Here is a 57,671-nt window from a genome sequence, read left to right as displayed (position 1 = left end):
TCGGGCATACTGACGGCGGGGTTGGTAGCCATAATCCAAATGGCTTTAATTTTTCCGCTTTCTACCGCGCGGAACATATCCACAGCCTTCATTCCCGGCTTGGTAGCAATTTGATCGGAATTCCAGAATCGTGATACCCGGTCAATATCCTGCTCGTTAAACTCCATATGCGCGGCGAGGGTATTGGCAAGTCCGCCCACCTCGCGTCCACCCATCGCGTTGGGTTGGCCGGTAATAGAAAATGGTCCTGCACCAATTTTGCCCACGCGTCCGGTGGCTAAATGGCAGTTTATGATTGCGTTGTTTTTATCAGTGCCGCTGCTGGACTGATTGATTCCCATGGAATAAAAACTAATGGTCTTTTCTGTTGCTGCAAATGCCTGAAAAAATTCCAATAGTTTTTCGATAGATATGCCACAGGTGGCCGCAGTTAATTCTGGTGACCAGTCTTGAGCCGCAGCTAAGGTATCGGCAAATCCCTGTGTATGATTTTTTATATAGCCGGTATCTAGATAATAGTGCCGGCTGAGAAAACGCAGTAGTCCATTGAATAGTGCCGCATCAGTGCCGGGTTTAATTGCCAGGTGCAGATCTGCCATTTCACTGGTAGCGCTGCCACGGGGGTCGATAACGACAAGCTTTGCAGCACCTGCCTGCATTCGCTGGAATAAGATCGGATGTGTCCAGGCTGCATTGGAACCGATAAGCACGATAAGTTCAGCCTGTTCCAGATCCTCATAGGAACAGGGTACCGCATCGGCACCAAATGCGCGTTTATATCCCACCACTGCAGAGGCCATACAAAGTCGGGAATTGGTATCAATATTGGCAGAGCCAATAAATCCCTTCATTAACTTGTTGGCCACATAATAGTCTTCGGTGAGAAGCTGACCGGACAGATAAAAAGCTACCGAGTCAGGGCCATGGTCGCGAATTGTCTGCTTAAAGGCATCGGCCATATAAGACAGCGCAGTATCCCAGTCACAATCTTTTCCGTGCAGGCGAGGGTGCAGGAGACGGCCGTGTTCGCCCAGCGTTTCGCCGAGCGCAGAACCTTTAACACACAATTTGCCGAAATTTGAAGGGTGCTGGGAATCGCCACTAACAGTAATCGCTGTAGTATTTGCGCGCTCTTCCTTGTTAACCGAAACCCCACAACCGACACCACAATAGGGGCAGGTAGTGCAGGAGCGGTGCGCGCTCAGAAATTCCTGTACTGCCATTACTGTAGCTTATTGTTGCCGATGTAAACCGTGTTCCCACTAAATGCCAGCGGGTAGGTGGCAAGCTTGATATCGCTGTCTTCCATGCAGACTCCATCGCTAAGGCGGAAATGGTTTTTATACATTGGGGAAGCAATGGTTAATTCCCCTTCCAATTCCGCAATAATTCCTCTTGCAATCACACCAGCTTGTGCGATTGGGTCCCAGTTGTCAACGGCATAAAGCTGTTGTTCCTGGTCGGGTAAAAAAAACAGGGCGATGCTTCTTTGATAGACAGTTTTAGTCACTGTATTCAAAGCCTTCGTTGGGTATACGGAGGTATCGCCCCAAAGCGCACATACCCCAGAGTTGGTGACCAAATCTGATCGCTGACAGATTGGAGACCATTGGGGGTGGGTTATGGCAACTGAATTTGAGGGAGTTTCTTGCAGGGCAGCCAGGCTCATAATAATTTCCTCACAATGGATGGAAAGGATTCAAAAGCAATTTATTAATAAAGGTATAACTGGCGGCTTGCGCCGCCGGGAGAAGCTTTAGGCGGATTCGGCTGTTTCCACTAGCTCGTCAGTGGTCGCCGGACGCGGTTGCCCGCGCTCTTTAACGAAAACAATCTTTTCGTCGGTTTCGTTGCTATTAACGAATTGACGGAAGCGCTTGAGTTTTTCCGGATCGTTAATGGCTGTTTTCCATTCGCATTGGTAGGTGTCTACTACTCGGGCCATCTGGGCTTCCAGCTCGGCACAAATCCCCAGCTTGTCATCGATAATGACTTCGCGCAGGTAATCCAGGCCGCCGTCAAGATTTTCCAGCCACACAGATGTGCGCTGTAATTTATCGGCGGTGCGCACATAGAACATCAGGAAACGGTCGATATAGCGGATAAGAGTTTCGTCATCCAGGTCAGTGGCGAACAAATCTGCATGGCGGGGGCGCATGCCGCCGTTGCCACAAACAAATAGATTCCAACCTTTTTCAGTGGCGATAACCCCGACATCTTTGCTTTGAGCCTCAGCGCATTCACGGGTACAGCCGGAGACAGCCATTTTTATTTTGTGTGGAGAGCGCAATCCCTTGTAGCGGTTCTCTACTTGAAGGGCCATTGAAACGCTGTCCTGAACCCCAAAGCGACACCAGGTGCTACCAACACAGGACTTAACCGTGCGCAGGGATTTGCCGTAGGCATGGCCGGTTTCAAATCCGGCATCAATCAGCTCTCGCCAAATTTCCGGTAGCTGCTCCAGGCGCGCGCCAAACAAGTCGATACGCTGGCCGCCAGTAATTTTGGTATAAAGGTCGTAGCGTTTGGCCACTTCGCCGATCACTATTAATTTTTCCGGTGTGATCTCGCCGCCGGGAATACGCGGAACTACAGAATAGCTGCCGTTTTTCTGCATATTCGCCATAAAAGTATCGTTGGTGTCCTGTAAGCCGACATGAGTCTGCTCCAGAATATGTTCATTCCACAGGGAGGCAAATATGGATGCGGCTGCAGGTTTACAAATTTCACAGCCGCGCCCTGAACCGTGTTTGCTTAATAATTCACTAAAGGTTTTTATTTCTTCCACCTGGATAATGTGGAATAACTCCTGGCGGGAGAAGGGGAAGTGCACGCATAAGTGATTGTTCACTTCCATGCCGAGCGCCGCTAGCTCTTCATCGACAATATTTTTCAGTAGCCCAGCACAACCACCGCAACCTGTAGATGCTTTTGTTGCATCCTTGACATCAGCCAGTGAGTGGCAGCCACCGGCAACGGCGTCGATAATCTGGCCTTTACTTACATTGTGGCAGGAACATACGGTAGCCGAAGCGGGGAGTGCAGCAGCACCCAGCCCGGGAGTGGCGCCATCGGTTGCCGGTAAAATTAATTGTTCCGGGTGTTCGGGCAGATCAATATCGTTGAGGTGATATTGCAGCAGGGTATCGTAGTCATCCGTATCCCCCACCATCACCGCACCCAGCAGCTTTTTGCCCTCGCTATCGGTGATCATGCGTTTGTAAACACCGCTCTGCTCGTCTACAAAAGTAATAGCGGCAGCGCCGCTGGTGCGACCATGGGCATCGCCAATAGAACCGACCTGTACGCCCAGGAGTTTCAGTTTGGTGCTCATGTCAGCACCGTTAAAGCTTTCCTCTCCACCGGTCAGTTGAGCGACAGCAGTACGCGCCATGCTGTAACCGGGAGCGACCAGGCCAAAAATTTTCTGATCGTAAAGCGCGCATTCGCCGATAGCGAAAATATTCGGGTCTGAAGTACGGCAGTTGCTGTCAATTACGATCCCGCCGCGTTCGCCAACTTCCAGCCCGCTGGATTTTGCCAGTTCATCCTGGGGGCGAATGCCTGCGGAGAAAATAATCATATCGGTAAGCAGTTCTTTATCTCCCTTGAACTGCATACGCAGGCGGCCGTCTACTTCTTCAATCAATTCCGTGGCGGTACTGGTGTGTACCTGAACCCCGAGTGCTTCAATTTTTGTTCTTAATAGGGCTGAACCACCTTCATCCAACTGAGTGGCCATAAGACCTGGGGCGAACTCGACAACGTGGGCTTCAAGTCCTAGGGCTTTCAGGGCATTGGCAGCTTCCAGGCCCAGTAGGCCACCGCCGACAACTACACCACTTTTTGCACTGGTGGCAATCGAGCGAATGGAATCGAGATCTTCCAGGGTTCGATATACAAAGCAGCGCTGGTGTTGATGACCGGGTATTGGCGGAACAAAAGGGTAGGAGCCGGTGGCAAGTATTAATTGGTCGTAAGAGTGGCTGGCTCCACTTGCCGCAGTAATTGTTTTATTGCCCCGATCAATTTGCACCACCTTGTCATTGAGCAGGATATTAAAACCCCACTGCTGATACTGCTCCAAGTTTCCCATGGACAGGTCTTCAGCTGTGCGTCCGGCAAAGTATTCGGAAAGGTGGACCCGGTCATAAGCGGGACGGGGCTCTGCACAGAATATGGTGATATCAAACTGGTTGGCGTATTGATGGTTGGCGAGCTGTTCCAGGAAATGGTGCCCGACCATACCGTTGCCAATCACAATCAGCTTTTGAGGTTTAACAATTGCCTTCATTTACAATCCTGCCGTCTCAATTCGTTTTATTCGGCAGGAAGAGGGCCCGTCTGAAATGGCAAGGGCGTCTCCTCTTCTGCCGAAGAGTACAGGCGCCGTTGCCTCGTAATGGGGGAATAATTTGTTGGTAATTAAATACATTCAATCTCTATGCCAATTTTATTTTTAGTAATAAAGGGGGTTTGGCCTGATTGTCCACAATTTTTGCGACAAAGTGGTGCATTTAATTAATTTTCTGCGCTGTAAATGTGCTTATTCAAATCTTATATATTAGCGCCAAAAGAAGTAGAGCAGATGAGAGAGCAGTAGAATTAAAGTTAGTAGCTGCCAGACAAGAACCGGATTTCTTTCAAGCAGGGGACGGCTTTGGGGGGCTTTAAAATCTGGGCTGGGAGATTGCAGATCCTGGATAAATTCTGACAATGCGTTGTAGCGCTTTTTAGGATCAGGAGCACAAGCCTTTTGTAGAGCGCTATCAATCCAGTAGGGAATATCTTTGCGGTGTGCGGATGCGCGAGTAAAGCGCATTTGGTTATAGCTCTTTAAACGGTAGTGGTAGCTACCAAAGCGCTCGGGATAGGGATATTTGCCCGTGAGCAATTCATAAGCAATGATTCCCAGGGAAAAGATGTCTGATCGATGGCTGGCGCTATCCCCAAAGAAGAATTCCGGAGCTGCATAATTCTTACTGCCGGGTGCTGTTTCACCAGATAGATGTAATTGCTCTCTGAGCCCTGGGCCATCGGCACCACCGAGATCAATGATTACCAGGCGCCCGTCGTTGCGCATCATAATATTCTCTGGCTTGAGATCGCCGTGAACGATCTCCAACCGCTGTAAACTTCGCAACGCACTAACCAGTTGTGCCATTAGCTCCCGCACTTGGGGAATTTGAGGTTGTGGATGTAATTGCATCCACTGACGCAAAGTCTGTCCTTCGATATATTCGAGAATATGATAGAGACAGTGCCTTTCAGAAGTCGGAGCAAAAACTTTAATAATTCCTGGGTGGGAGATTCGTCGCCCGGTCCATTCCTCAGCAATAAATCGTTCGATGTAGTGGGGGTCATCGCAGAAATTAACCGAGGGAGTTTTTATCACCCGCAATACTTCGGTATTGAGGTCTCGGGCCAGATAGAGATGGCTGCGGCTGCTGGCATGTAATTCCTGTAAAACAAGAAAGTTGTCGAGCTTTTGGCCCGGGCGCAGGTCAGGTGCGAACGGGAGTTCGCGATTGCGCATAGCCAATTCATCGCACTGGGGCAGCCCTACATAATTTATCCGGCAAGTGACAGCAGTCAGGTTATCGGTGGAGCCCGCTTTCAGAGCAGCATCAATAAGCCCTTGTGGTGTTGAGCTGGAAAAGTTAAGCAATCGCTCAATCATCTCCGTCTCAGGCAGAAAATCGTGAATACCATCGCTACTCACCAGGAATATATCCCCGGGCTGTAATTCCTCACAGCGGTAGTCCACCTCAATATGGGCATCCATTCCCAGGGCGCGACTCAAAAACGTGCGTCCAGGTCCAAGGCTGTGGCTGTGATCGCTACTCAGGCACTCTAATTTCCTGTCGCGGAGCCGGTAGATCCGGGAATCGCCGATGTGGACCAGATGTGCGCTGGTGCCTTTGAAAATAACGGCAGAAAAAGTGGTCAACCAACCCCGTTTAATTTCGGCACTGCCACCACTTTGTCGAAACAGCCAGCTATTGAGCGAGTGCAAAACCCGCGCAACAGCGTGCTTTGTCGACCAGGTTTGCGGGGTGCTGTAATAATCGGAAAAGAATCCATTGATGGCAGCGCGGGCTGCTTCACCGCCGGCTTCTGCATTGGCAACACCGTCGGCTACTGCGGCAAGGCTGCCGTGGCGCTGTAATTCAGCGCCTTCGGGAAGCCTCACTGCGCAGGCGTCGTCATTGTGTTGGCGAAGTCCGGCGCAGGAGGCAGTGAACAGTTGCAGGGCATCTTCTTTATCGCCCTGCGAACTGTCACTGGCAGCGAGCCCGGATTCTTCTGTGCTCGCTGCAGTGGGTAGATCGTTATTAGGCAACATCGATCATGGATACGCTGCCATCGGGGTGTACTTCTGCCATTTGTCCCTCCGGTTCTTCCAGTAGAAGCAGGGCGGCAAAGCCGAGCAATGCGGTAGCGCAGATTACCAGGAAAAAGGCCTGGTAAGACACCATGCTGAGAACGGTGAGATAGAAAACGGCTCCGACATTGCCGTAGGCGCCAGTCATGCCGGCAATCTGCCCGGTTAGGCGGCGTTTGATCAAGGGCACCACTGCGAATACAGCGCCCTCGCCAGCTTGCACAAAGAAGGAACAGGCCATGGCAGCGGCGACCGCCAGGTACAGGGGCCACTCGGCATCGATCATGCTCATAGTGAAGTAACCCAGAGCCAGGCCAGCGGTGAGGATCAGCAGGGTAGGTTTGCGCCCCCAGCGGTCACTAATCAATCCGCCGGCAGGGCGTGACATGAGGTTCATAAAGGCATAGGCGGAGGCCAGCAAGCCAGCTTTTACCGGGTCCAGTGTAAAGGTCTCGGAGAAGAACAGGGGCAGCATGGAAACCACAGCCAACTCGGAACCGAAAGTCGCGAAGTAGAGCAGGTTCAAAACAGCTACTTGCTTAAACTTATAGCGGTGTACCGGTGCTGGTGGGTTGCTGAGTACTTCGCGGTTAATACTGTAGGTTTTATACGCGTCGAGAAGATACAGTAATACCAGGCCTGCATAGATCAGGTTGGCGGTAAGGTTGGATATTAATGCAACGCCGCTGGATAATTTCCAGGTTAGCAGAGCCAGTGCCGCATACATGGGCACTTTCATCACCAGAAGCAGGATAAAATCCCCGGGACTGGTGACTTCCATAGCACCAATTTTTTTGGGCTTGAAATAGGTTGACCCCTTGGGCGTATCAGTCACAGAGAAGTAATAAACTACGCTGTAAACCAGTGCGATTGCGCCAGTGAGGCCAATGGCATAGCGCCAACCGTTATCACCACCAAAAAACAGGGCGATGGTGGGTAGGGACATGGCTGCTGCGGCTGAGCCAAAATTTCCCCATCCCCCGTAAATACCCTCTGCGGTACCCAGCTGTCGAGCCGGGAACCACTCGGACACCATTCGGATACCTACAACAAAACCTGCACCAATAAAGCCCAAAAGGAATCGGCCAATGGCTGCCTGCACAAAATTGTCTGCCAGGGCAAAAATAAAGCAAGGCACACTGCCGATTGCCAGTAATAGCGAATAGGTGAGTCTGGGGCCATATTTATCAGTGAGCATCCCGATCACAATACGCGCGGGAATTGTCAGGGCCACGTTTAAAATAAGTAGGGTTTTGACCTGGTCCGGAGTTAATGAAAGGCTTTTCGCAATTGCCATTAGCAATGGTGCGTGGTTAAACCAGGCAAAGAAAGTGATAAAGAAGGCCACCCAGGTTAGGTGGAGCACTTTTATCTTCCCGCGGAACGAGAATAGATTGAGTGAGTCACTGGACATGCGCATTTCCTTTGTTTGCTAATTCCGCAGGCACAAAAAAAGCCCACAGCTGCAGCCGCTTGACTGCAGACGATGGACTTCGTTGCCCGTTATATTCGGCGAACAACCGCTTCACCGCGCTGATGCGCCTGAGGGAAGGCAATTGCATCATCGAATTATTTCCATTCAATTAATGTGCCACTATTTTTTTGCGAGCAGGAAATCCACTGTCTGCCGATAGAGGTCTGGACGATAGGCTTCTGCTGCACGGAGTGTCGAACTCCCCAGGTCTGAATACATCTCCAGCAGCTGCCGTGCTTTTTCCTGAGTTGGACGCCCGCAGTCGTTATCAATATGGGCAAAGAGGTGCCAGCCGGGATTGGCGAGAATCTCCCGGTCCCGGTGGTAGAGAATCTGGTCATTGAGGGAGCGCTGAATCAGCTCCTCAGGCAAGTTGAGGTATTGCCCCAGGGACAAGAGCTTGGCAGCTTCGGCTCTGTTTGCGCGTGCGGCAAGCCAGGTACAGGCTTTGAGAAGAGCGGCCCTTAGGGCCAGGTGGGTCGCAGGGTTGGCTTGGTGCCAGCTTTCAGTGACGGTCAGCACTTTTTCCGGCATAGCTGGCAGCAGTGTATTACAAGCCGCAATAACCACGCCGGACCCTTTGTGGGCGGCCAGGGAGTTCCAGGGTTCGCCTACACAATAGCCATCGATAACGCCACTGTGGAGGTTTTCCAGCATTTGTTCAGGCGGTAATACCACCAGTTTTATATCCCGGTCCGGGTCGATATCGGCAGAGCGCAACCAGTATCTTAATTGCAAGCTATGACTGGAGAATGGATAAACCGTAGCGAGTCTGACTGTAGGTGAGTATTTATTGTCGTGCAGGTAGCGCTTTAGCGCCAAGGCGATATCGCTTTGTGAGTCACCTTCACAGTAATTTTGCAGACGTTCGAATAATTCTGCGGAAAGCGTAATAGCGTTACCGTTGCAGCTAAGAATTAATCCACTTAACAAGCGTTCGTGGCAATTGGGTAGTGCTTGTTCAAGTGTCAGGGGCATAGGAGCGAGCATTGCTGCAGCATCTGCTTTGCGCGCAATTAACTTGTCTCGCAGGGTGGCCCAGCTTGTTTCTTTTTGCAGCTGTACCTTTAATCCATATTCTTGGAAGTAGCCTAGCTCCTTGGCGACAATCAGCGGTGCGCTGTCGGTCAGGCGCAGGTAAAGCAGTTTGATGGTCTTTTTTTCCGGGCACAGAAGGGCTGACATCGGTACTCTAATGCTCTTTCTGAAAATATTGGATTACTTGCTCGGCAACTGTATGGATGGTCGAGTTGCTGTTCATCGCGAGATTGCGCAAGGTCTTATGGGCATCCTCTTCACTGAGGTTCTTCTTGGCCATTAATAGGCCTTTGGCACGCTCGATCGCTTTTCGCTCTGTGAGTTGCTGCTGGGTGCGCTCGAGAGACTGACGCAATTGCTGGAAATGTTTAAATTGTGCCATAGCGATTTCTATCGCCGGTGCCACGCGCTCAGGAGTCATTCCCTCGGCCATATAAGCGCTTACCCCGGAGTCGACCGCGCGACTAATAAAGTCTGCGTTTCCGCTACCTGAAAACATAGCCACTGGGGTTGGCGCCTCACGATTGACTATGGCCAGGCTTTCCAGGATATCCCTGTCCGGGGATTCGATGTCTATCAGCACAATATCTGGACGGTATTTTTCCACTTGGAAGAGGAGCCCCTCGGCACTATTGATCTGGGCAAGAATACTGTAGCCAGCAGCACGTAATCGCTCACAAACCAAGTGGGCGCGCTCGGGATTGTCATCGACCAGCATGATTCCAGGGCTTGGATTAGTCACAATTTACTGCGGCACTCATCTAATAATTTTTATTGGGCTTTACCAACTTTTAATCAATAGTTGTGCCAAATACGCAGAGGTGGGGGAGTGGATGTATGTCTCTAATTCCATGAGATAAATCTGATGTTACTGCTTTTTCCTGGTGCGACATTCTGCGGATATTGTTTTTTTTGCACAAGTAGGGGGCTAGTACATATTTTTCAGGCAGAAAAGTGTGACTTGGTACTATGGAAGCAAAATCATCTGCACATTTGTGGTTTGCGTGAATAGACTGTCACATGGCGCGTTATTTTTTGTTATAAACGTAATGTGGCATCCGTATTCGTCGATAATATTTAACTAACATGATGTATTTGGTGATCTATTTTTGGTTATTAAAAATAGTCAGTTACCCCTAAATTTTTGTAGTTTCTGTTTATTTGCAGGTGCTTGCTCTACCGTGGGGATTCTTTTGGATTAAAAATTCATAGTGAATTGATCGGTGAGGCCATTCAAAAAGGAAAATCCCTTATATTTTGGATAAACAAATAGCAATTTAACTTCAGGGAAAAGGTTTCGAGCGAGACTAATTTTTGCTTATTTCTCTCAGGTCTATATAGCCAATTCAGGATATATAGTCTTATTAATTTCACCAATTACGGCTATCAGGTTATCCCCCTTTTCATCCCCTTTGACGACGTTTACACTCGATCTGTTTATAAATTGGGCAATCCAATACTTTTTGAGGTAGATGTAGCTGTAAGTTCATAAAATCAACTAAGAGGGGCACGGCGGTGATTATAGCCATACCTAGAGAGACCGCAGAGGGAGAAGCACGTGTTGCAGCGACTCCCGATAGCGTAAGACGATTACGCGATTTGGGTTTTTCCGTAGCGGTGGAGAAGGGGGCTGGTAACAGGGCCAGTTTTACTGATGAAGCTTATGCTGAAGCCGGTGCAGAAATCCGTGAGGATATGCAACAGTGCCTGGCTGATGCGGGCATAGTATTAAAAGTACAAGCACCAACTGATCAAGAGTTGGCCCTGATTCCCAAAGGGGCTACGCTGATCGCCTTTCTGAAGCCGGCACAAAATGCCGAGTTCCTACAGAAGCTTGCCGAGCGCGATATCAATGCGCTAGCGGTCGAGTCGATTCCAAGAATTTCCCGCGCGCAAAAAATGGATGCGCTCAGCTCCATGGCAAATATTGCCGGCTATCGTGCGGTTGTGGAGGCTGCCCATAATTTCGGTCGCTTCTTTACCGGGCAGATCACAGCTGCAGGAAAAATTCCCCCGGCAAAAGTACTCGTTATTGGCGCTGGTGTAGCGGGGCTCTCAGCGATAGGGACGGCAAAAAGCATGGGAGCTATAGTGCGGGCCTTCGATACCCGCGCTGAAGTACGTGAGCAAGTGGAGTCCATGGGGGCTGAATTCCTCACCGTAGAAATTGAGGAGGAAGGCTCGGGCTCCGGTGGTTACGCCAAGGTGATGTCGAAGGAATTTATTGATGCTGAAATGGCACTGTTCCGCGAGCAGGCCAAAGAAGTGGATATTGTGATTACCACTGCCTTAATTCCGGGGAAACCCGCTCCGAAATTATGGCTTGCAGATATGGTCGACAGTATGCCTAAAGGTTCTGTCGTCGTGGATTTAGCAGCAGAAATGGGCGGTAACTGTGACTATACGGTGGCTCATGAAAAAGTGGAGCAGAACGGCGTCACTATTCTTGGTTATACCAATCTGCCCAGTCGAGCAGCGGCACAATCCTCGCGCCTGTATTCAACCAATCTCGCTCACCTGCTTGGGGAGCTAACTCCAGAGAAAGATGGTGAGATTAATCTCAATTTTGAAGATGAAGTGATTCGTGGTGCCACAGTGGTTAAATCCGGTGAGATTACCTGGCCTCCACCCGCACCAAAAATTTCGGCTCAGCCCAAGCCATCGGTGAAAGCTACTGAGGAAGTGAAAATTGTTGAGGAGAAAGCTGAGAAACGAAAATCTCCCGTATCTATTTTTGCATTTTGGGCGATCGCGGCAATCTTATTGTTGTGGTTGGGTCGTGTGGCACCTCCTGATTTCGTCTCGCACTTTACCGTATTTGTCCTGGCAATATTTGTTGGCTGGCAAGTGATTTGGAATGTTACCCATGCGCTACACACTCCGTTAATGAGTGTTACTAATGCAATTTCCGGCATTGTGGTTGTTGGTGCATTAGTACAGCTTGGAATTGCCAATTCGGGTTTGGTGAGCCTGCTTGCTTTCATCGGCGTGTTGGTGGCCAGTATTAATATATTCGGTGGTTTCTTTGTGACCTACCGTATGTTGAAAATGTTTCGCCGGTAAGGGGAGGAGAGAGTGATGAACGGTATGATTGCAATGGCTTATCTCTTCTCGGCAGTGATGTTTATCTTGAGCCTGGGAGGTTTATCCAGTCACGAAACTGCGCGCAGGGGAAATATTTACGGCATGGTGGGAATGGCAGTTGCCATTATCGCCACTATTGCTGGAGTGGCCGCCGGGGCTTACTGGATGGTCGCCATCGCCATGATCGTCGGTGCGGTGATTGGTTTGGCACTAGCCAAGCGTGTGGCTATGACTCAAATGCCACAAATGGTGGCTTTGCTACACAGCTTCGTCGGCCTGGCTGCGGTATTAATTGGTTGGGGCGGTTTCCTCGACCCGGTTGTGGAGTTACACGGGGCTGCTCATGTTGTCCACAGCACTGAGATATACCTGGGTGTATTTATTGGGGCAATTACCCTGACCGGTTCTTTGGTTGCTTTTTGTAAGTTGCAGGGATTGGTTTCCGGGAAACCATTAATGCTACCGGCCCGGCACTGGCTTAACTTGATTGCCATTTTGGCCTGTATTGTTCTAGGTGTGTTGTTTGTACCGGCAGATGTGCATGCGGGTACGGTTATTAACTTGCTGTTAATGACCTCAATTGCATTGCTGTTAGGTATTCACCTTGTGGCGGCTATTGGCGGCGCTGATATGCCGGTGGTTATATCCATGCTAAACAGCTACTCCGGTTGGGCCGCTGCCGCTACCGGATTTATGCTGGGCAATGACCTGTTAATTGTAGTGGGCGCCTTGGTGGGTTCTTCCGGTGCCATCCTGAGTTACATCATGTGCCGGGGAATGAATCGCTCTTTTATCAGCGTTATTCTCGGTGGATTTGGCTCTGATGGTGGTGAAGTTTCCGATGAGGAAGTCGATGGTGAAGTAATTGCCATTGATCAACAGGAGCTTGCGGATGAACTGGATGCGGCGGACAGTATCATTATTGTTCCCGGATTCGGAATGGCGGTAGCCCATGCACAGCAGGCGGTTAGTGACTTGACCGATCGTCTGAGAAAAGCGGGCAAAACAGTGCGCTTTGGTATTCACCCGGTAGCTGGACGTCTTCCCGGACATATGAATGTGCTTTTGGCTGAGGCTAATGTGCCCTACGATATCGTTCTGGAAATGGATGAGATTAATCCAGATTTTCCCGCTACAGATTTGGTTTTGGTGATCGGTGCTAACGACACGGTAAACCCGGATGCAGTGGAAAAACCGGGCTCGCCTATCGCAGGCATGCCGGTATTGGAAGTTTGGAAGGCTGGTAAGGTTGTTATCCTTAAGCGCTCTATGGCTTCCGGGTATGCGGGAGTTGCTAACCCGCTGTTTTACAAAGAAAACTCACGCATGCTGTTCGGTGATGCAAAAGATAGTTTGCAGGGGGTTTTGGGTAAAGTCGGCAATTAGTTGCTGACTCGGGTTATTAATAGTAATTAACCTATTTTGTACTGAAAGGCCTGGTGGGGTACAAATTGTAATGTGCCTCTTCAGGCCTTTCTGTATTTTGGTTTAGCAATTTCTTTTGATGAAAAACTTGGTTATCGAACCCTTTTTCAAATAGTGGTAGGCTCCACCGCTTTACATATCTTTACTAATAAAAAGGTTAATAGGAGTTTGGGGATGGAAATCCGTCTACGTAAGCTAGCTTTAGCAGGGGTTGTTACTCTGGGAGCTTTAGGCTTGGCAGCCTGTGGGGGAGGCGGAGGTAGCTCTGACTCTGATAGTGGAGATGGTTCTGAGACGCCAACTGCCGTTGGCGGCACTTGGGAAAAGGATAACTTCCTGCCTGTCTCAACTTATGCGAGCCGGTGTGTTGCTCCCCGCAGTGGCACAGACCCAGCAACGGGTTCAGCTTATGCTGATGTAGCGGGCACCCGCGAGGACGAGAATAACTGGCTGCGCTCAATGAGTAATGAGCTCTACCTATGGTACGACGAGATTGAAGACCAGGATCCAGCGAGCTTCGATGATTCTTTAGCTTATTTCGAAGAGCTAAGAACTTTCGCTCTAACTCCCTCCGGTCGAGAGAAGGACCGCTTCCATTATACGGTTCCGTCAGATGAGTGGTATTCACAAACTGAATCTGGTGTGTACGTAGGTTATGGTGTCCAGTGGGCTCTACTTTCCGATAAGCCGCCACGTAAAGCGGTAGTCGCTTATCTGGATGAGGAAAACGGTGGTAATCTGCCGGATATTATCACCCGCGGTGCAGAAGTTATCAGTGTGGACGGCGTTGACCTGGCTTATGGTGATGATGTCGACACCTTAAATTACGGTATGTGGCCGGAAAACGATGGTGAGTCCCATGTATTTGAAATAAGACCTTTGGGTTCTTCAGCGATTGAGACTGTCACTTTGGTTGCATCACCAGTGCAATCAGATCCTGTTCAATATGTTAAAACGGTGGACACAAATTCGGGCCGCAAAGTCGGATATATGTTGTTCAATGATCATATTGCGACAGCCGAAGCGGAATTGATTGATGCTGTCAGCGAGCTTGAGTCTGTGTCTGTTGACGATTTAGTACTAGACCTTCGTTATAACGGTGGTGGTTATCTCGATATCGCTGCAGAGTTAGCTTATATGATCGCAGGTGATAATACTGCGGGGCAGGTATTTGAAATTGCCCAGTTTAACGACCAGCATCCGGAAACTAATCCAATTACCGGAGCGCCATTGGATGGGACTCCATTCTACTCGACCGGTTTGGGCTTTGTTGATGAGTCTTTATACGGGGAAGAATTGCCGACTTTAAATCTGTCGCGGCTGTTTGTCTTAACCAGTGAAAATACCTGCTCAGCCAGTGAGGCCATTATCAATGGCTTGCGCGGAATTGATGTAGAAGTTATTCAGATCGGTGAGACTACTTGCGGTAAGCCTTACGGTTTTTATCCCCTGGATAACTGTGGCACCACTTATTTCACTATTCAGTTCTCCGGTGTGAATGCAAAAGGCTTTGGCGATTACTCCGATGGCTTTGTACCCAATGGTAATTATGGAACTGATGCTGATTTGCCCGGGTGTGTGATTGGTGATGACTTTGACAATCTCCTGGGTGATGCTGATGAAGCGCGATTTGCCACTGCGTTGAATTACATTGAGACTGGCGAATGTGGAGATATTGCGGTTAGCGCATTCTCCATTTCCGGTGAAAGCGAGGGTGCCCCCGCTTTCAATGCACGAGTGACCAAGGAAGTCTCTCGCAGTAACCGCATAATGGTGAAATAAAATGAAAAAGGCAGCTTTGGCTAAACTTTGTGGTTTTGCATTGATGTGTCTTGGCTGCTCCTCCCAGCAAAATATTGAAACTGCACAACCGGCACTGTTACTGGAAACGAGCCCGGAGATTCAGGACAAGCTGCAGGTGGCAGTTTCGCAAGCGCTGGGTGGGGTTAATGTGACCCTGGGCCCGAGGGTGTTTGTGGACGATACTATTTTGGTGATTGAGAATGATCCCAAAAAGATGGCTCTGATTGGCCGGGATATGGGGCGGCCGATCAAGTTTCAATTAGTCGGCAATGGTGAGAAATGTTGGTTGACACGGCTGTCCACTGGGGAATCCTGGGAGTTGCCTGTGTTGTGTAAGCCAGTTGCTACTGGCTGAGAAAGAAAAGGGGAGTGTTAGCTCCCCTCTATTTAACGCAGCAGGTTGGATTTGCGAATATCCGGTTTTTGCGCTGCACGGAAAATCAGGGCAATCTTGCCGATTTCCTGTACCAGCTCGGATGAGGATTTTTCGCAAAGCTCACCAACGATTTGGTGGCGTACTTCCCGGTCGGCGATCATCAGTTTGACCTTGATCAGCTCGTGGTCTTCGAGTGCCCGGTTCAGTTCTTCCATCACCCCCTCGCTCAGCCCATTGCCGGCTACGGTCACGACAGGTTTCAGATTGTGACCCAGAGAGCGAAGAGCTTTTTTGCGGTCGGCGGTTAAAGGCATACAATACTCCATTACCACTTTGTGGAATTCGATGTGGGAGCGGCCACAGACCGCGATCGTCGCCAGCGTTTGTTCGGCGGACCCGATCGCGGCCAGTGGCCGCTCTTACAATTAAGCTGTAGTGATTGTAGGCATTGTACCCGATGGGCCGATCTAAGAGCAGCCACCGTTGGCTGCGTGAACATTTTAATGACCATTACGTCAAACAGTCCCAAAAAGAGGGCTACCGCTCCCGTGCCAGCTACAAGCTGCAGGAGCTGCAAAATAAGGACCGCTTATTCAAGCCGGGAATGACTGTTGTTGACCTGGGTGCGGCTCCAGGGGGCTGGTCCCAGGTAGCGATGGAGTTGGTAGGGCACAAAGGCAAGGTTTTGGCGTCAGATATATTGCCGATGGACCCGCTGGCCGGTGTGGACTTTGTCCAGGGGGACTTTACCGAGGAGTCGGTGCTCAGTGAACTGTTACAGCGCATGGGCGATGAACTGGCAGACCTTGTGATTTCCGATATGGCCCCCAATATGAGTGGGATACGCGATGTTGATCAGCCCGCCTCCATGTATTTGGTGGAACTGGCGGTCGATATGGCCCGGCAGGTACTTAAGCCCGGTGGTGCATTTGTTGCAAAGGTATTCCAGGGAGAGGGTTTCGACGAGTTGATCCGCGACTTGCGTGGGAGCTACAACAGTGTCGTAACTCGCAAACCTGGTGCTTCCCGCCCCCGTTCACGTGAAGTATACGTGGTGGCGCGAGGATTTAAGGGCTGAGAGCGACTGAGAACATCGGCGTATTTCTAGTCTGACTCCCCATATGGTATAAGCGATACCTGTATCGGGGGCGAAGGCTGTTGACCCCCCGCACCTATACTGGTTTTATCCGGTATTGATGTGGCCGGCATTGCCGGAATGAACGGATTTTGATTGCGAAAGCGAGAGGGCTATCCCTTTGAATGATATGGCAAAGAACCTGGTACTGTGGTTGATCATCGCAGCGGTACTGCTGATGGTTTTTCAAAACTTTAAACCGCAGTCACGGGATGAGGCTCTCAGTTACTCCGACTTTGTTCAGGATGTGCAGTCGGGCCAAGTTAAGAACGTGATCGTAGACGGTCTGGTGATCACCGGCGAAAAAGCCGATGGCAGCCGCTTCAAGACTATCCAGCCACAGATTATCGACGATGAACTCACCAATGAGCTGGTTCGCAGCAATGTGCAATTCGTTGGTCGCGAGCCTGAGTCACCGAGTATCTGGCAGCAGCTTCTGGTAGCCAGCTTCCCGATCCTGATTATTATCGCTGTGTTTATGTTCTTTATGCGCCAAATGCAGGGCGGAGCCGGCGGTCGCTCAGGTCCTATGGCATTTGGTAAGAGTAAGGCGCGCCTGCTGGGCGAAGACCAGATCAAGACAACTTTTTCCGACGTTGCCGGAGTAGATGAAGCTAAGGAAGAGGTACAGGAGCTGGTCGAGTTCCTGCGCGATCCCACCAAGTTCCAGCGACTGGGTGGCAATATCCCCCGTGGCGTACTGATGTGTGGCCCTCCCGGTACCGGTAAGACCCTGCTTGCCAAAGCAATTGCCGGCGAAGCAAAAGTACCTTTTTTCTCCATCTCCGGTTCTGACTTTGTTGAGATGTTCGTTGGTGTGGGCGCTTCCCGGGTGCGGGATATGTTTGACCAAGCCAAGAAGCAGGCTCCCTGCATCATCTTTATCGACGAGATTGACGCTGTTGGCCGTCACCGTGGAGCCGGCGTTGGCGGCGGTCACGATGAGCGCGAGCAGACCCTGAACCAGTTGCTGGTTGAGATGGATGGTTTCGAAGGTAATGAGGGTGTGATCGTAATTGCAGCGACCAACCGCCCGGATGTACTGGACCACGCCCTGTTGCGCCCGGGTCGCTTTGACCGCCAGGTATTTGTTGGGCTGCCGGATATTCGTGGCCGCGAACAAATCCTCAAGGTTCATATGCGTAAAGTGCCTATGGACGACAAGGTGAATCCGCAAACTATTGCCCGTGGAACCCCTGGTTTCTCCGGTGCCGATCTGGCTAACCTGGTCAACGAAGCCGCCCTATTTGCTGCGCGGGCCAATAGACGCACGGTAACCATGGAAGAGTTTGAGCGCGCCCGTGACAAGATCATGATGGGTGCCGAGCGCAAGTCCATGGTGATGAATGAAAAGGAGAAGGTGAATACCGCCTATCACGAGGCCGGTCACGCCATTATTGGTCGACTGGTACCCGAGCATGACCCGGTACACAAAGTAACTATTATTCCCCGTGGCCGCGCTCTGGGTGTCACCCAGTTCCTGCCAGAGGAAGACAAGTACAGCCTGTCCAAGCGCGCGATTGAATCGCAACTGTGCTCCCTGTTTGGCGGCCGTATTGCCGAGGAAATGACCCTGGGTATCGACGGTGTTACTACCGGCGCTTCCAACGACATCGAACGGGCCACTGACTTGGCGCGCAGTATGGTGACCAAGTGGGGCTTGTCCGAAAAGCTCGGCCCATTGCATTACGGCGAAGATGAAAGTGGCCAGCCCGGTCAGGGCAATCCGGTTTCCGGCAAGACTTCCAATGAAATTGATGTGGAGGTGCGCCGTATTATCGATGTCTGCTACGAGCGAGCACAAAAGCTGTTGGAGGATAACCGAGATATTCTTGAAGCGATGAAAGATGCGCTGATGGAATACGAAACCCTGGATGCGGAGCAGGTGGACGACCTGATGGCTCGCCGCAAAGTTCGCGCACCGAGGGATTGGGAAGACAATAACTTCGGCTCTGGTGGAAACAGCCCGACCCAGGATACTGAAACCACAGAAGCCTCAACTGAGGCGGATAAGAGCAATACCGTCGGCGGCCCATTAAACGGCCACTGATTCTCCGGAGCGACTAACTGGACAAAACCAAATGCCGGGTTGGGGATAGGGCGATAGCCTGTTCCAATCCGGCATTTTTTATTTCAGCCAATGAAAATTATTTGTGGTAACCACACCCTAGACCTCTCCCAACCGGTGGTTATGGGGGTTCTGAATACAACGCCGGACTCCTTTTCCGACGGTGGCAATTACTATGCCTCCGGTAGCCTGGACTTGACCCTGGCTCTGCAGAGAGCAGAACAGATGCTCTCTGAGGGAGCGAAAATCCTGGATATTGGCGGAGAATCGACACGCCCTGGCGCATCGTCGGTCACCGAACAGCAGGAGCTGGATCGGGTAGTGCCGGTGGTGGAGGCGATCAAAGCGAACTTTGACGCGATCATCTCTGTCGATACCAGTACCCCGGCAGTGATGCGTGAGTCAGCTGCGGTAGGGGCGGGACTGATCAATGATGTTCGTGCCCTGGAGCGCCCAGGAGCACTGGAAGCAGCCGCAGAGAGTGGTTTGGCAATCTGCCTGATGCATATGCAGGGTCAGCCCGGCACTATGCAGGATGATCCGTCTTACACTGATGTTGTAGAGGATGTCGCCAGGTATCTGCAGAAACGGGTCGATCTCTGTATCGATCTGGGGGTGACACGGGACCGGCTCATTCTCGACCCGGGTTTTGGCTTTGGCAAAACCGATGAGCACAATTTGGCGTTGTTGCGTAATTTGTCGCAGCTGGCGCCGGCGGATATGCCCATACTGGCAGGCTTGTCGCGTAAGTCGATGATCGGCCGCCTGCTCGATCGAGATGTAGATGGCCGACTCCCCGGTAGCCTGGCCCTGGCCATGTTGGCTGCGCAAAAAGGCGCAAGAATTTTACGTGTCCACGATGTTGCGGAAACCGTGGATGTGTTGCGCATGCAGCAATTGGTTTGCAGCGAAATTTGATGAGTGATGTCTTACAGAGACCTTAAGCCGCAGGGTCCTGTTGTGGTTTTCCGACAGAACAGAAAAGCGGCGAAGTACACAATTGAGAAGCGTTATGGAAAGAAAGTATTTTGGCACTGATGGTATTCGTGGTCGCGTTGGCGAGGGAGCAATTACTCCCGATTTTATGCTGCGCCTGGGATATGCAGCGGGCAAGGTACTGGGAAGAATTTCCAAAGCTAAACACCACCGACGTCCCCGCATCCTTATCGGTAAGGACACTCGGGTCTCCGGCTACATGTTTGAGGCAGCGCTGCAGGCGGGCCTGATTAATGCTGGCGTGGATGTCGCCCTGTTGGGGCCAATGCCGACTCCGGCGATCGCCTACCTGACCCGGACTTTCCATGCCGGTGCAGGCATTGTTATCAGCGCCTCCCATAATCCTTACCACGACAATGGCATTAAGTTTTTCAGCGCTGAAGGCTCCAAGTTACCGGATGAGGTTGAATTGGAGATTGAAGCCGCTCTCGAGCTGCCGATGGAAACTTCCGACGATCTCGGTCGCGCCTATCGTGTTGATGATGCAGCCGCGCGTTATATTGAGTTTTGTAAGGCTTCTACGCCCTGGGGTTTCTCCCTTGAGGGGTTGAAAATTGTCCTCGACTGCGCCAATGGTGCCACTTATCACGTAGCGCCAATGGTGTTTCGTGAGCAGGGAGCAGAAGTCAGCGTAATTGGAGCGGGCCCTGATGGACTCAATATCAATCTAGATTGCGGCTCCACTAAACCACAGCAGTTGCAACGGGCCGTGGTTAAGCGCGGTGCAGACCTGGGGATAGCCTTTGATGGTGACGGGGACAGGGTGTTGTTCGTCGATGCCAATGGGGAATTGGTCGATGGCGATCAGCTGCTGTATATCATCGCTATGCACCAGCATAAATTCCTGGGCGGTTGCAGTGGTGTTGTCGGCACCTTGATGAGCAATTACGGTTTTGAGCTTGCATTGCGCGAAAACAAAATCCCGTTTGAGAGAGCCAAAGTGGGCGACCGCCATGTGCTTGAGAAAATGTCAGCTAATCAGTGGAAGCTGGGAGGTGAGTCGTCAGGCCACATTATCTGTGCCGATGCTTCTACCACCGGCGACGGTATCATTGCCGCACTGCAGGTACTGCGTGGCCTGTGTGAATTTGATGAGCCCTTGCATCAGCTTAAATCCCGTATGACAATGCTCCCCCAGCACATGATTAATGTGCAACTGGCTCATCGCGATGGTGTTCTCGATCACACAGACGTTAAGGCCATTGTTGTCGATGCAGAACGCCAGCTCGCAGACAGCGGACGTGTGCTGCTGCGGCCATCGGGCACAGAGCCTCTGATCCGGGTAATGGTTGAAGGCCGCGACAGCGCCCTGGTGGAACAGCTGGCCAAAGATATTTCCTCCGTGGTGGAGCGAATTGGAAATAACTGATCTGCTGCGATTTAACCCGTAGTAAATCGGTCCTCTTGGGGCGTAGAAGAAACTCGTATAATTTTGGTTGTATGTTGGCGTCAATGTCGCTAAGATTTGCGCCCCTTGAAGGAGCACACATGCGAACACCGCTAGTAGCAGCAAACTGGAAAATGAACGGCAGCCGCGAGTTTGCCGAACGTTTTTTCACCGAACTCAACCTCGAAGGTGTGAAGTCCGGTGTTGTTGTTTGCCCATCTTTTCCATATCTCGGCCTAGTGGCTGAAGCGGCGGAAAAGAGCGGAGGTTTTAGTCTGGGTGCCCAGGACCTTAGCCAGGAGCCCAAAGGGGCGTTTACTGGTGAGGTTTCCGCTAGCATGTTACTGGATTGGAATACCCGTTACGTTATTGTCGGGCATTCTGAGCGCCGTAGTCTCTATGGAGAAACCAGTGAGTTAGTGGCGAAAAAATTTGTTGCGGCCCAAGAGGCGGGATTGACTCCAATACTTTGCGTCGGGGAAACCCTTGAAGAACGCGAGCGGGAGCGCACTCTCGAAGTGGTTGCAAAACAACTTCAAGCGGTTGCCGATATCATTGATTCGGCTGGCTGGAAGCAGTCCGTGATTGCCTATGAGCCGGTATGGGCCATTGGCACCGGAAAAACTGCTACTCCTGATGAAGCCCAAGCTGTACATGCATTTATTCGCTCGCAGTTGGGAGATTTGGGCGCTGAAGTACAGATTTTATATGGCGGTAGTGTAAAATCCGCAAATGCCAGGGAGCTTTTTGCCCAGGCAGATATTGATGGCGCCCTGGTGGGTGGAGCCTCGCTGGATGCCGGCGAGTTTGCTGAGATTTGTCGCGCTGCTGTCTGAATTGACAGCACGCGGGTTGGCGAATACTGAATAACGGGTTGTTTAGACCCCGGTAGAGAGTTTCCAGAAAATGGAAAAATTGGTATTAGTTGTACACGTTTTGACCGCATTGGGCATTATTGGCCTGATTTTGTTGCAGCAAGGTAAAGGTGCCGAAGCCGGTGCATCCTTTGGTGCGGGCGCGTCCCAGACAGTTTTTGGCAGTCAAGGTAGCGGAAATTTCTTTTCCCGCTTGACAGCAATTTTTGCGACGGTATTCTTCGTCACCAGTTTCGGCCTGGCCATCCTGGCTAAGCAAGGTGCAGGCACCAATGTTGATGCGGACCTTCCGCAAATTCCAGCAGCGGTACAGCAAATTGGCCCAGCCGAAGAACTGCCGGCTATCGACAGCGATATCCCGCAGCTCGAAACAGATTTGGAAACTGGCGATATCCCGCAGATTCCTGCAGACAGCACCGGTTCAGAAGAGCCAGCTGCTAACCAGGAAAGTGAGGAACAGCAGTAAAAGATTTTTGCCCAGGTGGTGGAATTGGTAGACACGCTATCTTGAGGGGGTAGTGAGCTATGCTCGTGCGGGTTCAAGTCCCGCCCTGGGCACCACATCAAGATCCGAAGAAGTTCGGAATCATCCAAAAAGCCCGGTAAATCCGGGCTTTTTGCTATCTGGAGGGTACACAGCCCTCCGCTCTCGTTCGTTGTCATCCGGTGCTATCCGATTCAATTTGGAAGCTGCTACCCCCTAAATAGCTCTTATAAATACTCAAAAGGTTAAGTTAAAAGGCAAGGATCAGAGGCCTATAGTTGGGTAGGGGCTCCCCGGAATCGCTGGGGCGCGCTTGTTGCTGTGAGTAGGGTATGGGTGACAGCAGCATGTATCACTTCTGTCTGGTTCTGACTAGCAACCAAAAGCGCTTACCCAAAACATATCGTAGCGGCAACCATATAATGGGAAGAATTGGTTTTTGTTGGCTTTAAATTGTGCTGGTGTAGTTGAAATAATCCTGACTCCTCACATGGTTTCAAACCTCCCACAGTCCCTTAGTGGTGAAACCCTAAAATCATTAGAAATACTGGCTGGATGGCGTGAACTTGGTCATGCTCTCGGATAAACTCGCAAGAAATTCCTGTCTACATGTCTGCTCTGGCGTGTGGGAGGCAACGGGCAAATTCTGCTGACTAAGTACTTTTGCCCGGTACACTGGCCGGTTGTATCTAAAGCCTGATATTCGATATGTATAACTTTCATTACGATAGTGATCTCACTGCTGGTTCTCTGCAAGTGCGCGAGTGCCGGGTGGTCGCAGAATTACTACTGCAGGGCGTCGATGCGGAAAGGTGGCAGCTCGAGATCCAGGTGAATAACCGACTACAGAAGCGCAGTCCGGCAACGGCCAAGCGCCAATCCCGCGCATTGCGCCAGCGGTTGGAGCGTCTTGATCGACCATTCTGGCGAGTGTTGCGAGACGGTGACGAGCAGCTGGCCACCCAGGTCGCATTTGTTGCAGCCCTAGCGCGGAATCTGTTATTAGTGGAGTTTGTTGAAGCTGTCGTTAGCGATGCATTCGCCGTTAAAGCTGAGAAGTTAGAACCCTATTTGTGGGGCAGCTTTCTTGAGGAAAGGGTAGAGCGCGATAGTAAGATCGGGAACTGGACCGAGTCATCCAAAAAGAAAATGGGGCAGGTGGTACTTCGAATGTTGGCAGAGGTGGGGTTTGTGAAAAGTACCCGCAATCCTCAGTTGCAGCATATTTTGGTGCGGCCTGAGGTAAACGGACTCCTGGATGGCAGTCGCTGCCAGCGTATTAAAAAGTGTCTCAATATTTCCAGTGCTCTCTGACATAGATCAAAAATAATGAAGTAAAGGTCGCGATATGATTCAGCCGCTAGAAGAACGGCTAAACCAGATTCCAGACAAAATCCTCTCTCATGAGTTTCTCCAGGGGAAAGGTCTCGGAAATGAAATTGGATTTTGGATTTTTGATTACGCGCCGGAAGAGGAACTGAAAGTCCGAGAGTACCTTGGTTTTCTTACCAGTTTTCTAGAAAGGAAACACCCTCATTTAAAGGTAGCCACTATTAACCTGCTGCAGATTATGCGGGACTACCTATCCAAGCGTCGCTTTCTCGACAAAGCCTATCAGATGCAGTTAGCAAAAGGTGATCAGGCGCTGTTAAAAGCCCTGGCGGGCCCTATGCACATGGATAATTTTGGCCCCTTTCTAATGGATCAGATTGTGGGGGGCGAGCAGGATATGATTCTGATTCATGGTGTCGGCTCAGTCTGGCCTGTTTTGCGGGCGCACAATTTGCTCAACAAGCTCCACGCCCTGCTCGGACACAAACCAGTAGTGTTGTTCTATCCGGGTGAATATAGTGGCCAGAGCCTTACCCTTTTTAACCAGATTTCCAGCAATAACTACTACCGAGCATTCCCGCTCGTTCCTCGCACATAATCGGTGGTACAAGGATTCTTGTGATGATCATTAAAGACCTGTTTTCCAAATCCCTGGATAGATCCATCAATGGCGTGGTTAAGGCTGATCAAGCCGACGATGCCACGATTTGGCAGGAGCTGGATGAGTACGTCGTCACCAATGAGCTGGAAAACCACTTCCGCGCTTTTTTTGAAAGCTACAGCACCGACCTGCGCGACCCCTCTATCGCAAACCGAGTGGGAGTATGGATCTCCGGCTTTTTCGGCTCTGGTAAATCGCATTTTTTGAAAACCCTGTCTTACCTGCTGGCCAATATCGAAGCTCAGGCTACCAATGGCAATAGGCGTCAGGCAGTGGAATTTTTTGATGAGCAAAAGCTGCGCGATGCCATGATCCGCGCAGACTTGGACAAGGCCGTTACCCACCCTGCAGATGTCATCCTGTTCAATATCGACAGCAAGGCCAGTTCCAATGACGCTGGTAATCCGATTTTAAATGTATTTCTGCGCGTATTTAATGAGCATCAGGGATTCAGCGGTGACCACCCGCATATCGCGCATATGGAACGCCATCTGGCGCAGAAGGGCGCCTACCAACGCTTCAAGGATGCATTTGCAGATAGCACAGGCTCGACTTGGGAAAGAGAGCGCGATGGCTACCAGTTTTATCAAGACGATATAGAAAAGGCTATTGCAACTGCCTTGAACCTCTCGCCCGAGGCCGCCAATAAGTGGTTTGAAGCATCGGAAGAGACATTCTCTGTTTCTGTGGAAAACTTCTGCCGCTGGGTCAAAGAGTACCTGGACGGAAAGGGGCCAGAACAGCGCATAGTCTTTATGGTGGATGAGGTAGGCCAGTTTATCGGTTCCAATACTAGGCTGATGCTCACCTTGCAGACCATTACCGAGAACCTGGGCACCATCTGTGGTGGTCGAGCCTGGATCATTGTGACCTCCCAGGCGGATATGGAGGCGGTAATCGGTGAACTCACCGCCAGTAAGGCAAACGACTTCTCCAAGATTGCAGGCCGTTTCAAAACCCGCCTATCCCTGTCCAGCTCAAATACGGATGAGGTGATTCAAAAGCGACTGTTGCGTAAGACTCCCAAAGCGGAAAGTGAGCTGCGCAGTGCCTGGGAAAAGAGCGGCGATATTTTACGTAACCAAATCACCTTCGATCGCACTGGCCCCACTCTGCGCAATTTCGATGGTGCCGAAAGTTTCGTCGTTAACTATCCGTTCGCCCCCTATCATTTCCAGCTGGTCCAAAAGGTCTTTGAAGAAATTCGCAAGGTGGGCGCTACGGGTGCGCACCTCGCCTACGGCGAGCGCTCCATGCTCGACGCATTTCAAATGGCCGCACAGAGTATCTCTGACCAGGGGGTTGGTGCACTGGTACCTATGCACAGTTTTTATCGCGCTGTAGAGGGCTTTCTCGATACCGCCGTAAAACGAACTATTGATCAAGCCAATCAGAACGCCTCTCTGGATGTATTTGATGTGCAGATATTGCGCACTTTGTTTATGATCCGCTATGTAGAGTTGGTCAAAGGCACTTTGGATAATCTGGTCACGCTATCCATTGAAAAGATCGATGAAGATAAGCTTGCACTGCGCAAACGCATTGAAGAAACGCTTCAACGGCTGGAAAAAGAAAGCCTAATTACTCGTAACGGTGATGAGTTCCTGTTCCTTACCAATGAAGAGCGGGATATTACCCGTAAGATCAAAGCGGTTGAAATTGCGAGTAGCGATGAAAATAAAGCGCTCTCCGAGCTGATTTTCAAGGACCTGTTTAAAGACAAAAATAAATACCGCTATCCATTAAATAAAACCGATTACAGTATTGGCCGCTACTTGGACGGCCACACCCTGGATGGCCGCTACGAAGCTGATCTGCGACTTGAAATCGTCTCTCCGCAGGACCTCGATTATGCTCAATACAACGAGGCAGGCTGCATCAACAAATCTACCGAAGGCAGTGGCTTGGCCCTGTGGAAACTAGCCGATGACAAGCAATTCTTTACCGAACTGCGCACCTGGCTGAAAACCGATAAATTCATTCGCCTGAATGACGATGGCAGCAATGCCGATATTACTCGTATCCTTGCCGATCGGGGCCGCGAAAACCAGGACCGTCGCAAGCGCTTGCGCATAGCATTAGAAGATCTACTTTTGCGCGCAGAGAGCTATGCCCTGGGCCAGCGTCTCAAACTGCCCACTAATAGCCTTGCTAGCCGTTATGATGAAGCCTGCAAGTACTTGCTGGAAAACACTTATAACAAGCTTTCTCAGCTTAAAGTCCTGCAAAAGGAGCCTTTGCGGGAATTAAAGGCGGTATTGACCATCGATGACCTGGGTCAAATGAAACTCGCCCTGGATGGTGAAGAGGGCAATCCCCAGGCGGTCAAGGAAGTGGAGCAGTTTATTGCTCTGCGCGCCGAGAGAGACCGGCTGCTTGTCAGCGATATAATCGGGCGTTTTTCCTCTCGGCCCTACGGTTGGCCCGATGGTGAAATTCTTCTTATTCTTGGGCGTCTTGCTGTTGCAGGGCGTATCTCCTTCCATGCCGGAGGTCCATCGCTGCCGGTTAAGGAGATCTTCGAAGATCTTAACAACAGCCGTCGCCGCCGTGAGATATCGGTACAGAAAAAGCGGCAGACCGATAATACCGTGCTTAAAAAGGCGCGCGACTTAACCCGGGATTTGTTCAACGCCCTCGGCCCAGACGCAGAAAAAGAGCTGTTTGATTTTTACCGCACGCACTTCAATGCGTGGCTCGCTCATCTGAAGAGCTACAAAAGCAAGACCGATGTCGGTCATTTTCCAGGTGCCGCGCAGATAGAAGATTGCCTGCTTACCCTCGAGCGATTGCTGGCCAACCGGGAGAGCTTTGACTTTTTCAAAGCACTGGTAGACAAGAAAAATGATTACTTGGACTTGGAGGAAGACTACCGGGATATCCATGACTTCTTTACCAAGCAGTTACACACCTGGCAGCAGCTCCAAAATGCCCTGCAGCACTTCGGTAAAAACCGTGTAGAGCTGGAAAAGAATACTGCTGCGGCCAAAGCACTGGCCGAACTGGAGCATATTAATAAGGCCAAATCTCCCTACGGCCAACTGAACAAAGTTGCCGAGTTGGTAGAAACCTTGGATCAGGTCAATAAAGCGCTGTTGCAACAGCGCCGTGAACACGCCTGTGAACGTGTTGAGTTTAAAGTCCAGCAGCTTCTGGCTGAAATCGCGAAAAGCGGTATTGGAACCCCGGAACTCAGTAACTCGTTGCTGCATCCCTTGCAGCAGGTCAAAAAGGATATAGAGGCCGAGACCGGTATTGCCCAGATCTATATGTTGCAACAGCAAACCGCTGAAGAGCGTTTGGAGGACAGTCTTTACGAGCTAGAGCGGCAGCTGGCGGCTAAAGCGCGCCTCGAACAAGACGCGATTGCTAAGGAAGCTACCAAGGAAGCGGCTAAGAAAAGTGCCCCGGCCGCCGGCGGCAAGATAAAAGAGCTGGCTCCCCAGTCCGCTGGCATTCAGCCTGTCCCGGCATCTGCTGCAGCAGCCGGGCTTAACCCCGCCGTCGTGATTAATGCGAGTAGTGTGCTGAACAAAGTCCACAGCGGTGCCTATCTGGAGTCCCGGGAGGATATCGATCGGTTCCTCACCGCCCTGAGAGAGGAGCTGGAAACCGCGATTGAGGGCAAAAAGCGCATTCGATTGAGCTAAAAAGCCAAATAATGACGCTCGGCACTGCAAATTTCCCCCCATAGCGCTTGCTTTCTTAAAAGTATAAGATCAACCTTGTCCTTTGTCCCGGGACTTGGGACAGACAAGGGTGGGGAGATATGAAAAGTCAAGATATTGGTTTGCTGCTCAAACTGGTCTCTTTGCAGAAGCGGGAGGCGCAGCGAGGCTGTGACCGAGCGAGAAAGGCCTGGCCTGACGACTGGCAAGGCTGGGAGCCAGAAGATCCGCCGGCTGCTGGCGATGTGCTTGCACCGCTGGGTACTCTGCCGGCTTTTGAATATTCGGCACGGGGCCTGGCGGCGGAGACCGGTATTAGCAAAAGCCAGATCAGCCTGTCCCTGAATCGCTGTATCGAGGTTGGCCTGGCCATTAAAGATCGCAAGCTCGGCGTGCCCAGAGCGAATACCAAAGCACTGTACGAATTTATCCTGTACGGCCTTCGCTATGTCTTCCCGGCAAGGCCCGGGCGAATCACTCGCGGTATTGCCACGGCCTTTGCCGCTCCGGTTTTACAGGAAAAGCTGATGAGTGCAGGCGAGTTACAGCCAGTTTGGGCGGATGCCCGAGGCAATACCAAAGGTATGGAAGTCGCTCCCTTATTTAAAAGCGCTCCCCAAGCGGTAAAGAGAGACCCGGAGATGTATGCCTTACTGGCGTTGGTCGATGCCATACGCATAGGCCAGCCCCGCGAGCGCAATCTCGCCGCCAAACTATTAAAGCAGCATCTGGAGCTTCCCGAATGACCGCGTTTAATCGGCATATCGACATGTTGAAATTGGTCGCGCGGGCGCTGGGTCCCGTGCTGCGCCGGCAAATGACGTTCGTGGGCGGCTGCACCACCGGGCTGCTGCTCACCGATACTTACACGCAGGAACAAGTGCGCCATACCGATGACGTGGACCTTATCGTCCACGTGATGGGCTACGTGGGTTTCCATCAGTTGCAAGAGCAATTGCGGGGGCGGGGATTTAAGCAGTACAGCGCTGCCTCTGACGAAGACTTCCCGGTATGCGCAATGCGGCTAGGTGATCTGCGCGTTGATTTTATGCCCGATGATGAAACAATCCTCGGCTTTGGCAATCGCTGGTACCGCGATGCCGTGGAAACCGCCACCACTTACGCCCTCAGCGATGAGCTGGACATTAACCTTATCAATCCCGTTTATTTTATCGCCACCAAACTGGAGGCCTATAAAGGGCGGGGCAACAGTGACCCCATGTCCAGTCGTGATATTGAGGATATCCTCAACCTCATTGACGGCCGTGAGGAGCTTCAGGCAGAAGTAGAGGCTGCGGAAAAAGGCGTCAGGCACTACATCGCCACAGAGGTGGCCAAGCTGCTAGGGCATAGCAATCTCCCCTATGCCATTCAGAGCCAGGCCGAGGGCGCCACCGAGCGTGAAGAGCTCCTGTTCCAACGCCTGGAACAGCTCGCCGTTCTCTCAGCAACCCACTGAATATAAATAGTAAAGCGCTCGCTGCGGTTGAGTGCCCAGGAATTGATATTGCAATGAATACCCATAATATCGCCCGCTACGCGCCCAAAGCCCGTATTGATTTTATCGATGCCGTTACCCGCCAGGCGGCTCGTTATGGCATCACGGCTGAGTGTATTGAGCCGATGGTGCAAAAGGGTGACCTTGTACTGATTGGCGAGCGCCCGTTTCCGAAAAGTATTGCCCGTGCCCGCAATGCCCTTCAGCAGCAGGTGCAAGCGCAAGGCTTCCACGCCACCATGGATCAGGCCGCCTACAGTTGGTTTAACCGTCTCTGTGCTATCCGTTTTATGGAGCTCAAAGGCTATCTCGACCATGGCCGCCGCGTACTCTCACACCCCAGCGACCCGCAAGGTTTCCAGATTTTGGATGACTGTCTGGATATCGAATTGCCCGGGCTGGATAGGGAAACCCTAGTCGAGTTGAAACTGGACGGCAGCAAAGATGAGGCGCTGTACCGCGAGCTGTTACTGGCCCAGTGTCACGCCCTGCACAGCGCCATGCCATTTTTGTTTGAGGCGCTCGACGATGCCACCGAACTGCTGCTGCCGCAAAACCTCACTAAAACCGACTCACTGATTCGCGACTTAATCGCCGGGATTCCGGAACAGGACTGGCAGGATATCGAGATTATCGGCTGGCTGTACCAGTTCTATATCTCCGATAAGAAAGATCAGGTGATCGGCAAGGTGGTTAAGTCAGAAGATATTCCGGCGGCCACCCAGCTATTCACACCCAATTGGATTGTGAAGTACATGGTGCAGAACTCGTTGGGAGCTCAATGGCTGGCGACCTATCCCGAGTCACCCCTCAAGGCGCAGATGGCGTACTACATCGAACCCGCCGAGCAGACCGATGAAGTCAATGCGGAACTCGCCGCCATGACACCGGATAGCCTAAACCCCGAAGCGCTGACCCTGATCGACCCGGCCAGTGGCTCCGGGCACATTCTGGTGGAGGCCTATGAGCTGTTTAAGGCCATCTATTTAGAGCGCGGCTATCGGCAGCGGGATCTACCGCAACTGATTCTTGAGAAGAACCTATTCGGCCTCGATATCGATGAGCGCGCCGCGCAGCTGACGGGCTTTGCGCTGATGATGAAGGGCCGCGCCGATGACCGGCGGCTGTTTGAGCGCGGTGTAAAGCTCAATGTGATGGCACTGCAAGACAGCGCAGGCTTTGATGCAGAGGGGCTGGCGCAAAACCCCGAAGTGCAAATGGCGCTCGCGAACTATGGGCTGGAGATTGGCGATCTTATCGAGCTAAAACGCCTGTTCGAGCACGCGACAACCTTTGGGTCGTTGATTCAGGTACCCGAGGAACTGGCGGCAAAGCTGCCGGCGCTAAAGCAGCTGAGCGAGACTACGACTCAAGATCTGTTTGTGGCGGAGGCGCTCAAGCGCTTAGGGCCGCAGGTAGAACAGGCCGAATTGCTGGCAGCGCAGTACGATGCGGTGGTGGCGAATCCGCCGTATATGACAAGCGACTACTTTCCCGCAATTCTCAAGAAATGGGTTAAGGCTGTGTTCGCTGTCAGGCGCACAGATCTCTATGCCCTATTCATTGAACGAGCACTTCGTGGATCTTTAGGCGGTAGCCGCATCTCAATAATATCGAGAGATAGTTGGATGTTCCTTCCTACCTATGAAGCTTTGCGGGAACAGATCGTATTAAATCATACCATCCTCTCGATGGCTCACCTCGGATCAAGTGCATTCGAGAGCATCGGCGGTCAGGTCGTTCGGACAACTGTGTTCAACTTGCAGGTTGCGGGAATGCCGAGTTACCGGTCGTCGTTCTTCAGTTTGGTGGATGGCGATCATCTTGAAAAGGAGGCCGCTTTTCTTCGTCGTGAGCACTGTACTGAATTGTCGCAAGAGAGACTTAGAGCCATTCCCGGTTGTCCGATGGCTTTTGATGCTAGCGATGCGTTAAGGGGTTGCTTTGAAGGCAACAAACCAATTGGGGAAGTGGCAGAGCTTCGGGAGGGCATTCACACTGGTCGCAACGACAGCTTCATGCGCTATTGGTGGGAAATCTCACTCAGTGGTTTTTCATCAAACGAATCATCTATTGATTCCATAGACGCCCACAGCAAGAAGTGGATCCCTTACAACAAAGGCGGCGAGCAGCGAAAGTGGTATGGAAACAACGACTATGTCCTTGCGTTCGACCGATACTCACGCGATGCGATGGAGTCCCTTAGTGGACATGTTCGTCCTAGCCAGCACCTCTATTTCTTAGAGGGGGGCACTTGGACCGACGTCGGAAGTGGGACGTTCAGTGTTCGATAATACCCCTCTGGTTTTTTGTTCGATGGGAAGGGCATGGCTGTCGTAGCCCCTAGAATCGATAAGGTTCTTGGGGTGATGAACTCTAAGCCGTTCCAGCTTATGGCGAATATGCTAATGCCGACGTTGAATTACAAGTGCGGAACGACCAAGAAACTCCCTTACGTGGAGTCAAGTAATACGGTTACTGTTGTCGAGCGGGTAGTCGAAGCGAAAGGGCTCACTCGTATCGACTGGGACGCCTACGAACGCTCCTGGGACTTCCAATCCCTCCCCCTTCTAACGGCCTGTTCCGATACTAGGCCTACCCTGGAATCCAGTTACACCGCCTGGATCACCCAAAACCGCGCCACCATCGCCGAAATGCAGCGCTTAGAGGAGGAGAATAACCGCCTTTTTATCGACGCCTACGGCCTGGCCGACGAGCTCACTCCTGACGTCCCTATCGAGCAGATTACCCTCACGGTAAATCCCGCCTACCGCTACGGCGGCAAGCTGACGGCCGAGGAGCAGTGGACCCGCTTCCGCCAAGACACCCTGCAGGAGCTGGTCTCCTACGCCATCGGCTGCATAATGGGGCGCTATTCATTAGATCGGCCCGGTCTGATTTATGCCCACAGCGCCAACGAGGGCTTTGATTCCAGTCAGTACCCCAGCTTTCCCGCCGACGAAGATGGCATTATCCCGCTCACGGATATCGAGTGGTTTGCAGACGACGCCTGTAATCGCGTGATCGAATTTATCGGCAAAGCGTGGGATACGGCACAGCTGGAGCAAAACCTGGCCTTTTTGGCCGACAACCTCTCGCCCAAAAAGAACGAGTCCAGCCGCGACACCCTGCGCCGCTATATCAGCGCTAAGTTTTTCAAAGATCACCTGCAAACCTATAAAAAGCGCCCCATTTATTGGTTGTTCAGCTCTGGCAAGCAAAAGGCCTTTGAATGCCTGGTCTATTTACACCGCTATAACGAAGGCACACTGGCGCGTATGCGCACGGAATATGTGATTCCTTTAACCGCAAAAATGAGTACCTATGAGCAAAAACTGGAGCAGGACAAGACGGCCAGCAGCTCAGCGGCGGAAACCAAGCGCCTGGAAAAAGAAATCGCCAAGCTGCACAAACAACAGGTGGAACTAGCCCAGTTCGATGAAAAACTTCGCCACTTCGCGGATCAGCGCATTCCACTGGATTTGGATGATGGGGTAAAAGTGAACTATGGCAAGTTCGGCGATTTGTTGGCAGAGGTTAAAGCGATTACCGGAAAGAAACCGGAGGCGGCATGAATATACAGCAGTTACAGCAAGGCTTAGAGCAGGCTTTTTTCCAGGAAAACCACCGCATTGTATTTTGGTACGATCCTGAGCAAAGTTTTACTGAGGTGCTAGCCGATATCTCTCTAGCGGAGGTAACAACACTCAATATGTCGGCCGAGTCTTCACTCGCGGTTAAATTGCGCCTGGAGCTTGAGGATAGTGCCGGAAAATATCTGCTGTATTTCCCTTATGCAGAGCCCGTCGCACAAGACGATTGGTTACTGGATATTAAGCTCTATGCCCGGTGCTTCCATGCCGATCGAATCTCCATCCTCTTTAACGATCTGGGGCTGCATCGGCAATCCCTGCGTGCACACCTGGCCAAGCGCGAAAAGTTTCTTAGCAGCAAAGAGCGTCTGGCGGGGCTCAAACGGTTTGTATCGCCGGATATGGATGAAGCGGCACTGGATCTTGCCATGATTGCGGTGGTGACTGCTGCCGAGAGTGCCGATATTGCCTCTGTTCTGTTTACCTTGGGCGCTGAGCTCACCGATAAACAGCGCGGCTTGGAAGAAAATCCCGCTTCGATGGACGCGCTGGAGAAGTACGCCCTGGTGCCGTCACTGGTAGAGGCATTGCAGGCGGAAGTGGGATACCCGGCCACCCCAGAAGAACTGAAGGGTGAGGAGCCGTTCAAACTTGGCCAGTGTCTGCTGCGGTTACTGGCCACCGGTTTCTGCGAAAGTATCTCAGAGGTGCCTGACTGGGCTCGCTCTTTAGTGATTTCCAGTGCCGACGCCCGCGCCACTGCGCGCACTTTGCTTTCCCGCTGGAGAGACAGTTCCCGCTACTACGGGGCTTACGATGTTATTGCGGATTGGGTTGCGACCGCACTCAATTTAGAACAGCGTATCCAGAATCTACCTATGGATACGCTGGTCAATGTAGCCACTTTCCGACAAGCCGAGTTGAGAATCATCGCCGACCTGGCTGAGCATATTCCAGAGGCGCAGCCTGCGGATCTGAAGCACTTCCAGCGGGTGATCTCGGAGCGGCTCGATGGCTACTGGGCTTCGCGCCATAAAGATGACCCCTTGCGGCGCAAGTTCCGCAGGGTGTACACAGCCTTGACTGCGGCTATTGAGCTGTTTGAGCTGCGCTACGCGTATCACAGCGGTTTCCATTTCTCTTCAGCAGAGGCGCTCTATAAGGCCTATGAATCTGAGCTATACCGCTTCGACAGCGCCTACCGCCACTACTGGGCGGCCTCTCACAGTGCGCAAGTGGAGCTTCTCAGACCGTTGGATACCGAAATAGAGCAGTGTTATGCCAACTGGTTTATGGGCCAATTGACGCGGAACTGGGGAGAGTTGCTGGAGACTGAGGATAAGTTGGCACACTGGCAGATTTCAGGCGTGCCCAATCAACATAACTTTTATCAGCACTGGGTGCGCAGCCAGTTTGATAAAGCACCCAAGCGCCGTTTGGTGGTTATCATCAGCGATGCCTTTAGGTACGAGGCCGCTGTGGAGTTGCGGGAGCGCATCAATAAAAAACGCTATAGCGAAGCGACGCTAGCCAGCCAGTTAGGCGTATTGCCGAGCTATACCACGCTGGGAATGGCCTCCCTGTTGCCCCATCAAACTTTGGAATACCGCGAGGACAGCGGTGACGATGTCTTTGTGGATGGCAAATCCAGCAAGGGCACCGAAGCCCGCAACAAGATTCTCAGCGCTTACAGCGGTATGGCGGTGCAGGCGGAGACGGTACAACGGTGGACCCGAGACGAAGGCCGCGAGGCATTAAAGAACCAACAGTTGGTCTACGTATACCACAATGTGGTCGATGCCCGGGGTGATAGCGTCTCCACCGAATTGGAGACTTTCAATGCGGTGGAGCACGCCATTGAGGAGCTGACAGAGCTTACCCGCAAGATCATGATGGCGCTCAATACGAGTACGGTACTCATTACGGCGGACCATGGTTTTTTATTCCAACACAGTCAATTGGAAGCCGCTGATCGGACATCCTTGGCTGAAAAGCCGAATAACACATTAAAGAGCAAGAAACGCTACGTTATTGGCCACAATATGCCGACCACTGGCGCGGCCTGGTGTGGTTCCAGCCGAAATACAGCGGGTACCCAGTCGGATACCCATTTCTGGATACCAAAGGGCGCAAATCGTTTTCACTTTGTCGGTGGTGCCCGCTTTGTACACGGCGGAGCCATGCCCCAGGAAATTGTGGTACCAGTACTCACGGTGCAGCAATTGCGCGGTGATAAAGCAGAGCGTCGCACCAAACGCAAAGTGTCAGTGATCTCGCCCAAACCCAGCCTGAAAATGGTGAACAACATTCAATCGTTTGACCTGATGCAGACAGAGCAGGTCAGCGAGCAGGTGTTGCCAGTCACCATCGCCGTGGGTATTTATGAGGGTGAGGTTTTGGTATCTAGTGAAGAGACCGTGACATTTGACAGCGCTTCCACAGAGGTTTCACATCTTATAAAGAAAGTTCGCCTATCTCTCTCAGGTACTGACTTTGACCGCAAAAAGGAGTATTTCCTGCTGCTGCGAGATAAGGATTTAGGCACAGAGATTGCGCGCTACCGGGTAGTGATTGACCTTGCGATCACCGATGATTTTTTCTGAGCTGCCGTATTAATGGGCTGCTTGCAAAACGATTAATAAATAGAAGACGCAATGAACAGTGAAGTTAACAGGGATCTAGACCAGCTTTTGAATGAACACTTTGCCGGCCGTGTAGTACGCAAAGATTTAACCAAGCTGATCAAAGAGGGTGCCAACGTTCCCGTATACGTGCTGGAATATCTACTGGGTATGTACTGCGCCTCGGATGACCCGGAAGTGATTGAAAAGGGTCTAAATAACGTCAAAACCGTATTGGCTGAAAATTATGTACGCCCGGATGAAGCCGAGAAGGTGAAATCCCTGGTACGTGAGCGCGGAAGTTACAAAGTTATTGACCGTGTCAGTGTGCGCTTGAACGAGCGCAAAGATGTCTATGAGGCGACCTTTAGTAATCTGGGGATCAAGGATGCGGAGATTTCTGCCGGTATCGTTAAGGATAATGAAAAACTCCTCGTTGGTGGAATCTGGGTTATTGCTACCCTGAGCTACTACCACGAGGAGGGGCAAAAAGGTTCACCATTTGGAGTAACGGTGCTCAAACCCATCCAGATGCCGCACATGCATATGGATGAGTTGTACGCGGGCCGGCAGGCTCTGAGTGTGCAGGATTGGCGAGAAACATTAATTCGCTCTATTGGCATGGAGCCCTCTAACCTGGATGATTCGGTGCAGTGGCACCTGCTAGCGCGGATGATCCCGTTTGTAGAGAACAACTACAACGTGTGTGAACTCGGGCCCCGGGGTACCGGTAAGAGCCATATTTATAAAGAGTGCTCGCCAAACAGTATTTTGGTGTCCGGGGGGCAAACAACCGTTGCCAATTTGTTTTACAACATGAGCTCGCGCCGTATTGGCTTGGTGGGCTTATGGGACTTAGTCGCATTCGACGAAGTAGCCGGCATTAATTTCAAAGATAAAGACGGTGTTCAGATTATGAAAGACTACATGGCCTCGGGTTCATTTGCCCGTGGTCGTGAACAGATGGAGGCCTCTGCTTCCATGGTCTTCGTGGGCAATATCAACCAGTCTGTCGAGTCCCTGGTCAAAACGAGCCATCTATTGGCGCCCTTTCCAGAGCCGATGATCGACTCCGCCTTCTTCGATCGTTTTCACGCCTATATTCCAGGTTGGGAAATTCCCAAAATGCGCCCGGAGTTTTTCACCAACCGCTACGGTTTAATTGTCGATTACCTGGCGGAGTTCTTTCGCGAAATGCGTAAACGCAGCTTTGCCGACGCTATCGATAAGTACTTCAAACTCGGCAGTAACCTAAACCAGCGGGACACTATTGCTGTACGCAAAACCGTCTCGGGCCTGCTTAAGCTGTTATATCCTCATGGCCAGTTCGATAAAGAAGCCGTTCGTCAGTGTCTGGAGTACGCTTTGCAGGTGCGTCGGCGAGTGAAAGAGCAGCTAAAGAAAATCGGTGGAATGGAGTTCTATGATGTGCACTTTAGCTATATCGATGCTGAATCCCTGGAAGAGCACTTTGTCTCCGTAAAAGAGCAGGGCGGCGGCGCTTTGATTGCCGAGGGTCCTGGGAAACCGGGCTTTATCCATACCATTGGCATTAGTAATAAGGGTGTTCCGGGACTCTATCGCTTGGAGTTACAGGTTACCAAGGGCAGTGGCAAGCTGGCGACTTCAGGGCTGTGGAACTCCAATACGGCGAAAGAGCAGGTTAAAATTGCCTTCAACTACTTCAAGGCCAATGCCTCCCGGATCTCCGCCTCGGCTAAGGTACTGGAGTACGACTTTCATCTACATATCGTTGAACTCCAGAATAACGGCCCACTGGCTTCCCTGGCGTTGCCGAGCTTGGTGGCATTCGCATCCGGCATTATGGGTAAACCCGCTCAGGCCCAATTAGTTGTGCTAGGGGATATGAGTCTGGGGGGGAGCGTTACTCCTGCCGAAAGTATCGCGGAGAGTCTGCAAGTCGCTTTTGATGGAGGAGGTAAGCGTGTTGCACTACCGATTACCAGTGCCGCAGATATCCCCACAATTCCCGCAGAACTGTTTACCAAGTTTCAAACTAGCTTCTATGCAGATCCGGTCGATGCAGTTTTTAAAGCGCTGGGGGTAGATTGAGGCTTAATGCTAGTGAGTAAGGATGCCCATTAATTCCAGAAGTAAACCTAACCTGATGATTTTGCTTTTTATGAAGCTGTATTTCAGTCAAGCCAAAACTTGAGTGTAAATCACAGTGGATATAAATGTCGAACCGACAAATTGGGGTGGATGGGCTGTCTGATACAGATCTTAAGGCTTTCCTTATAGAAGAGTCAGTAGATTGAAGTAATGAGTTTTGGATAAAAATTATAATTCCTGGGGCTATATAAATCTGCCTCCCCCAAAACTCCTAAAACCTCATTAAATAAATTGATTAGAGAACTTGATATCTTATTCGTATCCAGCGAATATCGAAGCATTTTACAATTTTTCACAAGAATACAAAAGGTATATACGAAAGCTAATACTATTCTCGAAGTAGGAAGTTAGTTCATTAATATTTTTCTGTATCTCGCGACGTCTATAAGGAGTTTATGCGCCGAATTAAGGTAAAATTAGGGTGCCGAGGATTTTTTGATATTCTATAAGTCATGAAATCATACGAATTTCAGGTTTTATGGAGTGGAGGTGAAAAGCATTTTGGTATAAAAATGGATTTAAAGTTATGCTTCCATTGATGATAATAATGAATTGGTAAGGTTCTTAAATGTGTATGGGTATCTGTGTTAGTGATTAAAGGGATGATTTTTTATTGTATACTCCCGGCAAGCTTCTGAGTCGACATTGAACTACCAGTAGGGCTACACTATTTAATCGGCGTGTCAATATTATCGTTAACGTCACTTTCTACTTAAAAGCTCTCAGCTTTGTTTGCCATTAACTAAATTGTCCTCACTATTCCACCAATAAAATTTATGTGGTTAAAGTTCTCGACCTGCCTATCTATTATTAGGCCCTTTATGAAAACGTTTTTTATAGATCTTGGTTTCAAGTATTAAGTGCAGCCTTTTTATGCCACAAGCAGATCATCTTGGAGTCCCAAAAAAAATTCGTTCGGTGGCCTTCCACCTTGGCTCGCTTTTGGTCTGCTATTCAGGTGATCCATTACAAGTTGAACCTGTTCGTCTGTTGCTATATTGAAGTTGGTACCCTTTGGGAAATGCTGTCGAATGAGGCTGGTAGTGTTTTCATTAATCCCTCTTTCCCAAGATGAATATAGGTGCGAAAAATAAATGTCAGCCTCTAAGCCTTCTGCGGAAGTTTCATAGCCAGAAAATTCAAGGCCATTATCGAAGGCAATTGTTTTTATTTTATTTTTTAAGTTCACCATGTGACTAACCGCTGCTTCATCCAAAAACTCTAATCGTTTGCCTGTTAATCTGACAATAAGAGTAAATAACGCCTTGCGTTCAACTATAGTCAGTAAAGCTCCCTCATGCTCCTTGCCTATAACGGTATCACCTTTCCATACACCTATCCGATTCATCCGTTCAGCAACCGCTGGTCGATCATCTTTGCTCACTCTTGATCTTTCCTCGTCTTACTGTGGCGCTTACGATAGGGCTTTGATGAAATCCTAAGATGCTTGTATAAGTCTCCACCATTTGCTAGATCTAAATAGATTGGTTGGTAGGTCATCTCATGATGTAGCGATAAACCTGTATGTTTCTTTAAATAGATTGTTAATTTTTTCCGGGTTAGGATGTTTATTTCTTGCCACACTTCATCAGTCACTTTCTATGCCTTATACGCTTACTGGAGTCTTATCTCCGAGAACTTATGTGCTTGCCCTGTGCAATATCCTAGTATGCTTATATTGCGTCGCAGATCTCGACTGATCGTCGAAGGATACCTCTCTAATAGTTTTACTATTTCTTTTTGAGAATGTCCGGCTTTTTCAAGCTGTAAATCTTGTGTCGTTCTTTCTTGCTCAGTTGGAGGTTGTTCATCAGTGCCTTTCTCTTGGTTGGGAGGGGTGCTGACTCTCCCAGCTGAGCTTTCCCTTACCAATTGCACTTATTATCCGAAATCAAGTCTTATTGTTTTAGTGGGGCGTTTTGATTTGCCGTTTTATAGCGGGAAAATATAAGTAGATAATTTAAATAATCGGTTAATTTAAATTTTGATTTATATTTTTTCTGAGGTTACTGTAAGGCACATTGAGTGTGAATGCAGCCTGAATATATAGGTTTTTTTGCTGTAATTGCTGAAGTATTTATAATTTTAATTTTTTGTTTGGATCTTCTTGCTAGTTAATATTTGGGTATTTATACTGCCTGCTCGATTATTTTTTTAAGGATGAAAAATGAAGTTTTTGAAGTCTGTGTTGCCGGTGTTTGCCTTGTTGTTAGCGAGTCAGTCTTTTGCAGAAATGACTTTTATTAGCGGCGTTAAGCACAATGTTACTGAGTACTCTTATACTTCGGATACTCGGCGAATTGCTGAGATTGATATCTTGGGTGATAGTGCGCAAGAAATCAGTTTCGATATTACTGCGATTGTATCTGGATTTGGACGGTTGAGGCCAGATGTTGTTTGTCGTTATTCCCATAGGGGCGAGCGTTGCTACACTAGAAATCATCCTAGAATTTTTGACTATGTGTATGATGTTTCGATCACGGCAAGTTGTGTTGCCAAAGATGGTACTCAAACTGCAATAGGGGTTGATAGGGATGATAAAAATATTTATACGAATGTGCCCATTTCAGATTTTCGCAATGAAGTAGTCTTAACGATAGATAATGGTTCAATTGCCGCGGATATGTGCGATACCTTGACAGTTGATATTCAGGGTGATTTAGAGGCTATTGAAGATGTAAATTTAAAAGTTTTCACCTACGAAATTTTCTAGTTAATAGTATGAAAGTGTCGGTAATAATTGCTGGCACTTTCACAGCCGAACTCCAATCTAGTATATCCATACAATCAAAAGTAGTGGATCACCGCACACCTAATAGAAATGATGTCAGCTCTGTAGCAGAGTCAGAAGCAGTTAATAAAGTCTTTTCTTTTATCTGAAGTCGGTAAGGGTTGAACGGCTTAGTAGTGGCGATTCAGTGCCGATAGCTACCGGCCGGTTAAAAGTGATGAACTTAGTATTGAGCTGGATACCGATTCGTTAAATTTCCTTCACAATAGAATCTGTCGCTAGTTTTGAGCCCCATCAAGGGGCTTTTTTGTATCTGTTGATTGACAATTGATATCAATAGCTGATGCAGGCTAAGGGGTGGGGGAATTGTCTGTACAGGAATATTCTCATATAGAGAGGCGAATGGGATTAATACCCTTATCTTGTGTGTGGTCTATGCGATAACTGAGCACTTTTCTTTGTGTGAGGTAGTAGGCGCTACCCTGATTTCCGGTGCGGAAAGTGAGAAAGATGCCCAGACTTGAGCCAGATCATTTTTCCCCAGTCAGAGTGGCATAAGGTAACGGAATTAGTGTCCCGGCAGTGACGCTGAGAGATTGAGCACTCAATAAATGAGGCAGAGGCGCTCGCACTGCTCTGAGTGTAACTGTTCCCTCTAGCTCTTGAAAAAAGCATGGCTATAGCAGAGTAAGAGGGCGGAGACTGGATCAGGGAGGATCGTGGTGAATTTGGTTGAAGATTCCTGGCTGCCAATTATCCGGCGATGCGGTATGCAGGAAAGAATTGCTCCTTGGCAAATTGTCGAGGTGGATAATCCTGTCGTAGATATTTGCACGGTACGACCGGATTTTCGCGGGGCGCTGTTCCAGTTTTTAATTGGCCTGTTGCAAACAGCTTTTGCACCTGAAAGTGTCGATTATTGGGGAGTCTACTGGAAAAAGGCGCCTACTGAGGAAACACTGAAATCACGGCTGCAAAGCTACGCTCCCAATTTTGAATTGTTTCAAGAGTCCGGGCCTGCATTTATGCAGGACTTGGAATTGAGTGTGGGGGAATCAAAGTCGATTGCCGCCCTACTGATTGAGGCGCCGGGCAGTAAAACCTGTAGAGATAATCAGGATTTATTTATTAAGGGCGGTAGGGTGCAGGGTGTATGTCCCAGCTGTGCCGCTATTGCGTTATTTACGTTGCAAATTAACGCCCCCTCCGGAGGCGTGGGGCATAGAACCAGTTTGCGTGGTGGTGGCCCTTTGACCACATTGATAATGCCAGAGGCAGAAGATGCCAACCTTTGGCAGAAATTGTGGCTCAATATCTTGCCACGAGAGGAGTTTGGGGCGAGGTCTGAAAGCTCTGATAGTTGTATCTTCCCCTGGCTCGCTCCCACTCGCCTCTCTGACAAACAAGGTTCCTCTACGTCTCCCAATGATACCCATCCCCTGCAAATGTACTGGGGTATGCCGCGCAGGATACGTCTCTATAGCCCAAGAGAAGGCAAGGGTTACTGCGATCTTTGTGGAGAGCAGACGAGTCAATTAATTCGGGAATATACCACTAAGAATTATGGCATTAATTACGAGGGTCCCTGGATTCATCCCCTGACGCCCTATCGACGTGATTCCAAGAAAAAAGCCCCACCCTTGAGTTTGAAAGGTCAACAGAGTGGTCTCGGTTATCGGCATTGGTTGGGGCTTATGTGGAATGACCATTCAAATGGCGATGAAGCGAGCCGGGCGGTGCGCTTGTTCCATGAGGAATATGCGGAAATTCTCGAAGAACTGGATTCGAATGTCGATGTGCGCCTGTGGGGATTTGGCTATGACATGGACAATATGAAAGCGCGTTGCTGGTATGAACAGGAAATGCCAGTACTGCCTATTTCCCCCGAGTACCGGTCGCTATTTATTCAGCTGGCAGGGCAGCTTTTAACGGCTGCAAAAGATACTTTGAAAGAGCTGCGATTTAGGGTAAAGGCTGCCTGGTTTAATAACCCTAATGAGGCTAAAGGGGATTTTTCATTTGTCGATCAGGCGTTTTGGCAGGCGACGGAAAGCCAGTTTTATCACTCGCTCAAGCAGTTATCCCTCGAATCCAAGAAATCCCTATTTACACCTGCACCGGTGGCTATTGCCTGGGCACACACACTGAGAAAAACGGCTTTAGCGCAGTTTGACCATTGGTCAATGGAGGGCTCTGCGGAAGACCTGAAATTGCAGCGAGTGACTCGGGCGCGACGTCTTTTAAGGAGTAAGCTCGCCAGCCTGGCAAGTTTAAAGACTCTGGATAATACAGCCAAAGTTGAGCAACAACAGGAGGAATTGTGATGGCCGGATATCAATATCTTAGCGATACAGATGTGAGCCGACTGCGCGAGTGGCACCGCTGGCTCAATGACAGAGCTGGCCGGGCCGACCGAGCGCGTTTGCGCCGTGCGGTAGAGCCTATGGATGTAATGCCTACTCCCGCCTTTATCCGTTTTTTAAAGGATATGCCTGAGCGCTGGCAGAAAGATGAGCAAATTCGTATCGAAGATGCGGCTCTGGTAGCCACCGTAATTGCACACGTAAAAACTGATAACACCAGCAAAACAATTGATGTTGATAGCAGCGAGGCTATGGATGTCAGTTTTGCCCGGTCCCTGGCTATGCCCCGGGAGAGAGGCGGGCGCCCCCCTTTAAGTGAGCTACGTTTTTTTCAGTTGCAAAAAAGTCGCGATACGGCTGAGTTTTACCGCCGCATAGTACGGGCCCTGGCCCTGCTGGATGGCAGAGCAAATATAGCTTCTCTTGCCAATGATTTGCTGCACTGGCAAAGAGAGATGCGCACGATTCCAGCACGGCATCCACAGGAACGCCTGGCTGTGCGTTGGGCAACTGATTACTACGCCGTATTACCAGACTGAGAAGTATTTAGAGAATTACAAATTAAAGGGGTCTTAGGGGCCTAAAAATATTTTAAATGCTATTCCCATAACAACACTAAGCACAGAGCAAAGCCAGACCGATTGACAGTGACTGTTGATCAGATACTTGAGAAATGAATCGAAGTAATGTGATGGCCTGACGGTCGCAACAAGGAGAGATTTATGAGCCGCTTTATTCAATTGCATGTATTGACCGCCTATCCCCCTGCGAACCTGAACCGGGATGACTTGGGGCGGCCAAAAACAGCGAAGATGGGAGGTTGTGATCGCCTGCGAATCTCTTCCCAGAGCCTTAAGCGTCACTGGCGAACGTCAGAGTTGTTTCAGCAGGTATTGGCAACGGAGCAGGGGGATAGCCTAATTGGCACCAGAACCAAGCGTCAGGGGGTACTGGCCTATGAGATTTTATTGGAACTGGGCGTCTCTGAGAAAAAGGCCAAATTGTGGGCACAGAAAATTGCCGAGCAATTCGGTAAGTTAAAAAAGCCGGAAAAAGATAACCCTCTGGCCGATTTGGAAATCGAGCAGTTAGTTCACCTGAGTAGTGCTGAGCAAAATGGGATCAATGCACTACTGAAAACCTTGGCAGAAGAGGGGAGGGAGCCGGAGAAGACAGAGTTGGATTTATTGCGCAAGGAAAACATGGCGGTGGATATCGCCTTGTTTGGCCGTATGCTCGCTTCCAAGCCCACCTATAACGTGGAAGCGGCGTGCCAGGTGGCTCATGCACTCTCGGCTCACTCTGTAGTGATTGAAGATGATTACTTTACTGCGGTAGACGATTTGAATGATCGCAGCGAGGATGCCGGTGCCGCTCACTTGGGGGAGGCGGGTTTTGCTGCGGGACTATTTTATTCCTATATCTGCATTAACAAAGAGCTGCTAATTGAAAACCTGGGCGGGGATAAACCCCTGGCCGATCGAGCTGTAGCTGCGCTAACTGAGACAATCCTTAAAGTTTCTCCCAGCGGTAAACAAAACAGCTATGCCAGCCGTGCCTATGCCTCTTATGTCGTGGCCGAAGCCGGTGACCAGCAACCGCGCTCTCTCTCTGCGGCCTACCTGAAGCCGGTTGATCGCTATAGCGAGGATTACGCTCATGACGCTATTGATGCACTGCAAAAGCAATTGCAGAGTTTCGATAAGGTGTACGGGGATTGTGCCGATAGTCGCTACGTTCTCAATGCCGTAACTGGCGAAGGTAATATCGAGGAACTTTTGGCCTTTGTCAGCGAATAGGTGGCGCTATGGAATACCTAGTATTTCGTCTTTACGGTGCCATGGCTTCCTGGGGGGAAGTGGCTGTGGGGGAATCCCGCCACAGTGCACACTACCCGGGTAAATCCGCTATTGCGGGGCTATTTGGTGCGGCACTGGGGATACCCCGGGAGCGAGAGGACTTACACCAGAGCCTGGCCCGGCAATATCGCCAGGCGGTGAAGGTGCTGAATGTCGGTACTTTGCTAAAGGATTTCCACACGGTGCAGGTCCCAGATTCCGCTGGCAAGCGCCGCTACCATACGCGCCGGGATGAGCTGGTTGTAGGGAAAGCGCGTCTGGGAACCCTGTTATCCCGCAGGGAGTATCTGGTGGATGCGCAGGCGATAGTGGCCCTGAGATCCTGTGAAGAGGCTAACTGGTCTCTGGCGGAGCTGTGTGAAGCCCTGGCCCGGCCAAAGTATCACCTCTATCTGGGGCGAAAAGCATTTCCCCTTTCAGCCCCCACTGCCGCACGGGTGATCGGTGCGGATAATTTCCGCAGCGCCCTGGATCATTATGAATCCCCGGAGTTGCTGGATTACCAACCGGAATGGGCCCGGCAGGAGCGCTGGTTGCCCACTGAAGAGAGTTGTCGTTACTACTGGGAGGGTAGCTTGGATGATTTCTCTGCGGAAGATGGAGTGTTTTCAGCAGGATCTGTACAGCGGCTTAGCCGTCTCGATCAGCCCCTATCTCGCAAGCGCTGGCAGTTCCAGCCGCGTATTGAAAATCTCTGGCAGTCATAAGGGAGCGGCTATGTATTTATCCAGAGTTCAACTATCTCCCTCGCTGGCGGTGCAGAAGCAGCTGGCACGGTTGCTCAGCGAAAACAGCTACGGTATTCATCAAATCTTGTGGGATCTTTTTGATGGTGATGAGCGTTTTTTATTTCGTGAGGAATCCTCGCGGGAACAGCTGCTTAGCAAACGCAATCTACCGGTGTATTACCTGCTGTCTAAAGTCCGGCCTGCGCAGGACAATCCGATATTTTTGGTAGAGACAAAAATCTTCGAGCCCCGTTTAAACCCCGGCGATCGGCTGGCCTTCCGCCTGCGGGCGAACCCTACAGTTGCTCGTAAAACTGAAGGGCAAAAGCGCGGCAAGCGGCACGATGTGCTGATGGATGCCCAATACCATTGGTTGAGGGAGCAGTGCGAATTGCATGGTTTACCTGTTGAAGGTGGCAAAGGGCAGCTGAAGCAGAGCTTGGTGCAGGAAAAGCCGGAGCAGTTTGACCAGGGGCAGATTGAAACCCGGTTACAGGATGTCAGCCAAACTGCCGCCCGCAGCTGGTTAATTCACCGGGGGACGCGCCTCGGATTTGATATTTACCCACCAAAGCTTCACTGCAATGGGTATCGTTGGAATTTGTTACATAAAAAGCAGCGCGGTGCTGGTTTCAGTTCTGTGGATTACCGGGGAGAGCTTTTGGTTACTGAACCCGAATTATTTATAAAAAATATTTTTGCGGGTATGGGGCCGGCCAAAGCATTTGGTTGTGGATTGATGTTAATCCGCCGAATCTGATTGGGATAAATAGAGTTGTTATACAACTGGAAGTGTTTGAGAGCGAGGGCTGGGATTCAAAAATATCGGCAACGATACTGAGACTTTAGAGGATAGCAAATAGGCATATTTAGAGAGTTCCCCGCATCAGCGGAGATAAATCGACCGGTGAGATGATGGTCAAACCAGCGTCATACTGTTCCCCGCATATACGGGGCTAAACCGGAGGGTATCCTGTTATACACTCCTTTCCGAATAGGTTCTCCGCTTAAGCGGAGTTGCACCGGTAATTGCGCAATAAGGCGATCTTAACTGAGGCTGTTCCCCGCCCAGGCGGGGTTAAACCGTGGAAAATCGTCAAAGCTGCACGGTAATGATTCGGGCTATTCCCCGCTGCTGCGGGGGTAAACCGAGTGTGGGGTTGGGTTGTGCCGACACCTGAGTTTGTTCCCCCGCTGGGCGGGGCTGGACCGTAGCCGATAGCGCACGGACATTAGTTCTGAAAATGTTTCCCCGAAAGCTCGGGGATGCAATGGGGGTGTGCTATGATCGCGCTCCTTTTGCGCGACTGTTCCCTGTTTGTACAGGGGTAAACCGGATAAGGCATAGCCTTAGTGCTTTGCGCAAGGTGTTCCCTGAATGCTCGGGGATAAACCGACGATGGAGAAGTTGTCGGAGTGCATCCTAGTTGTTCCCCGCTCTCGCGGGGCTGCACAGCGACTTTTCCCTTCTTCTTTTTCCTGTAGATTTCGCAATCGAAAGCCCCGCAGTGTATTACCGGGGGCTTCTGAATTTTGGCTGAAATTATTGGATGATTACGCCGGTATTACTCTCGCCGCCGATCTGGAAGTTAAAAGCGCGGCCATTAGAACCCGTCTGAGTAATTTCCTTGGTGTGATTGTTACCAATTTGCAGGCTAAAGGCTGAGTTGGAGTCACCGCTCTGGGTGATGGTGATGTTATTACTATCGCCAAATTGTCGGGAGCTTATTGAAAGAGACTCACCAGCCTGTTCGAACGTTGCCCGGTTATCGAAACCCAATTGACGGGTGAATATATCTACCTCTGTTCCAGCCTGCTCGATATTGGCAACATTCTGCAACCCGGTTTGTTCATTGGTCGCGCTGATCAGTAAGCCGCCTTGATTAATAACAACCACATTATCAATCAGGAACTGTTCGCTGTTCATGGAGTTGAATTCGGCACCCAGCTGGGAACCCGTAATCTGGTTGGTGGTACCGGTCTGGCGTATATCGATACTGCTACTCAATGCGGATTGTTCTAAAGCCGCGTTGTTGCCCCCACCATTTTGGCGCAACTCAAGGGTATTAAAGGCACCGGTTTGGGTAATCGAGGTGATATTGGCATCGCCGAGCCTTTGGATAATCAGAAGGTCATTGGACAGACTGTCTACTTGGGTTGCAAAGGCGAAGTGGCGATTGTTTGTTTGCCGTAAGGTCATACTGCTGCTGACACTGGCAAATTGTGCGAGCCCGCCATAGATATCGCTGCCATCCTGCAGTATGTCCAAGGTGCCATCGATTGTGGCAACCAAGCTGGCGGTGGCAAAGTCGTCCCGATCAAACTGGAAGATTAAAACGGAACTGCCTATATTGCCTGCGGTTTCCTCTACCACGGCACTTTGCCTTTCGCCGTCCTGGAATACAAAAATGCTGCCGTTAGCACTGGCTTCCTGGCGACCAATAAAAAAGTGACTGTCTCCGTCCTGGATATTGGTAATGGTATTACCGCTGCCAAAGCGCTGTTCGATAGTGGAAGCGTTGGAGGTACCGAGTTGCAGAATAGATACCTGGCTGTCGAGAGAGAGTTCTTGGGTGATCTCGGAAGTATTTTGCGATCCGATTTGTGTATTGGTTGCGCTTAGAGAAGCACCACCGGATTGAGATATCGTGGTCTCGTTTTGACTGCCGATCTGGGAGCTCTGAATACTACTGTTAATAACAGCGCCACTTTGAGTGGCGGTAGCGGTATTAGTATCACCTATTTGGCGTTTGATAATAGTATTGCCGAAACCCGCTTCAGTTTGATCGGAATTTACTGAGTTACCTGAACCGATTTGTTCCAAGTCAGTAGAGTTGGTGCCCAGCGCATTGCCGCTAAAGGCAACCAGTGCGAGTGTTGCAATACTGGCGCATAACTTCATGAGTAACTCCTTTACTACAAAACTTCCAAGGAGCCCATTCGGGGCTGCTAATGAATATCGTCCACTCGCACTTCACAAGTAGACATCAAAAACTACGAGCCGAATACATCAGTATGGGATCTTAGCTACTTCTAGCCGTCTATCTAAGCGCCAAATTATCCCTAGGGGATAAACGGATGCCAGGTAGCTTTTACTTTCAGTAGCTATTTCCCGCCGAATAGAAAAATTATTGCTGGCATCGAAGGGGTAGGATATGAGAAATAAGTATTGAAAATGTAGGAAGAAAGTCCCAGGGATGTGACTGGGAAATGGCGGCGATAACTGCCTTTCATTCTCTCGGGAATTATCGTGGGGACTTTCGACACTCGCGGTCCACGCGTTTCAATAAAGTGGGGATACGGTGGTCTCCATGCATCTTTTTCATCAAATTTTTGGCTTCCGGCAAAGGGAGACCGAGGCTGCTGATATACAGCGGTTTTATACTTTTTCCCCGCAGCAGCTCCGCCTCTAAAGGGGTGTCCTTAAACGGTTTCTTGGCGACACCGATGATGGGAACTTCCTGCTGGAGAGCAGAGTAGAGATGGGCACCCAGACCCGGTTTTTGTTCCCCTCCGAGAAATACATAACCATCGATAATAATCAGTTCTGCTTCTATCTTGTGCTCCTCGATTAGGGTGAGGATACAGGGGAGTTCTCGCTTGTAGAAAGCACCGGGCTCATAGGCCAAGGTACTCTCTATTTTACTGAGATAGAGTTGCTCGGGCTCAGGAGCTGACCAATTCTCAAAGCCGACCCCGGCTACCATTGCTCCGGGGTCCCGGTAATCTACATCTACCGCCAAAATCATATTGGGAGCCTTTTTTTCCATTGAGCCGAATGTTGTGATTGGTTCAGGATACTTCCAGTTTTGCCTGCTTTAACAGCTGCTTATGAGTCGCTTTGTAGTGCTTGCCCAGTGTTTTGGATTTATCAAGGATTTCATTGAACAAGACATTGGCCTTTTCCGCCTGGGATTGATCTTTTAAGAATAAGGCAAAGTAAAAAGTCGCTTCTGGTCCGCTGTAGTATTGGTACAACGTTTCATACTCGTGGTAGGCCTCTTTTACTTGCTTCAATGCCGCTAGTGTACGAGCGTAAAGTAAGTGAGCATCCTGATTTTTAAAATCGGGGTTTTTTTCGATTAATTGGTCCAGTGTTTCCTTGGTTAGTTCAAACAGATTGAGAGCAAACTGACAGCGTGCCAACCCAAACATCAGCTCAGGGTCATCCTGATGAACCCCCTGGAGGCACTTTTCATAGAGAGTTTTTGCTTCATGATAAAGGCCACGCTTCACGCATTCATCGGCCATGCGCATAGAGTTTTCCACATTATTGGAGCGGGACAATTCTTGCGCAGCCTGATGGATATCCCGATTGGGATTTAGAGTTTCCCGCACCGTCCTGCGCGCATTTTTGGCACTGCGTGATTGGTTTACTTCCGGCAGGATTTCCAGGACCAGGTAAGCAATAACTCCGGCCATGGGCAGCATCACCAGAACCCAAATCCAAGTGGTGTTGCGCCCGGTTTTGAGCACGTGAATTACAAAAGCTGCCTGAATAAGGATGGATAGAATAAGAAACGGCATAGGGATTACTCTTCTTATTTTCACTACTAACTTTTCGAGGGCAAGGTTAACCGAGTTCGCTTAGAACACAAGGGCTGTGGATCACGGAGTTGTGCACCAGGGTACCACTCTGTATTGAGTGCACAGTTGTCGCAACTTACTACTGGGCCATGGGAATAAGCCGTCTAAGATTTCTGGGGATAAAAATGACCAGTGCCCTAGACACTTGGAGCTATGGCGCATAGGGAGGTGAGCCCATGGCTCAATTGTCGCGACGGGAATTTTGTTTTGCCACTGGCGCATTGGGGGCGGCTTTACTAACAGGGGTGTCGACTTCCAAAGCTGCCCAGGCACAGAAGGGCCGCCGTCAGGCTTTACCAATTCCCCCGGAGTTGCGTGCAGATGGGCAAGGCCGGATTAAATTGGCAGCGCGCCCGGGCAAGCAATCTTTCCTACCGGGGGTGACTACGCGTACTTATGGGTTCAATGGTCCGTTTTTAGGTCCGGCGATACGGGTGCGCAAGGGCGAGAAAGTAACCGTCAGTGTGGTCAATCATCTGCCGCAAAATGTAACTGCGCATTGGCATGGACTGATCGTACCCGGCAATGCCGATGGTGGCCCCTATATGCCATTGAAGCCTGGAGAAACCTGGACCGTAGATTGGAACATAATCCAGCCCGCCGCCACCTTATGGTTTCATCCCCACCTCTACCCGACAACCGCCGAGTTGGTACTCAAAGGCTTGGCGGGATTGATTATTATCGACGATGAAGAAGGCGATGCACTGCCGATACCTTCGCGGTGGGGTGTGGATGACATTCCGTTAGTGATTCAGGATCGCCGCTTCACCGATGATGGTCAGTTCTTCCATCGCTTTAACGAAGTGACGGTTGCGGCGGGCTATTGTGGGGATCGACTTCTGGTTAATGGCGTTATTAATCCGGTGGTCAGGCCACCTAAAGGCTGGGTGCGCTTTCGTATTTTGGATGGCTCCAACGGACGCAACTATCGGCTTGCCACCAGTGACAAGCGACCACTCTACGTGATCGCCAGCGATGGCGGTTTTCTCTCGGAACCAGTGAAAGTGGATGTACTACCTATTGCTGCGGGAGAGCGCTACGAAGTAATGATCGATACCCGCGATGGCAAGCCTTTCGACTTCCAAACACTGCCAGTGCCCCAGCCAATAATGCGCCTGCCGCCATTTGATCAGGCCCACAGTTTTCTCAGTGTGGTGCCTGGAACATCCGAGGGGAAAGGAAAATTGCCGGAGCGCCTGGTATCCCTGCCGCAGATCCCCCAAAACCTGCCACCAATCAGTCAGAAGCTGGTGATGCAAATGAACCGACAGAAGCAGGCGCAAGCAGTGATCGGTGCAACGGGGCTGCCGCAGATGGTTGCCGCAGGTACGACCAACCCCGATGTGGTGGCCAAAGTATTGAAGCTAATTACAGAGGGGCCGGCATTGCCGTTAAAAGAGCAATTAACTGCGAATGCGATTAATGGGGTTTCCTTCGCATTTACCGAGCCCGGGTTTAAGGTTGCGAGGAATAAGGACCTGCGCTGGGAGATCTCTGAAGGACAGGACCGAATGCTACACCCGGTACATATCCATGGCTGCCAGTTTCGAGTCACGAAATACAATAATGCAGAACCGCCACTCTATATGCGTGGCTGGAAAGATACGATGCCCATATCCGATGGCGGCAAAGCGGAAATATTTGTTCGTTTCCCGCTGCCGGCGATGCCGGATATGCCCTACATGGCGCACTGCCATGTTTTGGAACACGAGGACTCGGGAATGATGACAGAGTTTAGTGTCTCCTGACTTTATTCGCTGCTATTCTGTCAGCGTCGCTTCTGTTTCCTGTCTTCCTTATGCTGTAACTTGGTCGCTTTCCTTATCAGGTTTTGGAAGTTGGGGCACTCCAGCTGATTGACCTCGGGACAGTTGGCCACATGGCGTAGCCCATCGCGCATAGCTTCGAGTCGGCGGATATTCTTTTCCAGATCGTCGGCCCTGGCGAGGAGCTGCTCCCTGTCGATAGCGGGGTTGCCATTAGAGGAAAACATCTCGCCAATTTCATCCAGGGAAAAACCGGCGTAGCGGCCAAGGGAGATAAGGGACAACTGTTCTATCACTGTGGCTTTAAAAATTCGGGTAATTCCCCGACGACCACATGACTTTATCAGGCCTTTTTCCTCATAATACCGAAGTGTGGAAGAGGGGAGTCCCGACAGTTTGGAGACTTCGCGTATATCCAGTTCTTCCCTGTTATTCATCGCTTATTGACCTCAAGCTCACTTGAAGTTGTATGCTAGTTTCACGCGTCATTACTGGCAAGTCAAAGTTCAGCTTATGCACACCGCGAAAAGTTATTCCGAAGACCCAATTTCCCAAGAGGCTGCTCAGGTTTCCAAAAGAGGAGTCCTGGTCACCTTGTGTTTGGCGACCTTGCTCGCAGCCTTGGGAGTCAGTGCAATTAATATGGCGCTGCCTGTATTAATCGAGAGCTTGGGGGCTTCCTTCAGTAATACTCAGTGGATTACCGTGGCCTACATGATGTGTATGACTGCGACCCTGCCTATTGCCGGAAGCCTCAGTGACAAGCTGGGTCGCAGGAAATTGTTTCTAAGTGGCGGATTGATATTCACCTTATCGACATTACTTTGCGCGCTGTCTTTCAATGTTTGGACTCTGGTTTTTTTCCGCGCAATACAAGGGGTCGGTGCCGCGATGTTCGTGGCTGTGTCTATGGCTATTGCCAGCGATGTTTTCGATAAAAGTGAAACGGGAAAGATAATTGGATTACTGGGCAGCCTGTCTGCGGTTGGGACTGGCATGGGCCCTATTGTGGGCGGCTTGATTGTCGAAAACCTGAATTGGCAGGCCATCTTTTGGTTGGTAGTGCCGGTGGGATTGGGGGTGTTCTTTCTCGCATATCGAACTCTGCCGGAAAACATAGTCAGCGAAGTTGTTGATGGCAGGAGTCGATTCAAACGCTACCTGGCCGCAGCATTCCTGTTCTTTAGCATTGTTTTTTATACCCTGGCAATTAAACCATTGGGAGAGGGATATTCCGCGGTTAATGGAATTGCTATCGCTCTATCGGTGATATTTGGTGTGGGGTTGTTTTATGTCAGGCAGAAAGTACAACCCCTGCGTGACGGATTTACGGAATCTTCTGGGAAGCAGACATTCTTGGCGAATGTGGCTGGAAACTTTTTGGTGGCTTCATCGGTAATGAGCAGCCTGATTGTAGGGCCTTTTTATTTGACTCTGGCACTGGATCTGGACCTTTTTATCGCAGGGCTGGTGATGACAACCGGATCATTTATGGTGGCTGCTTGTTCAAATCTTGCCGGTCGAGCCGTGGATCGATTCAATAGTAGAGGTATCGTATTACTGGGTCTGGTAATTTTGCTTTGTGGAGCCTTGGGAATGGGACTGCTCAGGGTGGAGCAGGGCTTGGTAGGCTATCTGGTTTTTTCCGTCACTATGGCAATGGGTTACGGAACCTACCTGTCGACAGTTAATACTATGACCATGAATAGCGCCCGGGCCGAAGTTCGTGGGCGTATTTCCGGGTTTCTCAGCCTTTCACGAGGTTTGGGTTTGTTGACCGGAGCTTCAGTGATGAGTGTGATTTTTGTAGGGCTTGTACCCAGCCAGCCCCTGCAAGACATGAACCCGTCGCAGATAGCGGACGGCCTCAATGCCGTTTATCGCCTGGCATCAGTGTTCTTGTTAACCGCATTAACAATACAGATCGTGTCTATTCTTGCCAGCAAGCTTGCTTCTAAAGCGCAAAATTAACGATTACCTCCAGAGCTATAAAGTAAACCCATTAGCGAGTGCTTCGTTTTAGTGAGCACTCGCGGGTATTAATAGCTGCTGGAGCTATTAATACCCATCTCTATTTCCTGATTTATTCCTATTTTCCAGGCCAACGCTTTTACACTTCACCCACGACTTAAATAGCTAAAAATACAGGCACAGATCTGGTTGACTTAAAGCTGGCTTCAAGTTGTATCTTGAATTTGTGGATTCGCAGTAATTTTCAACAAGATATCGAGAGAGCTTTAGGAGGACCAATCAGTGACGAATTCTTTGAGACAGTGTGTTGAAGCACTTAAAGCGAATTGGCAGGGACTTGATACTTCATCAATTGTGAGATGTCGAGAAGCCCTGGGAAAATTGGCGGCATCAAATCCTGATGAAGCATGGTTGGCTGATCTACACAGTCGCCAAGAACCCAGTGTAGAGTTATACCGGGATGAAGATAAGGGTTTTATCTTACTGGCTCATGTGGAGCCTCGTGGGCTCTATCGCCCACCACATAATCATGGCAATGGCTGGGTATTTTACGCGGTGCAACATGGTGAAGTGGAGATGTCTACCTATGGTTTACTTAATCAAGACGATGGTGAACAACTGGTGAGCCGGGGCTGTTATCAAATGAAGCCCGGTGACTGTAGTGCGTTCTTACCAGGGGATATTCACGATACTCATTGCCTTTCCGAATATGTATTGATGTTTAGGTTGACCAGTTGTGACTTTAGCGAGGAGAAGCGTGAGGGACGTCTTAGGGTGTTTGCATCTTAAGCCAGAGTTTAGCTATTGCCCGCTGGCGAGTTGCTAACGGGCAATTATCGATTGGACGGTTCCTAAGCCCAGTACAATCAAAAATCTCGATTAAAAATCGTAATCTCTATTATTGGGATATCATCCCAATATTGCCATTGCCCACTTGACTGGCTGAGATATTTCCATTGACTTCACTCTGTGAAATATCAATAAAATTATCCAGCCCATTTTGTTGAGATAAGGCGAAACTCGAAGTGCCCTCCTGAAATGCAACAGCCTCATTAAACATACCTTCCTGTGTGGTGGTGATGCTCATGAGTTCACCTTCTTGTCGAGAGGAAGAGATATTGTCTGACCCGATCTGACTTGTTTGGGCGTAGCTGTTTTCATTGAATATTTGCCAGAGAGTGGCATTGTTGCCATCACCTAATTGGGTGACTTCACTAGTAAGGGACTCGCCAAAGTTCTGCAAGCTGGTCGCCTCATTTCCTGTTCCGTTTTGTGTCACGGTAGAGGTATAGAAGGTACCGCGTAATTGAATTAGGACACCATCATTCAGCGTTCCTGTTTGGAGAAGTGAACCTGAGTGGAAATCACCACTCGTGGCACGGACAAACCCCATATTACTTTGTCCAGATTGGAACAAGTAGCCTGTATTGCCAGTGGAGTCACTTTGGAAGAGTTCACCGTCATTTAATAGCCCCTCCTGATAGATTTCCCCATTAGTCGTAGTGGTAAGTATCTGGGTACTGAGTGCGGTCTGATTATCACCCAACTGCACAACTTGCACCGTGGTTGAAGTGCTTTCTTCTTGACTGGCGATGGCGCTATTACTGTCTCCAGTTTGTATTTGAAGTATGTAGCCCAAGGATGAATTCACAGATTGCATCGCTTCGGCAGAGTTGGAGCTACCCGTTTGCCTTTGTTCTATTAAGTTATTTTCAATGGTTGAGTCAGCTTGATCGGCTGTTGCCAGATTGCTATCGCCGTATTGCTCTACAGTGGTAGTACTTGTGTCCGCGTGGCTAGTAATACCTAACAACAGAATTGTGGATAAAAAAAGGATAGGGTAAGGCTTCACAAAGATCTCCCTTTGTTGAACTAATCTAAGTTCTTTCCTGTTTGGGGCACGGGGTGCTAGCCAAAGGATAAATGACTGTCATTTGCGGCTTATTACTGCTGATATTGCCGATCTAAAGTGTCGCCATGGAGTAAGGGAAATACTATGGGCCAGAAGTACTTTTATTTTGAGAGAAAAGTCACTGACGAAAGAGACATGAATTGTGAAAAACTGCATTTATCAGTGGTGGTTCCTGGTTAGATTGGGAACTTTTTCTCACTTAGACGATGTAAAGCGCCATGAGCTTTTCTATCGGTGTCTGTTGGCTAGGTAATTATACTTATATTTTTACCCTGTATTGTTATTGGTAAAATTTTTCTCTTTTATGGTTTTATGTAGATTTAAAAACCTATAAATTCCGCTTTTTACGTGCCTTTGATCTTGAGTTTAGACATTTGCTCACTGGCGCACGCGACCTGTGTCGATGTGGTCACGAAATATTCTGTTTAAATCTGGAACCATTCCGTTTGCTATTTATCGAAACTGCTGAGTATGTATGGGGCTAATTGAACAGCGTACAGAAATAAAGTAAGTGTTTGTGATAAATATTAAAGGTGCAGGGGCAGTTGCACCCAGTTGAGTAAATAAAAACGGGGAAGGGAAGTGGGTTCCTTTCAATTTAGAGCATCCTGGCAGTGTATAAATATTGATGCCAAGAATACATGCTCTATTTATTAATGCCTTCCGTTATACGTTATTCACACAAGCTCTCGATCGCTATTTTTGCAAATAATACCTGGCAGTTTGGTATTTGCCTCATCGCGTAAAACTTTAAATAGAACCCTAAAAACGACAATTGGAGATTCTATGAGCCATATTTTTATTCGCACAGCCATAGCATCGGCGCTGATGCTGGGCGCTCAAGGTTTGAGTGCGGCACAACCCGCCGACGACTACGCTGCGGGGCAGAGTTATTCCGGTGGCAGCCAGGTTTGCTACGGAGGAAACTTATATAAAGCTCAATGGTGGGCAACAGCTTCTCAAATTCCCTCGGATGCCCTGACAGCAGAAAACCGCTGGGACTCCCCCTGGATTTTGGAGGAGTCAGGTGCGTGCGATACAAGTAGTGGCGATGACTCCAATTCCGGTGATGGTGATAACACCGATTCTGATGATGATACTGATACCGGAAATAACGGTGATACGGATTCTGGTAACAATGATGATGCAGGTTCCGGCAGCGGTGGTGGCAGTGGTGGCTCCGATGACTCCGATACTTATATTTCCGGTCAAAACTATCGCAAAGGCGAAGAGGTTTGTTACGACGGCGACTTATTTGTTGCCCAGTGGTGGGCTAATGGTGACGACCACCCGACCGATGCATTAACGGCTGAAAATACCTGGGGTTCCCCTTGGCTTCTTAAGGAAGCGGATGGTTGCTCCAGTGATGGCGGCTCAGATGACGACACCGGCACCGGCACCGGTGGCAACGATGGCGGCAGTGATAACGACGATAACGACAACAGTGACGATGGCAGCGATAATTCCGACGGCACTCCGATTACGGTCAGTGCTTCAGTGTCGCAGACACAAATTACCGGTGGTGGCACTGTAACACTTGATGCCAGTGCCTCCGGTGGGGACGGCAATTTATCTTACAGCTGGGCCCAATTATCCCCGGCCTCTCCTGAAGCAGATATTGCCTCTGCGACCAGCGCATCCACCACTGTTACCCTACCTTCAAGCACCTTTGATGTGAGCTATGTCTTTAGCTTGATCGTCAGTGATGGTGACACTAC

The 57,671-nt window shown here is 50.1% G+C and carries 42 protein-coding genes, 1 tRNA gene and 1 pseudogene (2 of these 44 cut by a window edge); 30 read left to right on the top strand and 14 right to left on the bottom strand.

Going from position 1 to position 57,671, the window contains the following annotated elements:
- The 7 genes from ACJJIM_RS16375 to ACJJIM_RS16345 form a co-directional block, all read right to left on the bottom strand.
- A protein-coding gene (locus ACJJIM_RS16375; RefSeq protein ID WP_444911484.1) for a nitrate reductase crosses the window boundary here: on the bottom strand, positions 1-1,223 show its start. The gene continues 1,540 nt to the left of window position 1, outside the view; the window shows 1,223 of its 2,763 coding nt (coding positions 1-1,223); the start codon lies at positions 1,221-1,223; the stop codon falls past the left edge of the window.
- Positions 1,223-1,669: a nitrite reductase small subunit NirD gene (nirD, locus tag ACJJIM_RS16370; RefSeq protein WP_282931350.1), complete on the bottom strand. Its 447-nt coding sequence runs from the start codon at positions 1,667-1,669 to the stop codon at positions 1,223-1,225. The genes ACJJIM_RS16375 and nirD overlap by 1 nt, the downstream gene beginning before the upstream one ends.
- Before the next feature lie 87 nt (positions 1,670-1,756).
- On the bottom strand, positions 1,757-4,294 hold the full coding sequence (gene nirB / locus ACJJIM_RS16365; RefSeq protein ID WP_444911483.1) for a nitrite reductase large subunit NirB: 2,538 nt from the start codon (positions 4,292-4,294) through the stop codon (positions 1,757-1,759).
- Between the two features lie 270 nt (positions 4,295-4,564).
- On the bottom strand, positions 4,565-6,346 hold the full coding sequence (locus ACJJIM_RS16360; protein ID WP_444911482.1) for a protein kinase domain-containing protein: 1,782 nt from the start codon (positions 6,344-6,346) through the stop codon (positions 4,565-4,567).
- Complete coding sequence (locus ACJJIM_RS16355; RefSeq protein ID WP_444911481.1) at positions 6,336-7,799, bottom strand: NarK family nitrate/nitrite MFS transporter; 1,464 nt, start codon at positions 7,797-7,799, stop codon at positions 6,336-6,338. Before ACJJIM_RS16355 ends, ACJJIM_RS16360 begins: the two co-directional genes overlap by 11 nt.
- 180 nt (positions 7,800-7,979) lie before the next feature.
- Complete coding sequence (locus ACJJIM_RS16350; RefSeq protein ID WP_444911480.1) at positions 7,980-9,044, bottom strand: CmpA/NrtA family ABC transporter substrate-binding protein; 1,065 nt, start codon at positions 9,042-9,044, stop codon at positions 7,980-7,982.
- Between the two features lie 7 nt (positions 9,045-9,051).
- The gene (locus tag ACJJIM_RS16345) at positions 9,052-9,639 is read right to left on the bottom strand and encodes an ANTAR domain-containing response regulator (RefSeq protein WP_282931354.1); all 588 of its coding nucleotides are present in this window, start codon (positions 9,637-9,639) and stop codon (positions 9,052-9,054) included.
- Between the two features lie 773 nt (positions 9,640-10,412).
- Between ACJJIM_RS16345 and ACJJIM_RS16340 the strand changes: the two genes are divergently transcribed.
- The 4 genes from ACJJIM_RS16340 (at position 10,413) to ACJJIM_RS16325 (ending at position 15,564) form a co-directional block, all read left to right on the top strand.
- Entirely contained in the window at positions 10,413-11,960 is a 1,548-nt protein-coding gene (locus tag ACJJIM_RS16340) for a Re/Si-specific NAD(P)(+) transhydrogenase subunit alpha (RefSeq protein WP_444896160.1), read from the top strand.
- A gap of 15 nt (positions 11,961-11,975) precedes the next feature.
- Complete coding sequence (gene pntB / locus ACJJIM_RS16335) at positions 11,976-13,367, top strand: Re/Si-specific NAD(P)(+) transhydrogenase subunit beta (RefSeq protein WP_413663233.1); 1,392 nt, start codon at positions 11,976-11,978, stop codon at positions 13,365-13,367.
- Positions 13,368-13,580: 213 nt separating this feature from the next.
- Complete coding sequence (locus tag ACJJIM_RS16330) at positions 13,581-15,188, top strand: S41 family peptidase (protein ID WP_413663232.1); 1,608 nt, start codon at positions 13,581-13,583, stop codon at positions 15,186-15,188.
- Position 15,189: 1 nt separating this feature from the next.
- Entirely contained in the window at positions 15,190-15,564 is a 375-nt protein-coding gene (locus tag ACJJIM_RS16325; RefSeq protein ID WP_444911479.1) for a hypothetical protein, read from the top strand.
- A 32-nt stretch (positions 15,565-15,596) separates the two neighbouring features.
- On the opposite strand, the gene yhbY is transcribed toward ACJJIM_RS16325, so the two are convergent.
- Positions 15,597-15,899 (bottom strand): ribosome assembly RNA-binding protein YhbY, encoded by a 303-nt coding sequence (yhbY, locus tag ACJJIM_RS16320; protein WP_108734403.1) that lies wholly within the window; start codon positions 15,897-15,899, stop codon positions 15,597-15,599.
- A gap of 143 nt (positions 15,900-16,042) precedes the next feature.
- Between yhbY and rlmE the strand changes: the two genes are divergently transcribed.
- The 16 genes from rlmE to brxL all read left to right on the top strand — a co-directional run bounded on the left by rlmE (position 16,043) and on the right by brxL (position 37,976).
- The gene (rlmE, locus tag ACJJIM_RS16315; RefSeq protein WP_108734402.1) at positions 16,043-16,663 is read left to right on the top strand and encodes a 23S rRNA (uridine(2552)-2'-O)-methyltransferase RlmE; all 621 of its coding nucleotides are present in this window, start codon (positions 16,043-16,045) and stop codon (positions 16,661-16,663) included.
- A gap of 187 nt (positions 16,664-16,850) precedes the next feature.
- Positions 16,851-18,770, top strand: coding sequence for an ATP-dependent zinc metalloprotease FtsH (gene ftsH, locus ACJJIM_RS16310; RefSeq protein ID WP_444896163.1), 1,920 nt, complete (start codon positions 16,851-16,853; stop codon positions 18,768-18,770).
- A 90-nt stretch (positions 18,771-18,860) separates the two neighbouring features.
- Positions 18,861-19,706, top strand: a complete 846-nt coding sequence (gene folP / locus ACJJIM_RS16305) for a dihydropteroate synthase (RefSeq protein WP_444911478.1) — start codon at positions 18,861-18,863, stop codon at positions 19,704-19,706.
- Between the two features lie 94 nt (positions 19,707-19,800).
- Entirely contained in the window at positions 19,801-21,153 is a 1,353-nt protein-coding gene (glmM, locus tag ACJJIM_RS16300; protein WP_444907344.1) for a phosphoglucosamine mutase, read from the top strand.
- Positions 21,154-21,272: 119 nt separating this feature from the next.
- Positions 21,273-22,007, top strand: a complete 735-nt coding sequence (gene tpiA, locus ACJJIM_RS16295; RefSeq protein WP_444911477.1) for a triose-phosphate isomerase — start codon at positions 21,273-21,275, stop codon at positions 22,005-22,007.
- Positions 22,008-22,077: 70 nt separating this feature from the next.
- Entirely contained in the window at positions 22,078-22,512 is a 435-nt protein-coding gene (secG, locus tag ACJJIM_RS16290) for a preprotein translocase subunit SecG (protein WP_413663227.1), read from the top strand.
- 9 nt (positions 22,513-22,521) lie between these two features.
- Positions 22,522-22,607 (top strand) — tRNA-Leu (locus ACJJIM_RS16285).
- 631 nt (positions 22,608-23,238) lie between these two features.
- Complete coding sequence (locus tag ACJJIM_RS16280; RefSeq protein ID WP_413663226.1) at positions 23,239-23,844, top strand: DUF1819 family protein; 606 nt, start codon at positions 23,239-23,241, stop codon at positions 23,842-23,844.
- Between the two features lie 34 nt (positions 23,845-23,878).
- The gene (locus tag ACJJIM_RS16275) at positions 23,879-24,460 is read left to right on the top strand and encodes a DUF1788 domain-containing protein (RefSeq protein ID WP_413663225.1); all 582 of its coding nucleotides are present in this window, start codon (positions 23,879-23,881) and stop codon (positions 24,458-24,460) included.
- Positions 24,461-24,483: 23 nt separating this feature from the next.
- A complete protein-coding gene (gene brxC / locus ACJJIM_RS16270; protein WP_444911476.1) occupies positions 24,484-28,173 on the top strand; it encodes a BREX system P-loop protein BrxC in 3,690 nt (1,229 codons plus the stop codon).
- Positions 28,174-28,292: 119 nt separating this feature from the next.
- Positions 28,293-28,937 carry a hypothetical protein gene (locus tag ACJJIM_RS16265; protein ID WP_444911475.1) on the top strand — a complete coding sequence of 215 codons (645 nt, stop codon included), beginning with the start codon at positions 28,293-28,295 and terminating at the stop codon, positions 28,935-28,937.
- Positions 28,938-28,993: 56 nt separating this feature from the next.
- Positions 28,994-29,650 carry a hypothetical protein gene (locus ACJJIM_RS16260; protein ID WP_444911474.1) on the top strand — a complete coding sequence of 219 codons (657 nt, stop codon included), beginning with the start codon at positions 28,994-28,996 and terminating at the stop codon, positions 29,648-29,650.
- Positions 29,651-29,703: 53 nt separating this feature from the next.
- Positions 29,704-31,983, top strand: coding sequence for a BREX-1 system adenine-specific DNA-methyltransferase PglX (pglX, locus tag ACJJIM_RS16255; RefSeq protein ID WP_444911473.1), 2,280 nt, complete (start codon positions 29,704-29,706; stop codon positions 31,981-31,983).
- Positions 31,984-32,016: 33 nt separating this feature from the next.
- Complete coding sequence (locus tag ACJJIM_RS16250) at positions 32,017-33,264, top strand: hypothetical protein (RefSeq protein WP_444911472.1); 1,248 nt, start codon at positions 32,017-32,019, stop codon at positions 33,262-33,264.
- Positions 33,261-35,885, top strand: a complete 2,625-nt coding sequence (pglZ, locus tag ACJJIM_RS16245) for a BREX-1 system phosphatase PglZ type A (protein WP_444911471.1) — start codon at positions 33,261-33,263, stop codon at positions 35,883-35,885. The genes ACJJIM_RS16250 and pglZ overlap by 4 nt, the downstream gene beginning before the upstream one ends.
- A gap of 51 nt (positions 35,886-35,936) precedes the next feature.
- Entirely contained in the window at positions 35,937-37,976 is a 2,040-nt protein-coding gene (gene brxL, locus ACJJIM_RS16240) for a protease Lon-related BREX system protein BrxL (RefSeq protein ID WP_444911470.1), read from the top strand.
- Between the two features lie 931 nt (positions 37,977-38,907).
- Here the strand turns inward: brxL and ACJJIM_RS16235 are convergent.
- Positions 38,908-39,847 (bottom strand): annotated as a pseudogene (locus ACJJIM_RS16235) (IS30 family transposase).
- Positions 39,848-40,203: 356 nt separating this feature from the next.
- On the opposite strand from ACJJIM_RS16235, the gene ACJJIM_RS16230 reads away from it, so the two are divergent.
- The 6 genes from ACJJIM_RS16230 to cas6e all read left to right on the top strand — a co-directional run bounded on the left by ACJJIM_RS16230 (position 40,204) and on the right by cas6e (position 46,477).
- Positions 40,204-40,749 (top strand): hypothetical protein, encoded by a 546-nt coding sequence (locus ACJJIM_RS16230; protein WP_444911469.1) that lies wholly within the window; start codon positions 40,204-40,206, stop codon positions 40,747-40,749.
- Positions 40,750-41,489: 740 nt separating this feature from the next.
- Complete coding sequence (gene casA, locus ACJJIM_RS16225; protein ID WP_444911468.1) at positions 41,490-43,091, top strand: type I-E CRISPR-associated protein Cse1/CasA; 1,602 nt, start codon at positions 41,490-41,492, stop codon at positions 43,089-43,091.
- Positions 43,091-43,669, top strand: a complete 579-nt coding sequence (casB, locus tag ACJJIM_RS16220; protein ID WP_444911467.1) for a type I-E CRISPR-associated protein Cse2/CasB — start codon at positions 43,091-43,093, stop codon at positions 43,667-43,669. Before casA ends, casB begins: the two co-directional genes overlap by 1 nt.
- A gap of 183 nt (positions 43,670-43,852) precedes the next feature.
- On the top strand, positions 43,853-44,929 hold the full coding sequence (cas7e, locus tag ACJJIM_RS16215) for a type I-E CRISPR-associated protein Cas7/Cse4/CasC (RefSeq protein ID WP_444911466.1): 1,077 nt from the start codon (positions 43,853-43,855) through the stop codon (positions 44,927-44,929).
- Positions 44,930-44,937: 8 nt separating this feature from the next.
- Positions 44,938-45,696: a type I-E CRISPR-associated protein Cas5/CasD gene (gene cas5e, locus ACJJIM_RS16210; RefSeq protein WP_444911465.1), complete on the top strand. Its 759-nt coding sequence runs from the start codon at positions 44,938-44,940 to the stop codon at positions 45,694-45,696.
- Between the two features lie 10 nt (positions 45,697-45,706).
- Positions 45,707-46,477 carry a type I-E CRISPR-associated protein Cas6/Cse3/CasE gene (gene cas6e / locus ACJJIM_RS16205; protein WP_413663212.1) on the top strand — a complete coding sequence of 257 codons (771 nt, stop codon included), beginning with the start codon at positions 45,707-45,709 and terminating at the stop codon, positions 46,475-46,477.
- 783 nt (positions 46,478-47,260) lie between these two features.
- Here the strand turns inward: cas6e and ACJJIM_RS16200 are convergent.
- From ACJJIM_RS16200 to ACJJIM_RS16190, 3 genes are all read right to left on the bottom strand, one after another.
- Positions 47,261-48,619, bottom strand: a complete 1,359-nt coding sequence (locus ACJJIM_RS16200; protein ID WP_444911464.1) for a hypothetical protein — start codon at positions 48,617-48,619, stop codon at positions 47,261-47,263.
- 343 nt (positions 48,620-48,962) lie between these two features.
- The gene (locus ACJJIM_RS16195; protein WP_444911463.1) at positions 48,963-49,466 is read right to left on the bottom strand and encodes an endonuclease V; all 504 of its coding nucleotides are present in this window, start codon (positions 49,464-49,466) and stop codon (positions 48,963-48,965) included.
- Positions 49,467-49,509: 43 nt separating this feature from the next.
- Positions 49,510-50,244 carry a tetratricopeptide repeat protein gene (locus ACJJIM_RS16190; protein ID WP_444911462.1) on the bottom strand — a complete coding sequence of 245 codons (735 nt, stop codon included), beginning with the start codon at positions 50,242-50,244 and terminating at the stop codon, positions 49,510-49,512.
- Between the two features lie 236 nt (positions 50,245-50,480).
- Between ACJJIM_RS16190 and cueO the strand changes: the two genes are divergently transcribed.
- Complete coding sequence (gene cueO / locus ACJJIM_RS16185; protein ID WP_444911461.1) at positions 50,481-52,052, top strand: multicopper oxidase CueO; 1,572 nt, start codon at positions 50,481-50,483, stop codon at positions 52,050-52,052.
- A gap of 20 nt (positions 52,053-52,072) precedes the next feature.
- On the opposite strand, the gene ACJJIM_RS16180 is transcribed toward cueO, so the two are convergent.
- On the bottom strand, positions 52,073-52,507 hold the full coding sequence (locus tag ACJJIM_RS16180; protein WP_282931385.1) for a helix-turn-helix domain-containing protein: 435 nt from the start codon (positions 52,505-52,507) through the stop codon (positions 52,073-52,075).
- A 22-nt stretch (positions 52,508-52,529) separates the two neighbouring features.
- Here ACJJIM_RS16180 and ACJJIM_RS16175 point away from each other — a divergent pair, with 22 nt between their 5' ends.
- Together ACJJIM_RS16175 and ACJJIM_RS16170 are read left to right on the top strand one after the other, a co-directional pair.
- Positions 52,530-54,041: an MFS transporter gene (locus ACJJIM_RS16175; RefSeq protein WP_444911460.1), complete on the top strand. Its 1,512-nt coding sequence runs from the start codon at positions 52,530-52,532 to the stop codon at positions 54,039-54,041.
- A gap of 282 nt (positions 54,042-54,323) precedes the next feature.
- Entirely contained in the window at positions 54,324-54,830 is a 507-nt protein-coding gene (locus tag ACJJIM_RS16170; RefSeq protein WP_444911459.1) for a hypothetical protein, read from the top strand.
- A 109-nt stretch (positions 54,831-54,939) separates the two neighbouring features.
- Here ACJJIM_RS16170 and ACJJIM_RS16165 read toward each other — a convergent pair whose 3' ends face one another.
- On the bottom strand, positions 54,940-55,893 hold the full coding sequence (locus ACJJIM_RS16165) for a hypothetical protein (RefSeq protein WP_444911458.1): 954 nt from the start codon (positions 55,891-55,893) through the stop codon (positions 54,940-54,942).
- A gap of 846 nt (positions 55,894-56,739) precedes the next feature.
- Here ACJJIM_RS16165 and ACJJIM_RS16160 point away from each other — a divergent pair.
- Positions 56,740-57,671: the beginning of a glycoside hydrolase family 19 protein gene (locus tag ACJJIM_RS16160; RefSeq protein WP_444911457.1), read on the top strand. Its footprint extends 1,510 nt past the window's final position; 932 of the gene's 2,442 nt are visible here — the first part of the coding sequence; it begins with the start codon at positions 56,740-56,742; its stop codon lies beyond the right edge, outside the window.

The sequence above is a fragment of the Microbulbifer maximicatervae (SeqCode) genome, assembly GCF_052467615.1.
This window is presented reverse-complemented; position numbering and strand designations above follow the sequence as displayed.

Bases quoted from the DNA above. Each gene is read 5' to 3' on its own strand.
- yhbY (WP_108734403.1), bottom strand. From the start codon at position 15,899: ATGCCTTTAACCGCCGACCGCAAAAAAGCTCTTCGCTCTCTGGGTCAC.
- pntB (WP_413663233.1), top strand. From the start codon at position 11,976: ATGAACGGTATGATTGCAATGGCTTATCTCTTCTCGGCAGTGATGTTT.
- cueO (WP_444911461.1), top strand. From the start codon at position 50,481: ATGGCTCAATTGTCGCGACGGGAATTTTGTTTTGCCACTGGCGCATTG.
- ACJJIM_RS16350 (WP_444911480.1), bottom strand. From the start codon at position 9,044: ATGTCAGCCCTTCTGTGCCCGGAAAAAAAGACCATCAAACTGCTTTAC.
- tpiA (WP_444911477.1), top strand. From the start codon at position 21,273: ATGCGAACACCGCTAGTAGCAGCAAACTGGAAAATGAACGGCAGCCGC.
- ACJJIM_RS16325 (WP_444911479.1), top strand. From the start codon at position 15,190: ATGAAAAAGGCAGCTTTGGCTAAACTTTGTGGTTTTGCATTGATGTGT.
- folP (WP_444911478.1), top strand. From the start codon at position 18,861: ATGAAAATTATTTGTGGTAACCACACCCTAGACCTCTCCCAACCGGTG.
- glmM (WP_444907344.1), top strand. From the start codon at position 19,801: ATGGAAAGAAAGTATTTTGGCACTGATGGTATTCGTGGTCGCGTTGGC.
- ACJJIM_RS16280 (WP_413663226.1), top strand. From the start codon at position 23,239: ATGTATAACTTTCATTACGATAGTGATCTCACTGCTGGTTCTCTGCAA.
- rlmE (WP_108734402.1), top strand. From the start codon at position 16,043: ATGGGCCGATCTAAGAGCAGCCACCGTTGGCTGCGTGAACATTTTAAT.
- ftsH (WP_444896163.1), top strand. From the start codon at position 16,851: ATGGCAAAGAACCTGGTACTGTGGTTGATCATCGCAGCGGTACTGCTG.
- ACJJIM_RS16355 (WP_444911481.1), bottom strand. From the start codon at position 7,799: ATGTCCAGTGACTCACTCAATCTATTCTCGTTCCGCGGGAAGATAAAA.
- pglZ (WP_444911471.1), top strand. From the start codon at position 33,261: ATGAATATACAGCAGTTACAGCAAGGCTTAGAGCAGGCTTTTTTCCAG.
- nirD (WP_282931350.1), bottom strand. From the start codon at position 1,669: ATGAGCCTGGCTGCCCTGCAAGAAACTCCCTCAAATTCAGTTGCCATA.
- pglX (WP_444911473.1), top strand. From the start codon at position 29,704: ATGAATACCCATAATATCGCCCGCTACGCGCCCAAAGCCCGTATTGAT.
- cas5e (WP_444911465.1), top strand. From the start codon at position 44,938: ATGGAATACCTAGTATTTCGTCTTTACGGTGCCATGGCTTCCTGGGGG.
- ACJJIM_RS16275 (WP_413663225.1), top strand. From the start codon at position 23,879: ATGATTCAGCCGCTAGAAGAACGGCTAAACCAGATTCCAGACAAAATC.
- ACJJIM_RS16250 (WP_444911472.1), top strand. From the start codon at position 32,017: ATGGCTGTCGTAGCCCCTAGAATCGATAAGGTTCTTGGGGTGATGAAC.
- cas6e (WP_413663212.1), top strand. From the start codon at position 45,707: ATGTATTTATCCAGAGTTCAACTATCTCCCTCGCTGGCGGTGCAGAAG.
- ACJJIM_RS16360 (WP_444911482.1), bottom strand. From the start codon at position 6,346: ATGTTGCCTAATAACGATCTACCCACTGCAGCGAGCACAGAAGAATCC.
- nirB (WP_444911483.1), bottom strand. From the start codon at position 4,294: ATGAAGGCAATTGTTAAACCTCAAAAGCTGATTGTGATTGGCAACGGT.
- ACJJIM_RS16330 (WP_413663232.1), top strand. From the start codon at position 13,581: ATGGAAATCCGTCTACGTAAGCTAGCTTTAGCAGGGGTTGTTACTCTG.
- ACJJIM_RS16190 (WP_444911462.1), bottom strand. From the start codon at position 50,244: ATGCCGTTTCTTATTCTATCCATCCTTATTCAGGCAGCTTTTGTAATT.
- secG (WP_413663227.1), top strand. From the start codon at position 22,078: ATGGAAAAATTGGTATTAGTTGTACACGTTTTGACCGCATTGGGCATT.
- ACJJIM_RS16180 (WP_282931385.1), bottom strand. From the start codon at position 52,507: ATGAATAACAGGGAAGAACTGGATATACGCGAAGTCTCCAAACTGTCG.
- ACJJIM_RS16195 (WP_444911463.1), bottom strand. From the start codon at position 49,466: ATGATTTTGGCGGTAGATGTAGATTACCGGGACCCCGGAGCAATGGTA.
- brxC (WP_444911476.1), top strand. From the start codon at position 24,484: ATGATCATTAAAGACCTGTTTTCCAAATCCCTGGATAGATCCATCAAT.
- ACJJIM_RS16265 (WP_444911475.1), top strand. From the start codon at position 28,293: ATGAAAAGTCAAGATATTGGTTTGCTGCTCAAACTGGTCTCTTTGCAG.
- cas7e (WP_444911466.1), top strand. From the start codon at position 43,853: ATGAGCCGCTTTATTCAATTGCATGTATTGACCGCCTATCCCCCTGCG.
- ACJJIM_RS16200 (WP_444911464.1), bottom strand. From the start codon at position 48,619: ATGAAGTTATGCGCCAGTATTGCAACACTCGCACTGGTTGCCTTTAGC.
- ACJJIM_RS16230 (WP_444911469.1), top strand. From the start codon at position 40,204: ATGAAGTTTTTGAAGTCTGTGTTGCCGGTGTTTGCCTTGTTGTTAGCG.
- brxL (WP_444911470.1), top strand. From the start codon at position 35,937: ATGAACAGTGAAGTTAACAGGGATCTAGACCAGCTTTTGAATGAACAC.
- casB (WP_444911467.1), top strand. From the start codon at position 43,091: ATGGCCGGATATCAATATCTTAGCGATACAGATGTGAGCCGACTGCGC.